This window comes from Porphyrobacter sp. AAP60, from assembly GCF_001296025.1.
Taxonomy (GTDB): domain Bacteria; phylum Pseudomonadota; class Alphaproteobacteria; order Sphingomonadales; family Sphingomonadaceae; genus Erythrobacter.
Genome location: NZ_LJHV01000014.1, coordinates 22,501 through 78,134, shown reverse-complemented (window position 1 = coordinate 78,134; position 55,634 = coordinate 22,501). Strand labels below are relative to the sequence as shown.

58 protein-coding genes, 1 tRNA gene and 1 rRNA gene (2 of these 60 only partly in view) are annotated in these 55,634 nt (G+C 63.1%); 29 read left to right on the top strand and 31 right to left on the bottom strand.

What is annotated here, in order from left to right; genetic code table 11:
* Positions 1–368: the end of a membrane protein insertase YidC gene (gene yidC / locus IP79_RS12230; protein ID WP_054119586.1), read on the top strand. The gene continues 1,387 nt to the left of window position 1, outside the view; 368 of the gene's 1,755 nt are visible here — the last part of the coding sequence; its start codon lies off the left edge, out of view; it ends in the stop codon at positions 366–368.
* 4 nt (positions 369–372) lie between these two features.
* Entirely contained in the window at positions 373–1,059 is a 687-nt protein-coding gene (gene yihA / locus IP79_RS12225) for a ribosome biogenesis GTP-binding protein YihA/YsxC (protein ID WP_054119585.1), read from the top strand.
* 13 nt (positions 1,060–1,072) lie between these two features.
* On the opposite strand, the gene IP79_RS12220 is transcribed toward yihA, so the two are convergent.
* Genes IP79_RS12220 through IP79_RS12210 form a run of 3 tightly spaced genes read right to left on the bottom strand, consistent with a single transcriptional unit; the run spans position 1,073 to position 3,553 of the window.
* Positions 1,073–1,789 carry a thermonuclease family protein gene (locus IP79_RS12220; protein WP_054119584.1) on the bottom strand — a complete coding sequence of 239 codons (717 nt, stop codon included), beginning with the start codon at positions 1,787–1,789 and terminating at the stop codon, positions 1,073–1,075.
* Positions 1,790–1,837: 48 nt separating this feature from the next.
* On the bottom strand, positions 1,838–3,121 hold the full coding sequence (locus IP79_RS12215; protein ID WP_054119583.1) for a M20/M25/M40 family metallo-hydrolase: 1,284 nt from the start codon (positions 3,119–3,121) through the stop codon (positions 1,838–1,840).
* 12 nt (positions 3,122–3,133) lie between these two features.
* Positions 3,134–3,553 carry a VOC family protein gene (locus IP79_RS12210; RefSeq protein WP_054119582.1) on the bottom strand — a complete coding sequence of 140 codons (420 nt, stop codon included), beginning with the start codon at positions 3,551–3,553 and terminating at the stop codon, positions 3,134–3,136.
* A gap of 106 nt (positions 3,554–3,659) precedes the next feature.
* Between IP79_RS12210 and IP79_RS12205 the strand changes: the two genes are divergently transcribed.
* Together IP79_RS12205 and IP79_RS12200 are read left to right on the top strand one after the other, a co-directional pair.
* Positions 3,660–4,322 (top strand): glutathione S-transferase family protein, encoded by a 663-nt coding sequence (locus tag IP79_RS12205; RefSeq protein WP_054119581.1) that lies wholly within the window; start codon positions 3,660–3,662, stop codon positions 4,320–4,322.
* On the top strand, positions 4,319–5,197 hold the full coding sequence (locus IP79_RS12200) for a S1/P1 nuclease (RefSeq protein WP_054119580.1): 879 nt from the start codon (positions 4,319–4,321) through the stop codon (positions 5,195–5,197). The genes IP79_RS12205 and IP79_RS12200 overlap by 4 nt, the downstream gene beginning before the upstream one ends.
* Here IP79_RS12200 and IP79_RS12195 read toward each other — a convergent pair.
* Positions 5,194–5,640, bottom strand: coding sequence for a cupin domain-containing protein (locus tag IP79_RS12195; RefSeq protein ID WP_054119579.1), 447 nt, complete (start codon positions 5,638–5,640; stop codon positions 5,194–5,196). The two genes, IP79_RS12200 and IP79_RS12195, sit on opposite strands and share 4 nt — an antisense overlap.
* 29 nt (positions 5,641–5,669) lie before the next feature.
* Between IP79_RS12195 and dapE the strand changes: the two genes are divergently transcribed.
* Positions 5,670–6,833 (top strand): succinyl-diaminopimelate desuccinylase, encoded by a 1,164-nt coding sequence (gene dapE, locus IP79_RS12190; RefSeq protein ID WP_054119578.1) that lies wholly within the window; start codon positions 5,670–5,672, stop codon positions 6,831–6,833.
* 1 nt (position 6,834) lies between these two features.
* The gene (locus IP79_RS12185) at positions 6,835–8,070 is read left to right on the top strand and encodes a dicarboxylate/amino acid:cation symporter (RefSeq protein ID WP_054119577.1); all 1,236 of its coding nucleotides are present in this window, start codon (positions 6,835–6,837) and stop codon (positions 8,068–8,070) included.
* A gap of 6 nt (positions 8,071–8,076) precedes the next feature.
* Here the strand turns inward: IP79_RS12185 and IP79_RS12180 are convergent, their stop codons facing one another.
* The 3 genes from IP79_RS12180 to dapB are packed head-to-tail and all read right to left on the bottom strand — an operon-like array spanning position 8,077 to position 9,946.
* Positions 8,077–8,478, bottom strand: coding sequence for a hypothetical protein (locus IP79_RS12180; protein ID WP_054119576.1), 402 nt, complete (start codon positions 8,476–8,478; stop codon positions 8,077–8,079).
* A 54-nt stretch (positions 8,479–8,532) separates the two neighbouring features.
* On the bottom strand, positions 8,533–9,207 hold the full coding sequence (gene nth / locus IP79_RS12175) for an endonuclease III (protein WP_054119575.1): 675 nt from the start codon (positions 9,205–9,207) through the stop codon (positions 8,533–8,535).
* Positions 9,208–9,217: 10 nt separating this feature from the next.
* Complete coding sequence (gene dapB / locus IP79_RS12170) at positions 9,218–9,946, bottom strand: 4-hydroxy-tetrahydrodipicolinate reductase (protein WP_054119574.1); 729 nt, start codon at positions 9,944–9,946, stop codon at positions 9,218–9,220.
* Positions 9,947–10,052: 106 nt separating this feature from the next.
* Between dapB and IP79_RS12165 the strand changes: the two genes are divergently transcribed.
* Together IP79_RS12165 and IP79_RS12160 are read left to right on the top strand one after the other, a co-directional pair.
* Positions 10,053–10,763 (top strand): NAD-dependent deacylase, encoded by a 711-nt coding sequence (locus IP79_RS12165; RefSeq protein ID WP_054119595.1) that lies wholly within the window; start codon positions 10,053–10,055, stop codon positions 10,761–10,763.
* A 35-nt stretch (positions 10,764–10,798) separates the two neighbouring features.
* Entirely contained in the window at positions 10,799–11,281 is a 483-nt protein-coding gene (locus tag IP79_RS12160; protein WP_054119573.1) for a hypothetical protein, read from the top strand.
* 11 nt (positions 11,282–11,292) lie between these two features.
* Here the strand turns inward: IP79_RS12160 and IP79_RS12155 are convergent, their stop codons facing one another.
* From IP79_RS12155 to mutM, 6 genes are all read right to left on the bottom strand, one after another.
* Positions 11,293–11,580 (bottom strand): hypothetical protein, encoded by a 288-nt coding sequence (locus IP79_RS12155; protein WP_054119572.1) that lies wholly within the window; start codon positions 11,578–11,580, stop codon positions 11,293–11,295.
* Positions 11,581–11,686: 106 nt separating this feature from the next.
* On the bottom strand, positions 11,687–12,472 hold the full coding sequence (locus tag IP79_RS12150; protein ID WP_054119571.1) for a HesA/MoeB/ThiF family protein: 786 nt from the start codon (positions 12,470–12,472) through the stop codon (positions 11,687–11,689).
* On the bottom strand, positions 12,469–12,888 hold the full coding sequence (locus IP79_RS12145; RefSeq protein ID WP_054119594.1) for a DUF983 domain-containing protein: 420 nt from the start codon (positions 12,886–12,888) through the stop codon (positions 12,469–12,471). Before IP79_RS12145 ends, IP79_RS12150 begins: the two co-directional genes overlap by 4 nt.
* Before the next feature lie 97 nt (positions 12,889–12,985).
* Positions 12,986–14,389, bottom strand: a complete 1,404-nt coding sequence (gene dnaA / locus IP79_RS12140) for a chromosomal replication initiator protein DnaA (RefSeq protein WP_054119593.1) — start codon at positions 14,387–14,389, stop codon at positions 12,986–12,988.
* 514 nt (positions 14,390–14,903) lie between these two features.
* Entirely contained in the window at positions 14,904–15,164 is a 261-nt protein-coding gene (rpsT, locus tag IP79_RS12135; protein WP_054119570.1) for a 30S ribosomal protein S20, read from the bottom strand.
* 152 nt (positions 15,165–15,316) lie between these two features.
* On the bottom strand, positions 15,317–16,132 hold the full coding sequence (gene mutM / locus IP79_RS12130) for a bifunctional DNA-formamidopyrimidine glycosylase/DNA-(apurinic or apyrimidinic site) lyase (protein WP_054119569.1): 816 nt from the start codon (positions 16,130–16,132) through the stop codon (positions 15,317–15,319).
* 56 nt (positions 16,133–16,188) lie between these two features.
* On the opposite strand from mutM, the gene IP79_RS12125 reads away from it, so the two are divergent.
* The 4 genes from IP79_RS12125 (at position 16,189) to dut (ending at position 20,803) form a co-directional block, all read left to right on the top strand.
* Entirely contained in the window at positions 16,189–16,944 is a 756-nt protein-coding gene (locus tag IP79_RS12125; protein ID WP_054119568.1) for a class I SAM-dependent methyltransferase, read from the top strand.
* 4 nt (positions 16,945–16,948) lie between these two features.
* Entirely contained in the window at positions 16,949–18,508 is a 1,560-nt protein-coding gene (gene ubiB / locus IP79_RS12120) for a 2-polyprenylphenol 6-hydroxylase (RefSeq protein ID WP_054119567.1), read from the top strand.
* Positions 18,509–18,701: 193 nt separating this feature from the next.
* Positions 18,702–20,354: a bifunctional phosphopantothenoylcysteine decarboxylase/phosphopantothenate synthase gene (locus IP79_RS12115; RefSeq protein ID WP_054119592.1), complete on the top strand. Its 1,653-nt coding sequence runs from the start codon at positions 18,702–18,704 to the stop codon at positions 20,352–20,354.
* A complete protein-coding gene (gene dut / locus IP79_RS12110; protein WP_054119566.1) occupies positions 20,351–20,803 on the top strand; it encodes a dUTP diphosphatase in 453 nt (150 codons plus the stop codon). The genes IP79_RS12115 and dut overlap by 4 nt, the downstream gene beginning before the upstream one ends.
* Before the next feature lie 122 nt (positions 20,804–20,925).
* Here dut and IP79_RS12105 read toward each other — a convergent pair whose 3' ends face one another.
* The 4 genes from IP79_RS12105 to secB all read right to left on the bottom strand — a co-directional run bounded on the left by IP79_RS12105 (position 20,926) and on the right by secB (position 24,925).
* On the bottom strand, positions 20,926–21,606 hold the full coding sequence (locus IP79_RS12105; RefSeq protein ID WP_054119565.1) for a DUF4136 domain-containing protein: 681 nt from the start codon (positions 21,604–21,606) through the stop codon (positions 20,926–20,928).
* Between the two features lie 147 nt (positions 21,607–21,753).
* Positions 21,754–22,770 (bottom strand): tryptophan--tRNA ligase, encoded by a 1,017-nt coding sequence (gene trpS, locus IP79_RS12100; protein ID WP_054119564.1) that lies wholly within the window; start codon positions 22,768–22,770, stop codon positions 21,754–21,756.
* A 1-nt stretch (position 22,771) separates the two neighbouring features.
* A complete protein-coding gene (gene murJ, locus IP79_RS12095) occupies positions 22,772–24,352 on the bottom strand; it encodes a murein biosynthesis integral membrane protein MurJ (RefSeq protein ID WP_054119563.1) in 1,581 nt (526 codons plus the stop codon).
* A gap of 27 nt (positions 24,353–24,379) precedes the next feature.
* Positions 24,380–24,925 (bottom strand): protein-export chaperone SecB, encoded by a 546-nt coding sequence (gene secB / locus IP79_RS12090; RefSeq protein ID WP_054119562.1) that lies wholly within the window; start codon positions 24,923–24,925, stop codon positions 24,380–24,382.
* Positions 24,926–25,181: 256 nt separating this feature from the next.
* On the opposite strand from secB, the gene IP79_RS12085 reads away from it, so the two are divergent.
* Genes IP79_RS12085 through IP79_RS12075 form a run of 3 tightly spaced genes read left to right on the top strand, consistent with a single transcriptional unit; the run spans position 25,182 to position 27,678 of the window.
* Positions 25,182–25,838, top strand: a complete 657-nt coding sequence (locus tag IP79_RS12085; RefSeq protein WP_197273812.1) for a Tim44/TimA family putative adaptor protein — start codon at positions 25,182–25,184, stop codon at positions 25,836–25,838.
* Positions 25,839–25,891: 53 nt separating this feature from the next.
* The gene (locus tag IP79_RS12080) at positions 25,892–27,085 is read left to right on the top strand and encodes a murein transglycosylase A (RefSeq protein ID WP_233994196.1); all 1,194 of its coding nucleotides are present in this window, start codon (positions 25,892–25,894) and stop codon (positions 27,083–27,085) included.
* Positions 27,082–27,678, top strand: coding sequence for a Smr/MutS family protein (locus IP79_RS12075; RefSeq protein ID WP_054119559.1), 597 nt, complete (start codon positions 27,082–27,084; stop codon positions 27,676–27,678). The genes IP79_RS12080 and IP79_RS12075 overlap by 4 nt, the downstream gene beginning before the upstream one ends.
* A 146-nt stretch (positions 27,679–27,824) precedes the next feature.
* Here IP79_RS12075 and katG read toward each other — a convergent pair whose 3' ends face one another.
* Entirely contained in the window at positions 27,825–30,023 is a 2,199-nt protein-coding gene (gene katG / locus IP79_RS12070) for a catalase/peroxidase HPI (RefSeq protein ID WP_197273811.1), read from the bottom strand.
* 279 nt (positions 30,024–30,302) lie between these two features.
* Positions 30,303–30,393: transfer RNA gene (locus tag IP79_RS12065), tRNA-Ser, on the bottom strand.
* A 277-nt stretch (positions 30,394–30,670) separates the two neighbouring features.
* Between IP79_RS12065 and IP79_RS12060 the strand changes: the two genes are divergently transcribed.
* The 4 genes from IP79_RS12060 to IP79_RS12045 all read left to right on the top strand — a co-directional run bounded on the left by IP79_RS12060 (position 30,671) and on the right by IP79_RS12045 (position 33,790).
* Positions 30,671–31,477: an EipA family protein gene (locus IP79_RS12060; RefSeq protein ID WP_054119557.1), complete on the top strand. Its 807-nt coding sequence runs from the start codon at positions 30,671–30,673 to the stop codon at positions 31,475–31,477.
* Positions 31,478–31,536: 59 nt separating this feature from the next.
* The gene (locus tag IP79_RS12055; RefSeq protein ID WP_054119591.1) at positions 31,537–32,712 is read left to right on the top strand and encodes an aromatic amino acid transaminase; all 1,176 of its coding nucleotides are present in this window, start codon (positions 31,537–31,539) and stop codon (positions 32,710–32,712) included.
* Positions 32,713–32,722: 10 nt separating this feature from the next.
* Positions 32,723–33,277, top strand: coding sequence for a GNAT family N-acetyltransferase (locus IP79_RS12050; protein ID WP_054119556.1), 555 nt, complete (start codon positions 32,723–32,725; stop codon positions 33,275–33,277).
* 81 nt (positions 33,278–33,358) lie between these two features.
* Positions 33,359–33,790 carry a BLUF domain-containing protein gene (locus IP79_RS12045; protein ID WP_324608192.1) on the top strand — a complete coding sequence of 144 codons (432 nt, stop codon included), beginning with the start codon at positions 33,359–33,361 and terminating at the stop codon, positions 33,788–33,790.
* Between the two features lie 12 nt (positions 33,791–33,802).
* Here the strand turns inward: IP79_RS12045 and IP79_RS12040 are convergent, their stop codons facing one another.
* Genes IP79_RS12040 through IP79_RS12015 form a run of 6 tightly spaced genes read right to left on the bottom strand, consistent with a single transcriptional unit; the run spans position 33,803 to position 37,717 of the window.
* Complete coding sequence (locus IP79_RS12040) at positions 33,803–34,426, bottom strand: riboflavin synthase (protein WP_054119554.1); 624 nt, start codon at positions 34,424–34,426, stop codon at positions 33,803–33,805.
* Positions 34,427–34,438: 12 nt separating this feature from the next.
* Complete coding sequence (ribD, locus tag IP79_RS12035; protein WP_054119553.1) at positions 34,439–35,395, bottom strand: bifunctional diaminohydroxyphosphoribosylaminopyrimidine deaminase/5-amino-6-(5-phosphoribosylamino)uracil reductase RibD; 957 nt, start codon at positions 35,393–35,395, stop codon at positions 34,439–34,441.
* A gap of 32 nt (positions 35,396–35,427) precedes the next feature.
* A complete protein-coding gene (locus tag IP79_RS12030; RefSeq protein ID WP_054119552.1) occupies positions 35,428–35,877 on the bottom strand; it encodes a hypothetical protein in 450 nt (149 codons plus the stop codon).
* Between the two features lie 45 nt (positions 35,878–35,922).
* Positions 35,923–36,645, bottom strand: coding sequence for a M48 family metallopeptidase (locus IP79_RS12025; protein WP_054119551.1), 723 nt, complete (start codon positions 36,643–36,645; stop codon positions 35,923–35,925).
* Positions 36,642–37,124: a YcgN family cysteine cluster protein gene (locus tag IP79_RS12020; protein WP_054119550.1), complete on the bottom strand. Its 483-nt coding sequence runs from the start codon at positions 37,122–37,124 to the stop codon at positions 36,642–36,644. Before IP79_RS12020 ends, IP79_RS12025 begins: the two co-directional genes overlap by 4 nt.
* Positions 37,112–37,717 carry an SCO family protein gene (locus IP79_RS12015; RefSeq protein WP_054119549.1) on the bottom strand — a complete coding sequence of 202 codons (606 nt, stop codon included), beginning with the start codon at positions 37,715–37,717 and terminating at the stop codon, positions 37,112–37,114. The genes IP79_RS12020 and IP79_RS12015 overlap by 13 nt, the downstream gene beginning before the upstream one ends.
* Positions 37,718–37,854: 137 nt before the next feature.
* On the opposite strand from IP79_RS12015, the gene IP79_RS12010 reads away from it, so the two are divergent.
* From IP79_RS12010 to ssb, 3 genes are all read left to right on the top strand, one after another.
* Positions 37,855–38,496, top strand: coding sequence for an ankyrin repeat domain-containing protein (locus IP79_RS12010; RefSeq protein WP_233994195.1), 642 nt, complete (start codon positions 37,855–37,857; stop codon positions 38,494–38,496).
* Position 38,497: 1 nt separating this feature from the next.
* Entirely contained in the window at positions 38,498–39,169 is a 672-nt protein-coding gene (locus IP79_RS12005) for a COQ9 family protein (protein WP_054119547.1), read from the top strand.
* Positions 39,170–39,335: 166 nt separating this feature from the next.
* Entirely contained in the window at positions 39,336–39,863 is a 528-nt protein-coding gene (gene ssb / locus IP79_RS12000) for a single-stranded DNA-binding protein (protein WP_054119546.1), read from the top strand.
* A 122-nt stretch (positions 39,864–39,985) separates the two neighbouring features.
* On the opposite strand, the gene IP79_RS11995 is transcribed toward ssb, so the two are convergent.
* Complete coding sequence (locus tag IP79_RS11995) at positions 39,986–41,968, bottom strand: lipoxygenase family protein (RefSeq protein WP_054119545.1); 1,983 nt, start codon at positions 41,966–41,968, stop codon at positions 39,986–39,988.
* 183 nt (positions 41,969–42,151) lie between these two features.
* Here IP79_RS11995 and IP79_RS11990 point away from each other — a divergent pair, with 183 nt between their 5' ends.
* Positions 42,152–43,276 (top strand): sensor domain-containing diguanylate cyclase, encoded by a 1,125-nt coding sequence (locus IP79_RS11990; RefSeq protein ID WP_233994194.1) that lies wholly within the window; start codon positions 42,152–42,154, stop codon positions 43,274–43,276.
* 10 nt (positions 43,277–43,286) lie between these two features.
* On the opposite strand, the gene IP79_RS11985 is transcribed toward IP79_RS11990, so the two are convergent.
* Both IP79_RS11985 and IP79_RS11980 read right to left on the bottom strand, forming a co-directional pair.
* Entirely contained in the window at positions 43,287–43,826 is a 540-nt protein-coding gene (locus IP79_RS11985; protein WP_197273810.1) for a YceD family protein, read from the bottom strand.
* Positions 43,823–44,350 (bottom strand): ubiquinol-cytochrome C chaperone family protein, encoded by a 528-nt coding sequence (locus IP79_RS11980; RefSeq protein WP_054119542.1) that lies wholly within the window; start codon positions 44,348–44,350, stop codon positions 43,823–43,825. Before IP79_RS11980 ends, IP79_RS11985 begins: the two co-directional genes overlap by 4 nt.
* Positions 44,351–44,587: 237 nt before the next feature.
* Between IP79_RS11980 and IP79_RS11975 the strand changes: the two genes are divergently transcribed.
* From IP79_RS11975 to IP79_RS11955, 5 genes are all read left to right on the top strand, one after another.
* Entirely contained in the window at positions 44,588–45,085 is a 498-nt protein-coding gene (locus IP79_RS11975) for an outer membrane protein assembly factor BamE (protein WP_054119541.1), read from the top strand.
* Between the two features lie 55 nt (positions 45,086–45,140).
* Positions 45,141–45,698, top strand: coding sequence for an ATP-dependent protease subunit HslV (gene hslV, locus IP79_RS11970; protein WP_054119540.1), 558 nt, complete (start codon positions 45,141–45,143; stop codon positions 45,696–45,698).
* A gap of 73 nt (positions 45,699–45,771) precedes the next feature.
* On the top strand, positions 45,772–46,851 hold the full coding sequence (locus IP79_RS11965; RefSeq protein ID WP_054119539.1) for an acyltransferase family protein: 1,080 nt from the start codon (positions 45,772–45,774) through the stop codon (positions 46,849–46,851).
* A 72-nt stretch (positions 46,852–46,923) separates the two neighbouring features.
* Positions 46,924–48,222: an ATP-dependent protease ATPase subunit HslU gene (gene hslU / locus IP79_RS11960; protein ID WP_054119538.1), complete on the top strand. Its 1,299-nt coding sequence runs from the start codon at positions 46,924–46,926 to the stop codon at positions 48,220–48,222.
* A complete protein-coding gene (locus IP79_RS11955; RefSeq protein WP_054119537.1) occupies positions 48,222–48,587 on the top strand; it encodes an ACT domain-containing protein in 366 nt (121 codons plus the stop codon). The genes hslU and IP79_RS11955 overlap by 1 nt, the downstream gene beginning before the upstream one ends.
* On the opposite strand, the gene IP79_RS11950 is transcribed toward IP79_RS11955, so the two are convergent.
* The 3 genes from IP79_RS11950 to IP79_RS11940 form a co-directional block, all read right to left on the bottom strand.
* A complete protein-coding gene (locus tag IP79_RS11950) occupies positions 48,588–50,537 on the bottom strand; it encodes a prolyl oligopeptidase family serine peptidase (protein WP_054119536.1) in 1,950 nt (649 codons plus the stop codon).
* Positions 50,538–50,626: 89 nt separating this feature from the next.
* Positions 50,627–52,471 (bottom strand): ABCB family ABC transporter ATP-binding protein/permease, encoded by a 1,845-nt coding sequence (locus tag IP79_RS11945; RefSeq protein ID WP_054119535.1) that lies wholly within the window; start codon positions 52,469–52,471, stop codon positions 50,627–50,629.
* A 53-nt stretch (positions 52,472–52,524) separates the two neighbouring features.
* Positions 52,525–53,484, bottom strand: coding sequence for an aspartyl protease family protein (locus tag IP79_RS11940; protein WP_054119534.1), 960 nt, complete (start codon positions 53,482–53,484; stop codon positions 52,525–52,527).
* Between the two features lie 739 nt (positions 53,485–54,223).
* On the opposite strand from IP79_RS11940, the gene IP79_RS11935 reads away from it, so the two are divergent.
* Positions 54,224–55,634 (top strand): 16S ribosomal RNA (locus IP79_RS11935) (it continues 76 nt past the right edge of the window).

Sequence of the window (55,634 nt, the reverse complement as noted above, 5' to 3'; positions counted from 1 at the left end):
TGTGGATCAAGGATCTTTCCGCGCCCGATCCGGCGCATATCCTCAACCTGTTCGGGGTGCTGCCTTATGACGTGCCGGGCTTCCTCGCCATCGGCCCGCTCGCGGTGCTGTTGGGCATCACCATGTGGCTGACCTTCCGGCTCAACCCGACCGCGATGGACCCCGTTCAAAAGCAGATGTTTGCCATCATGCCATGGATCCTGATGTTCGTCATGGCGCCGTTTGCGGCCGGCCTGCTGCTTTACTGGGTGACATCGAACATCCTCACCGTGGCGCAGCAGAGCTACCTTTATTCCAAGCACCCGCAATTGAAGGCGGCGAAAGCGAAGGCCGGTGAAGCGGCACCGGGCGGAAAGGCCAAGGGATAGCCGCGTGACCGAGATCGACGAAGCTGCGCAAACCGCGCGTGAAGAAGCCGCATCGAGGTTGTTTTCGGGGCCGGTGGATTTCCTGCTGTCCGCGCCGCAGTTGCAATTCCTGCCCGATCCGGTGGTGCCTGAAATCGCGTTCTGCGGACGCAGCAACGTGGGCAAATCATCGCTGCTCAACGCGCTGACAGGCAGGCGGGCGATTGCGCGTGCATCGGTAACGCCGGGACGCACGCAGGAATTGAACTTCTTCGATATCGGCAGGCCAGAGGAAGAAAATCCTCTGCCGCTGTTCCGGCTGGTCGACATGCCCGGTTACGGCTTTGCCAAGGCCCCGGTGAAGGTCGTCGAAAAGTGGAAATCGCTGGTCAAAAGCTACCTGCGCGGGCGGCAGGTGCTCACCCGCACGCTGGTGCTGGTCGATAGCCGCCACGGGCTGAAGGAAGTTGACCGCGAGATGATGAAAATGCTCGACGAAGCGGCCGTCACCTACCGCATCGTCCTGACAAAGACCGACAAGATCAAGGCGAGCGAGTTGGACAAGGTCGCTGCGGCAACCGCCGCCGAAGCCAAGAAGCATGTCGCCGCCTATCCCGAAATCCACCTGACCAGCGCCGAAAAGGGCATGGGCATCGCGGCCCTGCGTGCCGCGGTGATCTCCGATGCGCTGGGTGAGGGCTGGGAGGGCTGAAAAGGGCCGAGCCCTATTCTTTCGAACGGCGATAGCCCGCTGCCTGCGCCTGACGTTCGGTGCAGAACAGGTCTTCGGGGCGGGTTTCTTCATAATAGCGCTGCCCCGGTAGATGGTAGATCCATGGGCCGCGGATGCTGCGATTCCCTTTGATCGCGCAGCCCAGGGCGTTGGTGAAGCGCCGTTCCGGCCCCGGCCGTTCAGCAGCGGGTCTAGCGCCGCCTTCCCGATTGGCCGTCCGGACAATCCGAGTCACCGCTTTGGGATTGGCCGCGCGCCATTCGGCAAAGGGCTGATAGGTCGCGGCCCATAATCCATACTTCAGCTGCCGCGCGACGCCGGACGCAGCGCCGTATTCATTGGGCGCGTCATCATTGGCCAGTGCCAACCCCCGGCGCACCATTTCGCGGCCAACATCGAACGTCTCGTTCGCGCAAGTGGCAAGCTGGGTGCCATCGTCACTCACGCCCGCGATAGTGCAGGTGACAGGCGCTCGTCCTACGATGGCAGCGAGGCCCTCGGCGGCTTCCGTGCCGCAGGCCCATGCTGCGCCATCGCGTTCGCACGTCTGCCTGATCTCCGGCACGTCAATATACGCAAGTACGATGGCGGTGCCGGTCATCTCCAGTGTCTTGCCGTCGACGATTGTCGCAGGGCCGGTGATCACTTGGGCGTGCAACGGCGCGGCAGCCAAAGCGGCCAGCCCGGCAAGGGTTCGAATGAGCTTCATATCCCCCTCAAAATAAGGGGCATTCCGTTAAAGAGATGTAAGCTCGCCCTATTCGCTGCCGCTCCCGCCTTGCACTCCTGCTTGAGCGAGTATCACCGCCAGCCCGACCGATACCCCGGCGATGAACCTCTCGCGCTCGACCGACAGATATTCGTCGGTGCTGTGGGCGCGGCCGCCGCCTGCGCCTGTGCCGATGGTCAAGGCGGGGATGCCCAAGCTCGTCGGGATGTTCGAATCAGTCGATGATCGGTCCAGTCGCGGATCGAAGCCCGCTGCCGCAGAGGCTGCCATCGCGGCACGCACCAGCGGGTGGTCAGCGGGCGTTTCACCGGCTGGCCGGTCGCCGGTAAGTTGCGGATCGAGCGTGATGGCCCCTGTGCGGGTCGTTCGTGCCGCGTTCTCCTGCGTCACCGCATTATTTGCTGCGGCAAGCATGGCCTGCTCCAGATCGCGCAGCGCTGCCGGATCGCCCGACCGCATGTCCACTTCGAGCACGATTTCCGCAGGGATCGAATTGACCGAAGTGCCCCCGCTCACCACGCTGGCGGCATAGGTCGTCTTGGGGTCAGCCGGCACGTTTACCGCGTAAAGCCCCCGCACGGTTTCGGCCATGGCGATCATCGGATTGACGACCCCAAAGGCAGCGTAACTGTGGCCGCCCGGCCCCTTGAACACCAGCTTGTAACGGCGCGAGCCGGTCGCGGCGTGGACGATCCGCCCGGCATCGGGATTGTCGATCGAAAGGAACGCGCCGATGCGGTCCTTCCACGCACCCTGAGTGAAAAGGTGGCGCACCCCGCGCAGATCGCCCGGGCCTTCCTCGCCCACGGTGGCCACGAACAGGATCGGCTGGCGGGTGGCGATGTTCTGTTGCTCCAGCACCCGAACCCAGGCGAGGATCGAGGCAAGGCCAAGACTGTCGTCACCGATGCCCGGTGCCATCAGCCGGTCGCCTTCGCGGGTGACTGTGATCGGTGTGCCTTCGGGGAACACCGTGTCGAGATGGGCGGAAACGACAAACACCGGGCCATCCGTGGTGCCCGGACGCAGGGCGAGGACGTTGCCTTCTTCGTCGATGGTTACATCGGTCAGGCCCGCTTCTCGCAGCATATCGGCAAAGGCTGCGGCGCGGCGTTCTTCCTTGAACGGCGGCGCGGGGATTTCGGTAATGGTGATCAGATCGGTGATGATCCGGTCATATTGCCCGTCCAGATGCTGTTGCAGCGGCGCAGGCAGGGCGCCTGTGGCAGCGTCCTGAGCCTGCGCGGGCGCAATATGCAGGGCAAGGGCTGCGGCCAGCGCCGCCATTCGCATCACGTTTTTCATCATCATTCTCCCTTGCGCCTATTTGGCGAACAGTTTGCTCGCATCCGCGAACGCCTTGAACTCCAGCGCATTGCCTGATGGATCGCGCAGGAACATGGTGGCCTGTTCGCCCGGCTGGCCTTTGAAGCGGATAGTGGGTTCGATCACGAAATCCGCAGCCCCTGCCCGCAGCCGCTGCGCCAGCGTCTCCCATTCATCCATCGCCAGCACCAGCCCGAAATGTGGCACCGGCACGCCGTGGCCATCGACATGGTTGCTGGCGCGGTCTCCTGCCTGCCCCGGAGCCAGATGGGCGACGATCTGGTGGCCGTGGAAATCGAAATCGATCCACTCGTCGCTCGACCGCCCCTCGGCGCAGCCCATCACACTGCCATAAAAGTCACGCGCGGCGGCAAGGTCATCGACCGGGAAGGCGAGGTGAAAGGGGGAAAGGTTCATCAACACGGCTCCTTGTTGTGTCCGTCCTAATCCGTTCAGCCTCGACAGTGCCAGCCTTAATAACTAGGGCGAGCGCCAATCAGTCCTGCAGGTGGAGCAGACCGACATGAAACTCATCATCGGCAACAAGAACTATTCGAGCTGGAGCCTGCGCGGCTGGCTTGCGGTCAAGCAATCGGGCCTGCATTTCGACGAACTCACCGTGCCTATCATGGGCGAGGAGTGGGACAAGCTGAAGCACGACATGGGCGAAGTGCAGCCATCCAGCGGCAAGGTGCCGATCCTGTGGGATGGCGATGCCGTGGTGTGGGATAGCCTGGCGATTCTCGAATACCTTGCCGACAAGATCGGGCGCGAACGGTTCTGGCCCAAGGATGAAGCCGCGCGCGGCATGGCGCGGGCGATGGTGGCCGAAATGCACTCGGGCTATCAATCGCTGCGCCGCGAACTGCCGATGAATATTCGCCGCCGGGTTGAACTGCCGGGCCTGTCGGAGACGACCCAGCACGATATCGTGCGCATCCTGACCTTGTGGGCCGAAGCCCGCGCGCGGCATGGTGGCAGCGGGCCGTATCTGTTCGGCACCTTTGGCGCGGCGGATATCTTCTATGCGCCCGTCGTCACCCGTTTTGTCACCTATGGCATCGGCGTGCCGGGCTTTGCGCAGGCCTATATGCAGGCGGTGTGGGAACATGACTGGATGCGCGAATGGAATGGCGCGGCGGAAGAAGAAGAATGGGTGATCGAACAATACGAGCAGGTGGCATGAAGCGGCTGATCGCTGCGCTGCTGGTGGTGCTGGCGCTGGTGCCTGCCCCGGCAAGCGCTTGGGGCTTTTACGCCCACCGCAAGACCGCAGAAATCGCCGAGGCGAATGTCACGCCCGAAGTGCGCGCCAAGATTGCGCGGCTGCTGGCGCAGGAAAAGGCGCTGGCCACGCCCGGATGCCCGCTCAAGACGCTTGAAGATGCCTCGGTCTGGGCCGATTGCATTCGCGGCGAAGGCTGGCGTTGGGGCTATACCGCCGCGTGGCATTACCGCACCGCGCCGATCTGTCAGGCGTTCAACCCGCGCGCGAACTGTTCGGGCGGTAACTGCGTCACCGGACAAATTACCCGCGCCTACCGGATGCTGGCAGATGAAAGCCTGCCCGCGCCGATCCGGCTGGAAGCGCTGGCCTTCATGGTGCATTTCGCGGGCGATGTGCACATGCCGCTGCATTCGGGCGATAACGAGGACCGCGGCGGCAATGACCGCGAAGCCGATTACGGGATCAGGCCGGGCTACAACCTGCACTCGATCTGGGACGGCCCGCTGGCCGAACGTGCGATCAGCGATCCCGCCGATCCGGTGGTGCGGCGTTATTCGCCTGCCGAACGCGCGGAACTCGGCGGCGGCACGCCCGATGACTGGGGCCGTGAAAGCTGGGAAATTGCCCGCAGCTTCGTCTATCCCACCGCCTTCGACAACGACGATGTCTGCGCCGCGCCGCTGCCGGACAAGACCGCGCTCAGCCAGGAAGACATTGTTCGCGGCGTGCCGATTGCCAAGCGGCGGGTGCAGCAGGCGGGCCTCCGGATCGCCGACCTTTTGACCAGCGCTTTCGCGCCAGGGCCATTGGTGGTGGAGGAACGGCGACGCTAAAAGTCGCTGCCGTCCTTGCGATGGAAGCCGCGCCCGTTGGTCAGGTGCATGTCGATATCGGGATAGTGGCATGCGCTCGCCAACGGACGCCCGATCGCGACAAAAATGCACGCCTGATCCGTACGGTTCTGCAGCACATGGCCATTGCCGTCATTCTTGGGAAACGCCGCGATGTCGCCGGCTCGCATCATATGCTCTCCCTCGTCGTCGACGAGCACGGCCTCGCCGGACAGCATGACGACAAATTCGTCCTCATCCTCGTGCCAGTGGCGGTGTGCTGACCATGCTCCGGGCTCGAGCACGACATGGCTTGCGCCGAAGTCGGCAAGGCCGCCCGCAGGCGCAAGATGTCGATACCACCGCCCCTGAACCTCCGCGGCGTGAACCGCCGGATATCCGGTCGCATTGGTCTGGGGAATGGCATCAAGATCGAGCTTGGGCATTCGCGATAACTCCTGCTACGCCGTGAAGAATGCTCGATCCTCTCCACCTTGCCAAGCGCCTGATTGCCGCGCCTTCCGTGACGCCTGCCACCGGCGCGGTGTTCGATGAACTCGAAGCGATGCTGGCGCCGCTAGGGTTTGCTATCTACCGGTTCACGCGCGGCGACGGGCCGGACGGGAGTGACGAGGCTCCGGTTGAAAACCTGTTTGCGGTGCGCGCAGGGCCGCCGGGTTCGCGCCACCTGGCCTTTGCCGGACACCTGGATGTGGTACCGCCGGGGCCAATCGGAGGGGAGAACGGTTGGGCCTCCGATCCGTTCATTCCCGAAGTGCGCGGCGAGTTGCTTCACGGGCGCGGCGCGGTGGACATGAAGGGCGCGATTGCTGCCATGGTCGCTGCCGTGGCCGATGTGCCTGTCGATGCGGGCACAATCAGCTTCATCATCACGGGTGACGAGGAAGGCCCGGCGCTCCACGGCACCCGCGCGCTGATCGACTATATGACAGCGCAGGGTATCCAGCCCGATTTGTGCCTTGTCGGCGAGCCGACTTCGGTCAACCGGCTGGGCGATATGGTGAAGATCGGGCGGCGCGGATCGGTCAATATCTTCATCGATGTGGATGGCACACAGGGCCACGTCGCCTATCCGCACCTCGCCGATAATCCGCTGCCCAAACTGGTCGCCATTCTGGCGGAACTGGACGCGCTGACGCTGGATACGGGGACGCAGTGGTTCCAGCCATCCAACCTCGAAATCACCGAAATTACCGCGCCCAACCGCGCCCACAATGTGATCCCGGCGGCAGGCGCGGCGCGGATTTCGATCCGCTTCAACGATCTCCACACCGGCCACAGCCTGTCCGAGCGGGTGATGGCGATTGCCGAAAAGCACGGCGGCCGGGCGCGGCCCGTAATCTCGGGCGAACCGTTCCTGACCGAACCGGGGGCATTTTCCCGACTGGTTTCAGCGGCGGTCGAGGCCGAAACCGGCATTGCGCCCGAACTTTCCACCAGCGGCGGCACTTCCGATGCGCGGTTTCTGCGCAGCGTCTGCCCGGTGATCGAATTCGGGCTATGCAACGCGACCATGCACAAGCGCGACGAGGCGGTGGCGATCCCCGATCTGGCTGCGCTGGCACGTATCTACACGCGGATTGCGCGCGCTGCTTTGGCATTGGAAAAAGGACAGTAAATTGGGCACCTGGCTGCGCATTCCCCTCTGGCAGCGCGTCATTGCCGCGCTGATCCTCGGCATCATTGTCGGCCGGCTTTGGGGGCCGGGGGCGGAAAGCATCAAGATCATCGGCGATGTGTTTGTCGCCTTCATCAAGATGCTGGTGGTGCCGCTGATCTTCTTCAGCCTTGTCGCAGGGGTCGCCAGCATCGGCGATCTGCGCAAGCTCGGCTCGGTCGGATGGCGCGCGATGCTGCTGTTTGTGGTGACGGGGCAGATGTCGGTGTGGCTGGGCCTTGCGCTTGGCACCCTGATTGCGCCGGGTCTCGGCGTGGATACCTCAGCACTGACATTGGGTGTTGCCCCCGAACCCGCCGATACCAGCTGGCGCGAGATGGTGCTGGGCATGATCCCGCAAAGCCCGGTTAAAGTGATGGCGGACGTTAACGTGCTGCCGCTGATCGTGTTTTCGCTGCTGATCGGCATCGGCATCCTGATGGCCAAGGAAGAAGGCGAGCCTGCGCTCAAAATCTTCGAGAGCGGATCGGTCGTGATGCAGAAAGTCACCATGATCGTGATGGAACTCACCCCGTTTGGCGTCTTTGCGTTGATGGCATGGGTGGCGGGCACGCTCGGCTTCGATGCGCTGGCGGCGCTCGGCAAGCTGGTGTTCCTCAACTACCTGGGCTGCCTGCTGATCATTGCTCTGATTTACGGCGGAATGATCAAGTTCATCGCCAAAGTGCCGGTGATCGGGTTCTTCCGCGGCATGGTGGATGCCATCGCGGTCAGCTATTCCACCGCCAGTTCCAACGCGACGCTGCCGGTGACCTTGCGCTGTGCGGAACGCAACCTTGGCGTGTCACGCTCGGTCGCCAGCTTCGTCATCAGCCTTGGCGCGACGGTGAATATGAACGGCACGGCGATGTATCTTGGCCTTGCGACCTTGTTCGGTGCGCAGATATTCGGGGTCGATCTGAGCTGGGGTGATTACGGCATGATCGCGCTGCTGGGCACGCTGGGTGCAGTGGGCGCGGCAGGGATTCCGGGCGCGGGCCTGATCATGATGGCGCTGGTGTTCAGCGCGGTGAACGTGCCGCTGGAAACCATCGCCTTTGTTGCCGGGGTCGACCGGATCATGGACATGATGCGCACCACCACCAACATCACCGGCGATGGCGCGGTGGCCGTGACAGTGGCGAGCCTGACGGGGGAGCTGGACAAGGCAGAACTGGTCAGCGCGGACGATATTTAGGCCGGTTCAGTCCTTCACATATTCAACCGGCACGAACTCGCCCAGCGTGCAGCCCGCCCCGCGCTGCAACACGCCGCCTATGTTCTGCAAGGCGTAGACGATCTGGTTGGTGCACAACTGGTTGATCGATGTTTCGTAAGTGATCGCCCGGTCAAAACTCAGACCCGGACAGCGCTGATCCATGGTGCTGCGATAGACCTTGCTGCCGTTCATCTCGAAATCGATCACGCGGTCGTTGCGCACCACGGTGGCCCGCACCTGATCGCGCATGATGCAGCGTTGACCTTCGCCCAGCACGGTAACAGCGGGCGCACCCGCAGCAGGGTTGGCATCAGTGGCGCGTTCAACCGGAGCGCAGCCGATGGCAAGCAGCGGAAGGGCGGCGAGGGTAAGACTGCGTGCTGACATAGGGTTTCTCCACCAGAGGCTGGGCCAACATCGCCCTGGCGCTTGAACCGCGCCTTAATCTGCGCCGGCATCCAATGCGGCGCGCCCCTTTGGTGGCTCCAGCACCTTCTTTCTGAAACTGCACAAATCCGCGACCTTGCAGCGCCAGCATTCGGGCGTGCGCGCTTTGCAGACATAACGGCCGTGCAGGATCATCCAATGGTGCGAATCGCGGCGGAACGGTTGGGGCACGCGCTTTTCCAGCTTGGCTTCGACATGATCGGGGGTCTTGCCCTTGGCCATGCCGGTGCGATTGCCGAGGCGGAAGATGTGCGTATCGACCGCGAAAGTTTCCTGCCCGAACCAGCAGTTCAGCACGACGTTGGCGGTCTTTCGCCCGACGCCGGGGAGCGTCACCAGCGCCTCGCGCGTATCGGGTACTTCGCCGCTGTGTTGCTCCACCAGAATGCGGCTGAGCGCGATCACGTTCTTGGCCTTGGAATTGAACAGGCCGATGGTCTTGATGTGATCCTTCAGCCCCTCCTCGCCCAGATCCAGCATCGCCTGCGGGGTTTGCACCTTGGCAAACAGCGCACGGGTTGCCTTGTTCACGCCCACATCGGTCGCCTGCGCCGAAAGCGCCACGGCGACAAGCAGCTGATAGGCATTGCCATATTCCAGTTCGGTCTGGGGCGAGGGGTTGTCCTCGGCCAGACGGCGGAAGAATTCGAAAATCTGGGCCTTGTTCATCGATAAAGGTTCACAGGCCCAGCACATCATTCATGGTGTAGCGCCCGGCACCTTGCCCGCTCAGCCACTCTGCCGCCCGCACCGCCCCGCGTGCAAAGATCATCCGGTTTTCGGCCGAATGCGACAGGGTCAGGCGTTCCTCGCTGCCTGCAAAGATCACCGAATGTTCGCCTGCCACGGTGCCGCCACGTAACGTAGCAAAGCCGATGGCGCCCTCGGCCCGTGCGCCGGTCATGCCGTGTCGGCCACTTTCCATGTTGTCGGACAGGCTGATGCCGCGCCCCGCCGCAGCCGCGTCGCCCAGCAGCTTGGCGGTGCCGGATGGTGCATCCACCTTCATGCGGTGGTGCATTTCCAGCACTTCGATATCCCAGTCCGGCCCCAACCGCGCGGCCGCTTCCCGCACCAGATAGGCCATCAGAGTGACGCCGAGCGAGAAGTTGCCCGATTGCAGCACCGGCACCGCCCGCGCAGCCTCTGCCAGCATCACGAAATGTTCTTCGCCCAGCCCGGTCGTGCCGACCACCACCGGCTTGCCCGCAACTTTCGCCGCGCCGAGATTCGCGCCGAGCGCTTCGGGCGCAGAGAAATCGACCAGCACATCGCACTGCGCCGCGAACGGCCCGATATTGCCGCCCGCATCCACGCCAACACACATTTCATGGCCCGCATCTGCAATCGCCGCTTCCAGCGCCTGCCCCATCCGGCCCTTGTGTCCGATCACCCCGAATTGCAGCATAACCAAACCTCCGTTCGGGCTAAGCTTGTCGAAGCCCCGCCCTTTCTACTACTGCCGTAAAGCGAAAGGCAGTCCTTCGACAAGCTCAGGACGAACGGTGACAGGTTTGAACGCAAGATACCGCCGCATCGTCATCCTTACCGGAGCCGGGATTTCGGCAGAAAGCGGGATCGATACCTTTCGCGCGGCAGGGGGCCTGTGGGAGCAGCACCGCATCGAGGATGTCGCCACGCCCGAAGGGTTCGCGCGCGATCCCAATCTCGTGCTGAACTTCTACGACCTGCGCCGCGCTGCGCTCGCCAATGTCGCGCCGAACCCTTCGCACATGGCGCTGGCGCTGCTGGAGCGGGAGTTCAAAGGCGATCTGCTGCTGGTTACCCAGAACGTGGATGATCTGCACGAACGCGGCGGATCGGCCCGCGTGCTGCACATGCATGGCGAATTGAAAAGTGCGCTGTGCACGTCCTGCGAGACCCGGTCGCCGTGGCTGGAGACGATGATTAACCGCCCTCCATGCCCCGTCTGCCGTGCCCCCACCCTGCGTCCCGATGTGGTGTGGTTTGGCGAAATGCCTTACCAGATGGGCCGGATCTATCAGGCGCTGGAAACCTGCGACCTGTTCGTTTCCATCGGTACCAGCGGTGCGGTCTATCCGGCAGCAGGCTTTGTTCAGGAGGCGCGGGCGGCGGGAGCGCGCACGCTTGAACTCAATCTCGAACCCAGCGAAGGGTCAAGGCTGTTCCACGAAACGCGCCACGGCCCGGCGAGCGTGCTCGTGCCGGAGTGGGTCGAGGAAGTGCTGCAAACCGGCGGTTAACCCAGTTGTGGCATAGCATCGGGATGTCCCGGTGGATGATCATCCTGCTCGCCCTGCTGGCGCTGCCCTATGGCTATCTGGTGCTTTACTGGACCAGTTGCGTGGTCACAGGCTGCCGGTTTGATGGGCACATGCTGTTTTACAGCGTGGTTGCGGTGATCGCAGTCCCGTTTGTCATGCTGATGATCGGCGGAGGCATTATGATGGGCGGGGTGCGTCGCGTGAGCGCGGCTGCAACATTGCGCAACCCCACACCCGCCACTGTGGCCAACGGGGTGGGCGGCGGCTTGCGTTTTTGGATCGGGCTTCTGCTTGTGACCACCGCTCTGCCGGCTTGCGCAGGGCTGTTCTATTACATGCTGCACACACCCAAGGAGGGGCGCGACAGCTTGGGACGCATTTGCGAGACAAAGGGCAGCAGCACCACCTGCCGCCCCGATCCTGACGCGGATCGACCCTCGGACCTCGACAGGCTCAACGCCGCACGCAAACGCAAGCAGTGGTTCGATAGCCTTTGAAGGCGCGTTGCTCAGTTGCGCGGCGGCATGGGGGTTGGCGGGTCATCGGCGCGATCCTGGCTCCAGGCGCGGTCTGACCCCTTGGGAGCGTCGCCCCTATGGTCTGCGCTGGTGGGGTCGATGCTGCCGGGGGTGCCCTCGGGTGGAATATTCGAGGGCTCGCGGCGCTGACGTTGTGCAGCGGCGGCGTCTTCGTGGTGGTCCTGCGCTTTCTTGGCGCGGGTGAATGACCACAGGCCAAAGATCAAACCGGCACCCAGCGTGAAAACGGCCAAAATCATGATTAGATTGCTATTCATCGCATTGTCCTTTCACCGAAAGGTTGCTGCGACATGAGGGCGGGTTTCCCTTACATACCTTGGGTTTGGGGGCGCGCCGTTGCTTTAGTCGGACGGGTCGAAGCGATCACGCTCCGGCGCAGGCCGTGCAGCTGGCATCTTTGGCGATGCGAATGGTGCGCATCCCCGGCGCGAGCCCATCGAGGATGTGCAGCCGGCCCCAGCCCGGATCGCCCAGCATCGCCGTGCCTGCGAGCAGCACCTTGACCGCTTGCAGTGCGGCAAAGCTCCCCGCCCATCCGGCCATTGCACCCAGCATCCCGTCGTCGGCGCAGGTGTCGCAGTCTTCGGCATCGAAGGCATCACCCACAAAGCAGCGGTAACAGGCTTGCTCTGGCAAGTGCCCGGCAAAGGCGGCGACCTGACCCTGAAAGCGGCCCACGGCGGCTGACAGCAACGGAATGCCCGCCGCGACGCAGGCATCGGCAACAGCAAGGCGCGTGGCGAAATTGTCGGTGCCGTCGAGCACCAGGTCTGCGCCCCTGATCAGGCTTTCGGCATTATCCGGCGTGATGCGCGCATCGGACACATCGACGACGAGCGAATCGTCGAAATTCGCGAGCCAGCGCCGCGCCGACACGGCCTTGCCATAGCCCACGTCGCGGGTGGTGAAGATGGTCTGGCGCTGGAGGTTGCTGACATCGACCACATCATCATCGATCAGGCTCAGCCGTCCGATCCCGCTCGCGGCCAGATATTGCAGTGCGGGGCTGCCGATCCCGCCAAGACCGATGATGGCCACATGGCTATGCGCCAGCTTGACCTGCCCCGCACCGCCGACTTCGGGCAGCACGATATGGCGAGCGAAGCGATCAAGCCTTGCCGAAGATAGCGGGGCAGGCGACAGGCTCATGGCTTGTCCGGCGGAGTACGCCGTTCCTGCCGGAACGCACCGATGCCGTGCCACCACAGAAAGCCGATCACTGCGCCCTTGGTCGGCTGGAGCGTCAGCAGCAGCATCACCACCGCCACCGGCAGGATGATCGCCAGCGTGGCCCACGCCGACATGCCGCCGGAGATCATCGCGATCACCACCGGTGCGAGCAGGTGGCCGACCACGAAGATGCCGATATAGGCGGGAAAATCATCAGCCTGCTGCAATGACCAGTCCTGTCGGCAATGCGGGCAGGCATCGACGGGCTTGAGCCATTTGCGAAACAGCGCCGCCTCGCCGCAGCGCGGGCACTGGCCTTTGATGCCACGCAACAGGGCGGCAATCCACCCGGCAGGCAGGGTGATCTGGTCGGGAGAAAGCGGTGCGGAAGGCATGGACAGGCTGTTTACATCCTGTGCGCCGCCTGTCGACAGGTCTGTGGAAAGGCCTGTCGAAAGTGCGGTGCAAAGATTGCGTGAAACCTGTGTGCGATCAGCTTTCCAGCTGGCGCAGCAGGCTGCGCACATCGCCGTCCATATCGGCATCGCGCTGGCGCAGGTCTTCGATCAGGCGCACCGCGTGGATCACGGTCGAATGATCACGCCCGCCGAACTTGCGGCCGATTTCGGGGTAGCTGCGCGGGGTCAGAACTTTGGAAAGATACATCGCCACCTGACGCGGACGGACCACGGCGCGGGCGCGGCGCTTGCTGCTCATTTCCGCGCGGTCGATGCGGTAGAACTGGCACACGGTGCGCTGAATTTCGTCGATGGTGATCCGGCGGCGGTTGGCCGAAAGAATATCGGTCAGCTGTTCTTCCGCGAGTTGCAGCGAAACATCCTGCCCGGTCAGCTGGGCATAGGCGATCAGCTTGTTCAGCCCGCCCACCAATTCGCGCACGTTGCGGGTGATGGTGCGGGCGAGAAATTCGACCACATCTTCCGGCACGTTGATCGCGGCAAAGCGGGTCAGCTTGGACACGAGGATCTTCTTGCGCAGTTCGATATCGGCGGGTTGGATATCGGCCACCAGACCCATCGACAGGCGGCTGAGCAGGCGCGGCTCCACCCCGTCCAGCGCCTGCGGGGCGCGATCGGCGGCAAACACCAGCCGCTTGCCCTCGGCCAGCAGGGCATCGATGGTGTAGAGAAGTTCTTCCTGCGCGCTCGCCTTGCCGATGATGAACTGGATATCGTCCACCAGCAGCAGATCGAAGCTGCGCAGCCGCGCTTTGAACTCGATCGTCTGGCTCGATTTCAGCGCCTGGACGAATTCGACCATGAACCGTTCGGCTGAACAGTAGAAAATCCGCGCGCGCGGGTGGGTCTGCAGATAGGCATGGCCGATGGCGTGCATCAGGTGGGTCTTGCCCTGACCTGTCGCGGCCTTGAGATAGAGCGGCGAGAACTGCGGCTGTTCCAGCGCGGCCATGCGCTGCGCGGCGTTGCATGCGAGGATGTTCGCCTCGCCCGTCACGAAGGCGACAAAGGTCAGCGACGGGTCGAGCCCGACCGAGGATGTGAAGCTGGCATCGCCCATCGCGCCAGCGGCCATCGCAATCGCGGATGCACCATCATTGGCGGGGCGGCGGCCATCATCCAGCCGCAGATCGGGCAGCTGGCGGCGGCCGGGGTGAACCTGGATATTGACGCTGCGCACTTCGCTGCGGGCAATCTTCCACGCCAGTTGCAGGCGGTCATGGAAGCGATCACGCACCCAGTTGGCGGAAAATTCGGTCGGCAGGTAAAGATCGAGCGTACCGGTTTCGCGGTTGATCCCGCCCAGCTGGATCGGCTTGATCCACTGGCTGTGCAGCTGGTGGCCCAGATCCTTGCGCAGCCCCTGACTGATATCGGACCAGTCGGCGGCAAGATTTACAGCTTCTGCGTCTTCCATCAGATGTTCATCCGCCGTTCGGCCGGATGCCCGCGCCTTGTCAAACCTGTGCACAATCTCGTCCCCAATCCGTACGCAAGCCCGCCGACAAAGGTCTGCGAGCACATATTTTCTGCTGCGACAGGCACAGCCTACCCATTCACTGGAAACACGGTTTCCAGTGAGCCCCCATGTCGGCCAATTTGTAAAATACCGGGCTGGTCGGCACCGGTTGGAGCTCTTGTAAAGAACGCTGAGAGAGTTTGCGCAAGCGCGGACTTTTAAAAAAAGTGAAATATTCCTGTTGACTCGGCCCTATGCCGCAGTCTTGCGTTCAAGTTTTTGAAATCGTTGAAAATACACCCCTAAAACCGCGCGAATCGCGGAGAATCCTGACATTTCCGGGGCGTTGCTTTGTTGCATTTGTCGCAAACGCAAAAAGGCCGCGCTGATCAAGCGCGGCCCTTGGAGCGTAAGTCGCCTCATCCAACCCGTAATCGTCCCTTAAGCACGACTACGAGGGGTGCGAAACGAATCAGAGAGTGGCGACTCGGCGGGTCAGACGCGACAGTTTGCGGGCCACGGTGTTCTTGTGCATCACGCCGCGCGCAACGCCGCGCGCCATTTCCGGCTGGGCCGCCTTCAGCGCCGCAGCGGCGGCTTCCTTGTCACCGGCCTCGCAGGCCGATTCGACCTTCTTCACGAAGCTGCGGATACGGCTGATGCGCGCACCGTTGATTTCGGCGCGGGCGGTGTTGCGGCGGATGCGCTTTTTGGCTTGCGGCGTGTTGGCCATAATTCGTGTCTGTCTCGCGTTTGGTTCGGGCCGCTTGGGGCAGCCGTGAAATTGGTGACGGTTTGCTCGAAAACGGGCGAGCGGACGCATGGCCCTACCGCCGGAAAGCAGCGCGCATAGTCGGATGCTGCCCGAAGGTCAACGATTCTCCACTACTTCTGGCACACTGGGCAATACCAGGTGCTGCGGCCGCCTTGCTGGATGCGGGCGATGATCCCGCCATCATCGCGGCGGCATGCCTCTGCCTCGCGGCCATAGACATCGAAGCTGCTGGCGAAATAGCCCAGATCGCCATCGGGCCGGGCATAGTCGCGCAAGGTTGATCCGCCGTCACGGATCGAGGCTTCGAGCACGGCAACGATTTCGGGCACAAGCCGCTGAAGTTGCGGGCCTGTGACCTTGCCTGCCGGTTTGGTAGGGCGGATACCGGCGCGCCACAGCGCTTCGCACACATAGATATTGCCGAGGCCCGCCACGATCCGCTGATCGAGCAGGCACAGCTTGATCGACTGGGTCTTGCCCTTCAGAGCCGCCTTGAGATGCGCCGCGGTCAGCCCCGGCCCGAGCGGTTCCGGGCCAAGCGCGGCGAATTGCGGCCAGGTGTCCAGCAGGCCTGTGCCAACCAAATCGACCGAGCCGAAGCGGCGCGGGTCGCACAGGGCAAAGCGGTGCGATGCGGTTTCCAGCAGCAGGTGATCATGCGTGTCGGGGGTTTCGGGATCGATCCGCCAGCGCCCGCTCATGCCCAGATGGAAGATCATGGTTGCATCGCGATCAAGGTGCAGCAGGCCATATTTCGCGCGCCGCGACAGGCCGGTGACGGTCGCGCCGGTCATCACCTGCACCAGATCGGCGGGGAAGGGGCGGCGCAGGTTGGGGCGGTTCAACGTGACGCGCGTGATCCGCTCGCCTTCGAGGAACCGGGCAAGGCCGCGAACGGTTGTTTCTACTTCAGGGAGCTCAGGCATTTGGTCTCCCTCTAACACCCTTTGCCTTGGCGGCAATTGTCTCTAGGGAACGCGACATGACACAGAGCACTGACGACACCGTTTCCTTCGGCTTCACCGAGGTCACTCCCGAGGAAAAGACCCGCAAGGTGGGCGAGGTTTTCTCCAGCGTTGCGCGCAAATACGACATCATGAATGACGCGATGAGTTTTGGCATGCATCGCGGGTGGAAAGACCGTTTCGTCAAACGCGTGAAACCGCAGCCGGGCGAGAACATTCTGGATATGGCAGGGGGCACCGGCGACATTGCCTTCCGCATGGCGGATCGCGGCGCGAATGTCACCGTGGCCGACATCAATCAGGAAATGCTTGATGTGGGCGCCGAGCGTGCAATGGAGCGCGACGAGCCAGAGGGTGCTGGCAGCCTTGTTTTCTCCAAGCAGAATGCCGAGGAAGTCACTTTCGCCGCCAACACCTTCGATGCCTATACCATCGTCTTCGGCATCCGGAATGTCACCTTCAAGGACAAGGCGCTGGCCGAAGCCTACCGCGTGCTCCGGCCCGGCGGACGGTTCTTCTGCATGGAATTTTCGGTCACCGACTGGGCGGGCTTCCGCGAGATTTATGACCTTTATTCGATGCATGTGATGCCGCGCATGGGCCAGGTCATTGCAGGCGATACCGAAAGCTATCGCTATCTTGCGGAATCGATCCGCAAGTTTCCCCGCGCGCCCGAGTTCGAGGCGATGATCCGCACAGCCGGATTTGTGAATACCAAGGCCGAGATTATTCTCGGCGGCGCTGTTGCGATCCATTCGGGGTGGAAGATCTAACCGCGTGACATCCTCCGCAACGCATCTGATCCGCCTTGCCCGCTGGGGCGTGACGCTTGCCCGCAGGCGCGCGCTGGTGGGGATCGAGAATGATCCCAACGCGCCCGCCGCCTTGCGCCGCCTTGTCCGGCTGGCGCGGTTGGCAACGCTGACCGGCAGGCGCGGCACGCCCGACTATGCCGGCGCCTTCCGTGCGATCGGCCCGGCTGCGATCAAGCTGGGGCAAAGCCTTGCCACCCGTCCCGATCTGGTGGGCGAGGAAGCGGCCAATAATCTGCTGTCCTTGCAGGACAGCCTGCCGCCGGTTCCCTTTGCCGAGATCAAGGCGGCCATCGAATCGAGCTTTGGCCAGCCGCTCGAAAACCTCTTTGCCGAAATCGACCCCGTTCCGGTCGGCGCGGCCAGCATCGCGCAGGTGCACAAGGGCGTGACCACCGATGGCCGCACCGTTGCCATCAAAGTGCTGCGGCCCGGCATCCGCGAAAAGTTCGCGCGCGATATCACCACCTACGAATGGGCCGCCGCGCATCTCGAAGCGATGGGCGGGGGGGAGGCCGAGCGTCTCCGCCCGCGCCTGACCATCGCCAATTTCAAGCGCTGGACCAATTCCGAACTCGATCTGCGGCGCGAGGCGGCATCGGCCAGCGAGCTTGCCGAACAGATGGCGGGCGTGCCCGGCTATCGCATCCCCGGCATCGACTGGGATCGCACCAATGGCCGGGTGCTGACGATCGAATGGATCGACGGGATCAAGATCAGCCGCGTGGATGAATTGCGCGCACGCGGACATGATTTTGCGCAGCTTTCCGAACGGCTCGTCATCAGCTTCCTCACCCAGGCAATCAGCGCCGGTTTCTTCCATGCCGACATGCATCAGGGCAACCTGTTCGTGGAGGATGACGGCACCATCGTCGCGATCGATTTCGGGATCATGGGCCGGATCGATCGCCGCGCACGGCAATGGCTGGCGGAGATTCTCTACGGGCTGACCACCGGCAATTACCAGCGCGTGGCCGAAATCCATTTCGAGGCGCAATATGTGCCCAGCTACCATTCGGTCGGCGAGTTCGCGACCGCGCTGCGGGCAGTGGGCGAACCGATGCGCGGCAAGCCGGTGAAGGAATTGTCCGTGGGCCAGATGCTCGACGGGCTGTTCGCGATCACCCGCGATTTCGACATGCAGACCCAGCCGCACCTGCTGCTGCTGCAAAAAACGATGGTGATGGTCGAAGGCATCGCCACCCAGCTCAATCCCGATATCAACATGTGGGACACCGCAGCGCCCTATGTGCGCGAGTGGATCCGCGACGAACTGGGGCCGGAAGCGGCGCTGGCCGACCGGCTGAAGACCGATGCCGAAACGCTGTTTCGCCTGCCCGGCCTGATCCGGCGGCTGGAGGAGAAATACCCGCCCAAGGGCGGCGCTCCCGAGACGCCGCCGCTGCCCGAGGTTCGCCTGATCACCGACAAGCGCGAAGGGCGCGGCTGGTTCGGCTATGTCGTTGCAGGGCTGGCCGGTGCGGGGGCGGTCTGGGGCGCGCTGGCGGCAGGCTGGATCGGGTGAGGCAAAAGCGGTTGCGCTGCTGTAAGCGCAATCTTAACCACAACAGGCCAAACGTGCGCGCCAAGAACATATGTTCCGGGTATGGCGCGGCGCGGGGCAGGACTGGAACGGGTTGCCGGCTGCGCTTGCCGCATCGGCGTGGGGAGTTGTTCGAACCGATGACAATGATCGGCAAGCACTGCAGGACACAGCGATGACGGGCAAGTTCCCGCGCATCCTGCTGGTCGTGGGCGGCGGCATCGCGGCTTACAAGGCGTGCGAACTGGTGCGCCTGATCCGCAAGGCAGGCGGCGATGTCACCTGCGTGGTCACCAAGGGCGGGCAGCAATTCGTCACGCCGATGGCGCTTGCCGCGCTGTCCGAAAACCAGGTCTATACCAACCTGTTCGACCTCAGGAACGAGGCCGAGATGGGCCATATCCAGCTGAGCCGCGAGGCTGATCTGGTCGTGGTGTGCCCGGCGACGGCCGACCTGCTCGCCAAGATGGCGGCGGGGATCGCCGATGATCTTGCCACAACGCTGATTCTCGCCACCGACAAGCCGGTGATGGCCGTGCCCGCGATGAATGTGCGGATGTGGGAGCACGAAGCGACGCAGCGCAACATCGCCCTGTTGAAGGCGGCGGGCGTCAATGTGCTCCACCCCGATGAAGGGCCGATGGCCTGCGGCGAATTCGGCTATGGCCGCCTGCCCGAGCCTGAAGCAATCTGGGCCGCGATTGCCGCTCATTTCGGCATCGCAGTGCCGGAACCTGCTGCCGTTCCCACGCTCCCGCGTCCCGAAATCGAAGTCGAAGCGCTTGAGCCCGAAGACGCGGATGAAGACGATGCCGCCCTGCCTGTGAGCGGGCTTGGCAGCTTCTTTTCACGCATCATCCCGCGTTCGACCGCCAAGCGCAGTCACGAGGAAATCGAGGCGGAATACGAAGAACTGCCCGCCGAAGACGAAGCCGAACTGCCGCCGCCCGAGGAGCCCGCACCCGATTTTGCCCCTGATTTCAGCGGCCCATTGCTGGCGAAAAAAGGCAGCGCCAATGCCGCGCCGCCGGTTGATGCGGGCGCGATCAATCACCAGGTCGATCCGCGCAGGAAGGCGCCCGAAGTGCTCGCCCCCGTAGTGCCCGATGAGGTCGAGACCATCCTCGGCGAGGTGCCCGAAGGCGCCGATTTCGGCCTTGCTGATGGCCATCGCCCGCTTTCCGGAAGGCACGTGCTGGTCACGGCCGGGCCGACGTGGGAAGCGATTGATCCGGTGCGCTATATCGCCAACCGTTCCAGCGGGAAGCAGGGCTTTGCCATCGCCGCTGCGGCGGCTGCGCTGGGCGCGGAGGTCACGCTGGTGGCCGGGCCAGTGTCGCTCAAGACCCCGGCTGGTGTCACCCGTATTGATGTCGAAAGCGCGATACAGATGGGCGACGCGGTCAAGCGTTCGCTGCCTGCCGATGTGGCGGTGATGGTCGCCGCAGTGGCCGATTGGCGTCCGCGGGATTATTTCAGCGAGAAGGTCAAGAAGCGCGGCTCTGCCCCGCCGGCGCTGATGCTGACCGAAAACCCCGATATCCTGATCAATGTCGCAGGCGGCGCGCAGCGGCCCGCGCTGGTGATCGGTTTTGCCGCCGAAACCGAAAACGTCATCGAAAACGCCAAGACCAAGCGCAAGCGCAAGGTGGCTGACTGGATCATTGCCAATGATGTCTCGGGTGACGTGATGGGCGGCGATATGAACCGCGTTCACATTGTCAGCGCCGAAGGGGTCGAAACGCTGGACGAAATGCCCAAGAGTGCGGTGGCAATGGCATTGGCCGAACGGATTGCGGCGGTGTTCCGGGCGGAGGCGGCGGAATGAGCATCCCTGTTAAGGTCAAGCGCCTGCCGCACGGCGAAGGCCTGCCGCTGCCCGCCTATGCCACGGCGGGCGCTGCGGGGATGGATGTGGTGAGCGCAGAAGATGTCGCCATCGCTTGCGGTGCGCGCCACGCGGTGGCCACGGGCCTCGCACTGGCGATACCGGAAGGCTACGAAATTCAGGTGCGCCCGCGTTCGGGCCTTGCTCTGAAACACGGCATTACCGTGCCCAACACCCCCGGCACGATCGACAGCGATTATCGCGGCGAGCTGAAGGTGATCCTGATCAACCACGGCGACGCGCCCTTCGCGATTGCGAGAGGCGACCGCGTGGCGCAGCTGGTGCTTGCGCCGGTGGTGCAGGCCGCGTGGAACGAGGTTGAGGAACTGGACGCGACGATACGCGGTGAGGGCGGCTTCGGTTCGACCGGGGGTCATGCGAGGCTATAGTTTTGTGGTCGCGCGGGCGGCCTGCGCAATTCAAAAGCATACCCGACAAAAAAGGCGGCGCAGATCCCCTTGCGCCGCCTTCTCTTACCCGTCCAAGGGTCTGTTGCAGATGCTCTACACCATCAACGCGTAGGGCGCACGGTATTTTCGCCATCATCGCGGATGGTGATCCGCAGGGTCTCGCCCGAACTGCCGGGGAAATCTGTGAAGATCGCATCGACCAGATTGGGCACAAGGTTCGGCAGGCGGTTGGTGCGTGACACCGCTTCGGCCTTGCCTTCGAACAGGCGCTGGCCATCGGCAGTGCGATCGATCTTCACGTCGATACCGCTGGTATAGACGGTGTAGCTGCGCACGTTAGGCCCGCCCAGGAAGGGATCGTTGAAGCCGTAGCCCCAGCCGCGGCCATAGCCGAAGCCTCCGAACCGGCCCCACGGGCCCCAGAACGGATCGGCAAAGCCCCCACCAACACCCGGATCGGTGCGAACCCGTTCACGCCCGTTATCGACACCGTAGTCGAACCGCACCAGCATGTTGGCGCTTTCCGGCGAGGACGCGCGGTTATAGCCCAGTTGCTGCATCTCTGCGGCGACCATATCGGCATAAAGCGCGAATTCGAGCCCGCCGGCGAGCTTCGGATCCTCTGCCACGACGGCAAAGGTCTGGCCCTGCGGCGCAGGCAGCGGCACGGCAAAGCGCGATACATCGGCCTTGAACGGGGTGGCGCAGGCGCTGACACCGACAAGCAGAGCAAGCGGCAGGCCCAGACGGGCGAGAGATTTGAACGAGGGCATAGCGGACATCCTGACACGACCTTTGGCTGGCCACCAGTGGGTGATGGCAATGATAGTTATGCGTGATAGCATAGCTTATCGGCATGAACCGGAATTGAATACCGGTCGTAACTGCGCCTCGGTTCACCGCAGGCTGAGCGAGGTGGCTGAGACGACTCAGTGCCGCACCAGCCCCAGCGCGCCGTAAGCAGCCGTCAGCGTCGGGGCGCCGCGTTCCCGGGCCTTGGCCGCGCCGCGGGCAAGGATCGCGTCGAGCGCTTCGCGGTCTTCCTTCAGTGCCACGAAGCGATCACGGATCGGGCCAAGCGTCGCCACCAGCAATTCGGCCAATGCAGGCTTGAACCCGCCGAAGCCTTGCCCGCCATACTGGCTCAGCACTTCCGCCACCGATTGCCCCGAAAGCACGGCGTAGATGCCGACCAGATTGCGCGCCTCGGGCCGGTCAGCCAGCCCCGCTTCTTCGGACGGCAGCGGTTCGGGATCGGTTTTCGCTTTCTTGATCTTCTGCGCCATGGTGTCGGCATCGTCGGACAGGTTGATGCGGCTCATGTCGGACGGATCGGACTTGCTCATCTTGGCACTGCCATCGCGCAGGGACATGATCCGCGCCGCTTGGGCCGGGATGATCGGATCGGGCAGGGTGAAAACCGGCGCATCTTCAGAGCAGAAATCATTGTTGAATTTCTGCGCGATGTCGCGGGCGAGTTCGAGGTGCTGTTTCTGGTCTTCGCCCACCGGCACATGGGTCGCCTGATACAGCAGCACGTCGGCAGCCTGCAGCACGGGGTAGGTGAACAGCGCGACCGACTGGCCTTCGCGGTTCTTGCCAGCCTTGTCCTTCCACTGGGTCATGCGGTTCAGCCAGCCCATGCGGGCAGTGCCGTTCAATAGCCATTGCAGTTCCGAGTGCTGCGGCACCTGCGCCTGATTGAACAGCACGGAACGGTCCGGATCGATCCCGCAGGCGACCAGCGCGGCGGTCATCTCCAGCGTGGCTGAGCGCAGGGCCGAAGGGTCATGCGGCTGCGAAATCGCGTGGAGATCGGCGAGGAAGAACAGCGCTTCGGAACCTTCCTCCAGCGAATCCTGCATCGCCGCCCAATTGCGGATCGCGCCCAGGTAATTGCCGAGGTGGAGATTGCCGGTGGGCTGGATGCCGGAAACAACGCGCATGTCAGTTTGCTTTCTTTGTCAGGGTGGCAATACGCTGGCGGTCGATCGCGCCGACTGCAAAGGCGATGCCGAAATACACGATAGCTGCCGCCGCAACGAGCGCCAGTAGCGCCCCGAGCCGGGCAATCAGGCCGGCAGAATACCAGGGGGTCAGCAATGCGTCGGTATAGAACAAGGCCGCGCCCATCGCGGCTGCGGCCAGCACTTGCCGCGCAATCCGCAGGATCAGCACGCCGGGCACGGTGTAATATCCGCGCTTCGCCAGTACCGCGAGCAGGAAGGCGACATTGATCCATGCGCCGATGACACTGGCGAGCGCGATCCCGACGACGCCGAGCATGTCCAGCAGCGCGAGGCTTGCGGTGATGAACACGCCGAGCGAGATGAAAGCGGCGACCACCGGCGTGCGGGTGTCGGCGCGGGCGTAGAAATTGGGCACCAGCACCTTGACCAGCACATAGGCGGGCAGGCCGAGCACCAGTGCAGCCAGCACATCGCCCGTGGACGCGGCGTCGGCGAGATCGAACCGCCCGCCCTGAAAAATCATGATGACGAAAGCTTCCGCGCAGATCGCCAGCGCCACCGCTGCGGGGATCGTCAGCAGCAGGGCCAGCTCGATCGCATCGGACTGAATCCGGTCGGCGCCTTCCTTGTTGTCGCCGCCGACGAACTTGCTCAGCGTCGGCAGGATCGCGGTCGACAGCGCAATGCCGATAATGCCGAGCGGCAGCTGGTTCAGCCGGTCGGCATAATTCATGTAGCTGACCGCTCCGTCCTCAAGCTGGTTGAGGAAGTAGAGCTGCAGCAGCGTGTTGATCTGGTAAGCGCCGCCGCCGATCGCAGCGGGCAGCGCGATGATGCCGAGCCGCTTCACTTCCGGCGTGATGCGCGGCAAGCGCAGTTTGACCTCGAAGCCTTCGGCCCTGACCCAGTAATACAGCCACGCCAGCTGCATCACCCCTGCGCCCGTCACCGCCCAGGCCATGGCATAGCCGAGCTGTTCCACACTGGCGCCGTGCTGCGCGGCAAACCATTCGCCCGCCAGCAGCGCCGCAATCAGCACAAGGTTGAGGATGATCGGGAAGCTGGCACCCGGCGCAAAGCGCGAGACGCTGTTGAGCATTCCGGTGAACAGCGTCACCAGACTGACCAGCACGATATAGGGAAACATGATCCGCGCAAAGTCGACGCTGAGCGGAAAGGTCTGCGGATCGACCGGCTTTTCCGAAAGCAGCCAGATCACCCCCGGCATCGCGATTTCGAACAGCGCCACCAGCGCGATCAGCACGGGAAGCAGCACGCTCAGCACATCGGCGCTGAATGAACGCGCTTCCGCCAAACCTTGCTCCGGTGTTTCCGCGCCGTGAAGGCGTTTGGAGAACATTGGCACGAAGGCGGCCGAAAACGCGCCCTCGGCAAACAGCCGCCGGAACACATTGGGGATGATGAAGGCCTGAAACCACGCATCGGTCACCGCATTCGCGCCCAGGACGCGCGCGAAAATCATCTCGCGCGCCATCCCGGCGACCCGGCTGACCAGTGTGAACCCGCCGATGGTGCCGACGTTCTTCAGCAGGCTCATGGCCGCGTGTGCCCGCCTATGCCCGGATCAGGCGTTGCCGGTAACCGGGGCGATCGGGTCGCCGCCGGCGGCTTCCTCGGCGCGGCGGTTGGCCAGCTGCTGGGCGTAGAGGCCGTTGAAGTCGACCGGATCGACCATCAGCGGCGGGAAGCCGGCATCGCGCACCGCCATCGCCACAACGCTACGGGCGAAGGGGAACAGCAGACGCGGCCCTTCGGCATAAAGGAAAGCGTGAGCCTGATCTTCGGGCACGTTGCGCATGCCCACCAGACCGCAATAGGCCAGATCGACGATATACATCGTGCCGCGCTGCGATGTGGCGGTGAGCGTCAGCTTCAGCGTCACTTCATGCACGTCGGCGCTGATCTGATCGGCACCGATGTTGAACTGCACGTCGATCTGCGGCGGTTCGGGCCACTGGAACACGTCCGGCGCACTGGGATTCTCGACCGAAAGATCCTTCACATATTGCGTGATGATCCCGACCGCAGGCAGCGTATCCGCGCCATTGGGCTTGGGATCGCCGTTAGCGAGATTGTCGAGATCGGTGAGGACGCCTTCTTCGTCGGCCATGGCTTTGCGTGTCTTTCAAATAAGGAAACAGGATTTGCGCATGACGCACGCGAATTGCGCCCGTCAACGCCCGCCGCGCGCCTAGCAGGGGCGCGGCCTGCCCGCAACCGCGGCAACGCGGCGGGCGGATTCATCCTGCATGGCAACCGATTGGCCGTTGGCGAATTGTAATCGCAACCCATTTAAGGCAGTGTGAGTATCTTACGGGTAACTGCGCGGCCCTTTACGCGCACACCCTGCAAGCAGATCGGATTATATAGTGCTAGAAATCGTTCTCCTCGCCATGGTGGCCGCATTCCTCGGCCTGCGCCTCTATTCGGTGCTGGGCCGCCGGGCCGAGCATGAAGAGGAATCGGTGCCGCAGCGCTTCGATTCCGAAGACAAGCAGGCAGGCATTCCGCGCCCCGCACCCGCCACCCCGGTGGTTGCCCCGCGCCCGCCCGAGCTGGAAGGCGTGATGCCTGCGGTAGAACGCGGCCTGCGCGAGATCGCGGCGGCTGACAGCAATTTCAACCTCGGCCAGTTCCTCGAAGGCGCACGCAGTGCCTACCGCATGGTGCTCGAAGCGTTTTGGAAGGGCGATCGCGAAACCCTGCGCGAATTGTGCGACGATGATGTCTATGCCGGTTTCGAAGCCGCCATCACAAAGCGCGAAGCTGCGGGCGAGACGATGGAAAACACCCTGATCAGAATCGAGGAAACCCGCATCCATTCGGCATCGCTCGATGGCCGCATGGCGCGCATTGCCTTGCTGTTCGTGGCTGATGTTGCCGCGATCACCCGCGACAAGGATGGCACTGTGATCGCCGGATCGCTCGATGATGCGATCGAAAGCCGCGATGTCTGGACGTTCTCGCGCAATGTTTCCGCGCGCGATCCCAACTGGCAGCTCGACGAAACCGACGAAGGATAACGCAGCCGGGCTATAGCGCCTGATTCTGCAAGGAGCTTCTGATGCGGTCGGTAATGGCCCTGGTATTGGCGCCGATGCTGCTGCTGGTGGCTGGCTGCGGCGGCGTGATCCCGCAAGGCTCTGTTCCGCCGCCTGTATCGACCGGCCCCGCAGCGACCGATGCCGCCAATGCGGTGCTGGCCGGAATCGCGGCTGGCCCGGCCTTTGCGGCGCTATCGGTCAATGATGCAGACGCTCGCGGTGCATTAACCAGCTTTATCGAATCCTGCCCCAAACTGCTGGCGCGGGATGATGCCAGCGGCTTGACCCGGCGCGAGGACTGGCGCGGCGCCTGCGATGCCGCACGCGGTTGGCAGGCGGGCCGGGCGCGGGAGTTCTTCGCGCAGCAATTCACCCCCGTGCAGGTTGGCGATGGCCGGGCCTTTGCCACCGGCTATTTCGAGCCCGAAATCGCGGGCAGCCGCACGCGCCGTGCAGGTTATGAAGTGCCTGTCTATGCCATGCCGTCCGATCTGGTGCGCGGCTGGCCCGATGATGTGCCCGCTGCCGAACGCACCGGCCGCGCGCCGCTGGGCCGCTATGATGAACGCGGCCGCTTTGTGCTCTACCATGATCGCGCCGCGATCGAGGATGGCGCGCTGGCAGGCCGCGTGCCGGTGATTGCCTGGGCCGCCGATCCGGTCGAATTCTTCTTCTTGCAGATCCAGGGTTCGGGCCGCCTGCGCACGCCTGAAGGCGCAGTGATCCGGATCGGCTATGCCGGGCAGAACGGGCGCGAATATGTCGGCATTGGCGGCGTGATGCGCGAACGCGGACTGCTGGGCGAAGGGCCGGGCAAATATTCCGGATCGATGCAGGGGATCATGGCCTATATCCGTGAAAACCCGCGCGAAGGCCGCGATCTGATGCGGCTCAACAAAAGCTGGATTTTCTTCACCGAACTGACCGGCGATGGCCCGCTGGGTGCGCTCGGCGTGCCGGTGAGGCGCGAAAGCTCGGTCGCGGCCGATCCGGCCTTCGTGCCGCTGGGCGCGCCGGTGTGGCTCGATCTTGACCGGCGCGAGGCCAACGGATTGTGGATCGCGCAGGATACCGGCGGCGCGATCAAGGGCGCGAACCGGTTCGATACCTTCTGGGGCGCGGGCGAGGATGCACGCCGGATTGCAGGCGGGATGAGCGGGCGCGGGCGCGCCTATGTGCTGATCCCCCGCGCCGCCGCTGCGCGGCTTGGCACCAATCCGCGATGAAAGCGCCGCGCGGGCTGACGGCAGGGGAACAGACCGCATGGGCGCATCTGGCTTCAAGCGTCACCCCCATGGCGGGGCGCAAACGCCCGGTGCCGCCAGTGGCCGAGGCGCAAAAGGTTGCCGCGCCTGCTGGCAAGGCCACCAGGCCTGCCATTCCCGGTGTGCCTGAGAGAGTGGCCAAGCCGGCCCCGAGGCTAAAACCGCCAGCCCACCGATCGCAGGGCGCTTCCCCTCCGCCTCCGGCGCAGGCTCCGGGTCTCGATTCGCATTGGGACAGGCGGGTGAAGGGCGGGAGGCTGGAACCTGACCTGACCCTCGATCTGCACGGCCACACGCTCGACACCGCTTACGAAAGGATCATGGCCGGGCTGGATCAGGCACGGCTGATGGGCGCGCGGGTGGTGTTGGTGATTGCCGGGCGCGAAAGGCCAGTCGATCCGGCTGACCGCATGGCGAAACGCGGGGCGATCCGCGCCAAGATGCTCGATTGGCTCGCCGCCAGCCGCCACGGCAGCGCGATCACGGCGGTGCGCCGGGCGCATATCCGGCATGGGGGCGAAGGCGCGCTCTATCTGATCCTGAAGCGCGGTTAGGCGCGTTTAGACCCCCGCTAGCCTCGTCTAGACCCCTGCTAGACCCCCGCTTGCTTCACAAACACACGATGTTTCACGTGAAACATCGGGCCTTATGCGGGAAGAGAGCGCCGGATGCAGATCACCCGGCGCTCCCGATTTCCGGCTTACTTCACATCGAAACGGTCAAGCATCATGACCTTGTTCCAGGCCTTGGCGAAGTCCTCGGCGAACTTCCTGTCCCCGCCGCTGACCGCATAGGTTTCGGCCACCGCGCGCAGTTCGGAATTGCTGCCGAACACCAGATCGACCTCGGTCGCGGTCCACTTGAGCGCGCCGGTCTTGCGGTCGCGCCCTTCGTAGATGCCCTTGGTCGCCGCAGGCTTCCATTCGTTCCCCATGTCGAGCAGGTTCACGAAAAAGTCGTTCGCCAGCGTGCCGGGACGGTCGGTGAACACGCCATGCTTTGCCCCGCCGGTGTTGGCATCCAGCATCCGCATTCCGGCCACCAGCACCGTCATTTCCGGCACGGTCAGTGTCAGCGTATCGGCCTGATCGATCAGCATTTCACTGGGCGAACGGCGGGCGCGGTCGCTGGTGAAGTTGCGGAAGCCGTCAGCCGCCGGGCGCAGCAGTTCGAAGCTGCCCGCATCGGTGTGCGCTTCGGTCGCATCGACCCGGCCCGGGGCGAAGGGCACGGTGACGGTGTGACCCGCAGCCTTGGCCGCATCTTCCACCGCAACCACCCCGCCAAGCACGACGAGGTCGGCAATCGATACCTTCTTCGCGCCCGCCTTGCCGTTGAAGCTGGACTGCACGCCTTCCAGCGCCGTCACCACCTTGGCGATGGTTGCGGGATCGTTCACGCCCCAATCCTTCTGCGGCGCAAGCCGGATGCGGGCGCCGTTGGCACCGCCGCGCATGTCGGTATCGCGGAAGGTGACTGCCGATGCCCATGCCGTGCGCACCAGTTCCGAACGGGAAAGGCCGGTCTTGCGGATCGCATCCTTCAGCGCGGACACATCGCTCGCGCCGATCATGGCGTAATCGGCTGCGGGCAGCGGGTCTTGCCAGATCAGGTCTTCGGCGGGGACTTCAGCGCCGACATAGCGCGCCTTGGGCCCCATATCGCGGTGGGTCAGCTTGAACCACGCACGAGCGAAGGCAGCGTCCAACAGCTCGGGGTTCTTGACCCAGCGCTGGGTGACCTCGCCATAGGCCGGATCATACCGCAGCGCGAGATCGGTGGTCAGCATCACCGGCGCGTGGGTCACGTTCGGATCATGTGCATCGGGGACGAACTTGACCTGATCGGCGTTGACCGGTTCCCACTGCTTGGCCCCTGCCGGGCTGGTCGTCAGCTTCCATTCGAAGGCATAGAGGTTGTCGAGGTAATTGCTGCTCCAGGTGACCGGGGTCGCGGTCCACGCGCCTTCCAGCCCGCTGGTGGTGGCATCAATGCCAGCGCCCGTACCGCAGCTGTTTTTCCAGCCGAAGCCCTGCGCCTCGACGCCGTTGGCAGCCGGTTCCTTGCCGACGCAGTCCGCTGCCTTGCGCGCGCCGTGCATCTTGCCGATGGTGTGCCCGCCCACGATCAGGGCGACGGTTTCCTCGTCATTCATGCCCATCCGGCCAAAGGTGGTGCGGATTTGCTTGGCCGAGGCGAGGATGTCCGGGTTGCCTTCCGGCCCTTCGGGATTGACGTAGATGAGGCCCATCTCGGTCGCGCCCAATGGGTTGTCGAGGCTTTCGCCTTCGGCATTACGCTCCGAGGTGAGGAACTTGGTTTCGGGGCCCCAATAGACCAGCTCCGGTTCCCACGCGTCGGCGCGGCCACCGGCGAAACCGTAGGTTGTGAAACCGGTGTTCTCCAGGGCGACGTTGCCCGACAGGATGATGAGGTCGGACCAAGAAAGCGCCGCGCCATATTTCTGTTTGACCGGCCACAGCACGCGGCGGGCCTTGTCGAGATTGCCGTTGTCAGGCCAGCTGTTCAGCGGTTCGAAGCGGATCTGGCCGCCATCCGAACCCCCGCGCCCGTCACCCGAACGATAGGTGCCGGCCGAGTGCCAGGCGAGGCGGATGAACAGACCCGCATAGTTGCCGTAGTCCGCCGGCCACCAATCCTGCGAATCGGTCAGCGCCGTGTTGATGTCAGCCTTGACCGCCTTCAGATCGAGCTTGGCGAACTCTGCCGCGTAATCGAAATCCGCGCCATTGGGATCGGGGTTGTATTCATTCTGGCGCAGGCGGGTCAGATCGACCACGTTCGGCCACCAATCCTGCACATTGCGCGGTGCGGCCTCGGTCTGCGGCACGCCGACGCGGCCCATGCCGGGCTCGTTGAAGCCGGGAGGGGTGGCCATGGCCGGGGCGGCGAGGAGAAGGCTTGAAGACAGGAGCCAGAGCCCCTTCAGTCTGTGCGACATCATGTTATCCCTGTTCTGGTTGCAATCGTCTTGTGGCCGGAGCGGTGGCCCACGGCGCGACAAGGGGCGACTAGGTGCAGGGGGCATGAACGGGCAAACGGGTTGTCCCGATAACAGTAATCCAAAACTCCGGATGATCGCGTTTTGGAACATCGCTGCATCGGGACACAGATTGCGCTCCCCTGACGGGGAAAACTATGCGGCGATCAGCGGAAGTGGCGGAGACGGAGGGATTCGAACCCTCGGTACCCTGATAGAGTACGGTTCCTTAGCAGGGAACTGGTTTCAGCCACTCACCCACGTCTCCGGGCAACAGCGTTGGCTGCGAGGGCCGCGCTATAATCGGCATGTGTGCCAGCGGCAAGGTGGCTTGCAATAAAAACCTCGCCGCCCCGTGCAAAGACCATGTTGCCTCGAACGGAACCTGCAATTCGGTCGCCGTTCAGCCTTGGCCGCCTAGCCGAAAACGGTTCGTCGCAAATCCGATTCGCTCCGGCGACAATGGATTGCGGCAGGTAGCCAGAGCGATTCTGGTGCAGCCTGCCACAATCCGGGGCTGACATGTTCCTGCGAAAGGCCGCCTGATGATCGCAACCTTGAATGACCTTCACCGCCGATTTTCGGGGCTTGCTCTGGCGGGCCTGGCGGCGCTTGCACTGACCGCGCCCGCATCAGCGCAAGATCTCGAGAAGTTTGATCCCGACCAAGCCTATAGCGCGCAAGACACCGCGCCCGCAGGCGGGATCGACGGTGACTTGATCGATCCGCAGTCACCCGCGCCCACCCCCTTGCCGGCCCAGCCGAGCGTGGATAGCGCATTCGACGACTATGCAAATGCGCCCCCCGCCCCGCAAACGGCGGAGCCAGGCGTGGTCACAGCTGACACCCCGCTGCCGGCCAGCACATCTGACACCTATGGCGAGGATGATCTGATCGGCGCAGCCGAAGGCGTGTTCGGAAAGGGCGCAGAAGGTCTCGCTAAGCTGATCGAGGATTTGCTCAAGAAGCAGGGCGAGCCCAATGGCTACATCGTCGGACGCGAGGCTGGCGGGGCGTTTATCGTCGGTGCGCGTTATGGATCGGGCACGCTACATCACAAGATCGAAGGTGAGCAGAAGGTTTACTGGACAGGCCCATCGGTCGGGTTTGACGCCGGTGCCAATGCCGCCAACACCTTTGTGCTGGTTTACAATCTTTTCGACACCGAAGAGTTGTTCAATCGGTTCCCCGCAGGCGAGGGCCAGGCCTATTTCGTCGGCGGTCTGAACGTGAGCTATCTGCGTCGCGGCGATATGGTACTGATCCCGATCCGCGTCGGTGCGGGGCTGCGGCTGGGGATCAATGCCGGTTACATGAAGTTCTCGAAAAACCAGAAATGGCTGCCTTTCTGACCCGATAGGCGCAAACCCGGTTGCGATGGCGCGTTATGCGCGCCATTGCGCGCAGCATGATGCTTGATCGACTCAGCCCACAGGCGCCCGACGCGCTGCTCGCCCTGATCCGTCTTCATGCGGCTGATCCGCGTGAAGACAAGATCGACCTCGGCGTTGGTGTCTATCGCACCGATGATGGCGCGACGCCGGTGTTTGCCGCCATCAAATCGGCCGAACAGCAGCTGATCGATACGCAGGACAGCAAATCCTATCTCGGGCCAGAAGGCGACATGGGCTTCGTCAACGCGCTGATGCCCTATGTTTTCGGCGCCAATGCCACGATGGGCGGGCGTGTCGCGGGGATGCAGACGCCGGGCGGCACCGGTGCGGTGCGGCTGGCACTGGCACTGGCCCAGAAGGCCGGTGTGAAACGCGTACACATGGGCGTGCCAAGCTGGCCGAACCATGCGCAAATCCTTGCCGATCTCGGTCTGGAACTGGTCGCCTTCGATCATTCCCGGCCGGATGGCACCGCCAATCTTGACGCGGTGATCGCTGCAATCAACGGCGCGGGCGATGACGAGGCTGTGCTGCTGCATGCTTGCTGCCACAACCCCACCGGCATCGATTACACCGCTGAGCAATGGGCTGCGATCGCCGATGCTTTCGCCGCTTCCGGCACATTTCCGATCATTGACAGCGCCTATCAGGGCCTTGGCCACGGACTGGAAGAAGATGCTGCGGGAATGCGCGCTGTGCTTGCCGCTGTGCCCGAAGCCTTTGTCGCTTATAGCTGTGACAAGAATTTCGGCCAGTATCGCGACCGCGTGGGCGCGTTCTACATTCTCGGCAATGGTCAGGAATCGCTCGATACGGCGTTTTCCAATGCCAATGCACTGGCCCGTGCGGCGTGGTCGATGCCGCCCGATCACGGCGGTGCGGCGGTGCGGATCATCCTGCGCGATCCCGATATGACCGAGGCATGGCTGGCCGAACTGGACACCATGCGCGCCCGTATGCGGCAGGTGCGCGATGCGCTGGCGGCAGAGGGGCAGGCGGGCCGGATCGATCTGACCCCGCTGGGTATCCAGAACGGGCTGTTCTCTATGCTGCCCGTGACCAAGGACGAGGTTGCCGCCCTGCGTGAAGACCATGGCATCTACATGGCTGCATCGGGCCGCATCAACATCGCGGGCCTGACCATGGCAAACCTGCCTAAATTCATCGCCGCGCTGGCGGCGGTCGCGGTCTGAGCACGGCGCCATGCTCGACCGCCAGCCCGTGCTGGAAGGCGAGCGCTTGCTGTTACGGCCCTTGCAGCCGGCCGATTGGGACGCGCTGTTCGCCGTCGCGTCCGATCCGCTGATCTGGCAGCAGCATCCCGCACATGACCGCTGGCGCGAGCCGGTATTTCGCGCCTTTTTTGACGATGCGCTGGCGAACAAGGGCGCGTTGGTCGCCATCGACCGGGCAAACGGCGCGGTTATCGGCTCTTCGCGTTTCGAGGGGCTGGAGGAGCCTGACGGCGGCTCGGTCGAGATCGGCTGGACGTTTCTTGCCCGCGCCTTCTGGGGCGGCGCCTACAATCACGAAATGAAACGCCTGATGCTCGCACACGCGCTGGCCAGTGTGGCCGAATGCCGGTTTCTTGTCGGCACCGCCAACACCCGTTCGCGCCGTGCGCTCGAAAACATCGGCGCGCGCCTGACCGACCTCATCGAGCAGCGGGTTATGGCGGGCGGCGAGGTGATCGAGCACCTCACCTATGTCATCACGCGCGAGGATTTCGCGAAGGGGCCGCTGTCCGGGCGAGGCTAATTCGAACAACCCCGGCTTGGCTGTTTCTGTTGATGAAACTCGCCGCTATCGCCCGCAGCCGAACTGACGTAACCTGCCGGGATCACACGACGTCGGGAGCCCATCATCGAAAAACGCCTGATCTATCGCTCGCAGCCTTTCGGGTTCGACAAGTCCATGCTGGCCGGAATACTCTCGGTGGCACGGCGGAACAATCCGCGCGATGATATCACCGGAGCGCTGATTTGCCGGCACGATCTTTATCTCCAGCTGATTGAAGGGCCGGCGCCAGCTATCGACGCGCTCTATTCGCGGATTCAGGCCGATGATCGCCACTTCGATGTGCGTCTATTGCTGGAAGAGCCGATGGGGGTACGCCTGTTTCCCGGTTGGGCAATGCTTGATGACGAGGCGCCGTCGCTGTTCTGGTCAGCGCAGGATGTCGAGGCGGGCGCGCTCGAAACAGCCAGACCCGATGAACTGCGCGCGCCGTTTGTCCGGCTGAGCAAGGCGCGGCCTGCTGGAATCGGGTAGCGCAGCGGGCAATCAACCCGCCGCAGCCAGACCCTGCATCCGCTTGAGATAGCGCGCCAGAACGTCGATTTCGAGGTTCACCCGGTCGCCTTCGGCCAGTTGCCCCAGCGTCGTGACTGCCGCGGTGTGGGGAATGATGTTGAGCAGGAAATCGCAGGTGCGGTCTTCGCGGTCGCGCACGTCATTGACGGTGAGCGAGACGCCGTTGACCGTGATAGAGCCTTTCTCGGCGATGAAGGGCGACATTTCGGCCCGCGCGCGGATCGCGATCTGCCAGCTTCCGCCTTCCTGCGCGACCTTCACCACCTCGCCAACCGAATCGACATGGCCGGTCACGATGTGGCCGCCAAGTTCGTCGCCCAGCCGCAAGCTGGGTTCGAGGTTCAGGCTCGCGCCCGCTTCCCACATGCCGGGCACCGTGCGGCTGACGGATTCGGCTGAAAGATCCACGTCGAACCAGGCATCGCCAGCGGTTCCGCCGCGTTCGACCACTGTCAGGCACACGCCCGAACAGGCGATCGATGCGCCGATGTCGATCCGCGCCGGGTCCAGCGGTGCATTAATGCGCAGCCGCAAATCACCGCGCTGTTCGGCGCTGGCAATGGTGCCGATGGCGGTGACGATACCGGTGAACATGGGGCGTTTCCTTCAGGTGTTGCGGATGCGCAGATAGGCGGCGAAGCTGTCGCTGCCAAGCTGGCGGCGTTCGGACAGCTGCCAGCGTCCATGGGCATCGCCAAGATTGCCGATTCCCAACGCGCCCAAGCTGCGGCGGCCATCGCCGATCAGGATCGGTGCGGTGTAGAGGTGCAGTTCGTCCACCAGATCATGGGCGAGGAAGGCGGCCGCGGTTTCGGCCCCGCCTTCGACATAGAGGTGCAACACGCCATCCAGCCCGGCAATATCCTGCGGCGCAGCGATTGCGGTGACGCCATCGGGCGCTTCACCGCGGGTCAGCACAACCCGCTGCGGCGAGCGTTGCTCGAGTCCGGGCAAGCGCACATCGAGGCGCGGCGCGTCCGCTCTCCAAGTGCCCCCACCGACGAGGATCGCGTCATGGTGGGCGCGCTGGGCATGGACATGGGCGCGGGCAAACTCTCCGGTGATCCACCGGCTGGTGCCATCGGCCAGAGCAATGCAACCGTCCAGCGAGGCCGCCAGTTTCAGCGTCACCCTTGGCCGGCCAAAGTGCTGCCGGGCGAGAAACCCGCCAAGGCTGGCGGCTGAGGCGGGATCATCGAGCAGTGTGACCGCAATCCCCGATGCCTGCAATCGTGCCATGCCTTTGCCAGCAGTGCGCAGATCGGGATCGCGTTGGCCGATTACCACCCGTGCTGGCCGGGCTTGGGTTATCAAGTCAGCGCACGCGGGGCCACGCGGCGATGCGTGGGCGCAGGGTTCCAGCGTGACGTAAACCGTTGCTTCGGCGAGCAGGGCAGGGTCGATGCCGGCCAGCGCCTCGGCTTCGGCATGGGGGCGGCCACCGGGCTGCGTCCAGCCGCGTGCGATGATCCTGTTCTGATGCACCACCAATGCCGCCACACCGGGGTTGGGACGCGAAAGCGGCCGCGCGCGCAGGGCAGCAAGCCGCGCTGCGGCTGCCATCCAGTCGTGATCGGTCGGGGCTGCGTGTGCGGTTATTGTCCGGCGCTCTCAGCCGCACGCTTGGACAGTTCCTCGCGGCGCTTTGCCTCGGCTGCGGCTTCAGCGGCGCGTTCGGCTTCGGCCTTGCGCTCGATTTCCTCGACATTCATGCCGGCTGCCGCGCCCAGAGCCTTGTACATCTCGCGCTTGCGCGCCGCGACCCGCTCACGCTCCGCTTCGCGCAGATCCTTGATTTCCTGATTGGCGCGGTTTTCGGCCATGATCTCGGCATCGGTGCGGGCTGCATCGAGCGTGGTGATATAAGTGATCCTTGGCCGTTCGGGCTCACCATAGACCGTGCTGCCCATCGCCCAGTAGAGAATGAGCGCTACCGGCATGATCGACAGCGCCAGAATCGGCCAGCGATAGGGTGTGGGCTTCCGGATTTCGTTCCAGAAATCGGAGATGCCGGAAGCAGGATTGAAGCGCGACTTGGAAAGCATTGGGGCAATATAGGAAGGATCGGGCGCGATGGCAAAGGCTTCGCCTTAACCGAAGGCCGCGTATAGCCCCCGTCCGTGTTCTTTCAGCCAGCGATCGGCGGCATCGATCTCGCCTTCGAATATCCGGGCCAGCAGCGCATGGAAGGCCGCGCTGTGATCGAAATGAACCAGATGGGCGACTTCGTGCGCGACCACGGAACGGCGCACGTGATCGGGCGCCTGCACCAGCCGCCAGTTGATACGGATCCGGGAGCGGTCTGAGCAGGATCCCCACCGGCGCTGGGCGCGTGTCAGGCCGACCGGCACCGGATCGACCGCGGCAGCCGCGCAGTATTCCAGCAAATCCGCTTCGCATAATCTCAGGGCTTCGGCTTCGAGCCAGCGGCGCAGGCGCGTTTCCAGCCCGGTCTCTGGGCCACCGATGCGCAGGGCGTCGCCGTCAAGAACCGGGCGGCGCGGCGCCGACGGTTCCCACGCCAAGTGCAGCACATCCCCGCGGTAGCGAACTGTCCCCCCCGGTTGCGGCGCGGCGCGTTGCGGCATTTTGGCGAGCTGTCCGGCCAGCCATTCGCAGCGCGCATGGGCAAAGGCAATCGCTTCGCGCCCCTCGGCCCATGCCGGCAGAGTGACGCGCACTTCGCTGCCATCGGGCGCAAGCCGCAGGGTCAGCCGCCGCGCATTGTGCAACCGTTTCAACACGATCGGCACACGCTTTCCGGCCAATTCGATCTCCGGCTCAAGCGGCGGACGGCGGATCCAGTCGATCATGCGTCCGCATCCCGTTCCCGCGCCGCACGGTCCGGACGGGGCGAGGGCCATTCGACGATGTGATGTTCCATCGGGCCAGCATCGACTTCGCTGACCACCCGGCCGATCACCGACACGCCGACCCGGCGCACCGCCTCGCGATCGCCGCTGATCAGGTAGTGCCATCCGGGCAGCGCCCGTCCATCGGCGCGCAGACGGTAGGCGCAGGTTGAAGGCAGCCAGCTGACCTGTTCGACGATCCGCAGCGTCAGCCGCAGGCAATCGGGCACAAATGCCTTGCGGTTGCGATAATCGCTGCATTGCGCGGTGCCGGTATCAAGCAGGCGGCAGGCAATATTGGTATCGAGGATTTCGCCGGTGTCTTCGTCTTCGATCTTGTGCAGGCAGCAACGGCCGCAGCCATCGCACAATGCTTCCCACTCGGGGCGGGAAAGCTCGCCCAGCGGCAGCTCCCAGAAGCGCTCTCTCAATTCACCCATTTGCCCAGTTCCGCCGCAACCGCATCGCCGCCCTGATCGACCGGAAGCGTTGCCAGCGGCTCGCCTTCGGGGCCGAACAGATAGACGATGTTCGAATGATCGACGAGGTATCCGCCGCCTTCTACCGGATCACCCTTGGCATAGAACACCTTGAACGTCTTGGCAGCAGCGGCAATCTGTTCGGGCGTGCCGGTCAACCCGATGATGTCGGGCGAGAAGGCGGCAGCAAATTCGCCCACGACCTTTGGCGTATCACGTTCAGGATCGATGGTGATGAAGATCGGCTGGATCCTGGCCGCTTTTTCCGGATCATTGGCCGAAAGCACCTTCAATCCTTGGGCCACGCGCTGCATGTCAGTCGGGCAGATATCGGGGCAGAACGCGTATCCGAAATAGACGACACGGTATTTGCCCGCGAAATCATCCCACTTCACGGTGCGACCGTCGCTGGCGGTCAGCGTAAAATCGCCGCCGATGGCCGCGCCTGCCAAAGGCGGTTCGGCAGCGGGCGCGCCGCTGTTGCACCCGGCAATCGCCAATGCGGCGGCGACCAGAAAGGAAAGGGCAGTGCAAGGGTTGTTGATGCGGTTCATGGTCTGCTAACTGACTCATATTGAAGAGGCGGGGAAGATGCAGGCTTGTCCTGCTCCCCCATGCACACCAGATGTGTGATTGCTACACTGTAATCGCTACACAAGGCGTGTGACAGGTAAAGCGAAAGGATCAAACCGTGCCAGCCGATGTTTTGCGCAAATTAGGCTCTCGGCTCACGATTGCCGGTGTTGTCCTTCCGGTGCTGGCTGCGGTGCTGGCGGTTCCGGCGGCAGCGCAATTCCAGTCGGAAGGGTACAAGTTCCTGGAAGCGGTCAAGGATCGTGAAGGGGACGAGGCAACAAGCATGCTCGACAAGCCGGGCAGCCAGCTGGTCAATTCCCGTGATCTTACCTCTGGCGACACCGGCCTGCACATCGTGGTGGCGCGCAGCGATGCCCTGTGGGTCCGGTTCCTGCTGCAGCGCGGGGCCGATCCGAACATCCGCAACAAGCGGGGCATGACCCCCCTTCAGCTGGCCACCGCAATGGGCTTTACCGAAGGCGTCGAGGCGTTGATCAAAGGCGGGGCGAGCGTCAATGTCTCTGACCAGACCGGAGAAACGCCGCTGATTGCCGCGGTCCATGCCCGCAATGTGCCGATGGTGCGGCTGCTGCTGGAAAAGGGTGCAGACCCTGACCGCAACGACAATTCGGGCCGCTCCGCACGCGACTACGTGGAATTGCAGAACGGCAATTCGCTGATGAAGCAGGAACTCGCCAATGCCGACAAGAAGCGGGCCGAGGCGGGAACCAAGCGCGATTACGGGCCTTCCTTCTGATATGACAAACCCGACCGATTTTACCGATCTTACGCTGGACGAACTGCGCATCGCGCTTGCGCCCGATATCGCGGCATCTGCGATTTTCGATGGCTGGAATGAAACCGCGCTGGTGGCCGCTGCCGAAATGGCGGGCTGTGATGTCGATGTGGCGAAGCTGGCTTTTCCGGGCAGCAAGCCGATGGACATGATCGCGGCATGGATCGCGTCCGTCGATCAGGCGATGGAAGCGGAATGGCCAGCCGAACGCCTCGCCACGCTGAAAATCCGCGAACGCATTCGCACGCTGGTTGCCTTCCGGCTCGATGCAGTCGCGCATATCGACGAAGCGGTGCGCCGTGCGCTTGCCGTGATGGCGCAGCCGCAGAACGCGCGGCGTTCGCTGCGGCTGGGATGGCATTCGGCGGACGTGATGTGGCGGCTGGCGGGCGACACCGCGACCGATTACAATCACTATACCAAGCGCGCGATCTTGGCAGGCATTTACAGCGCCACGCTGGCGGTGTTCGTGAATGATGACAGCGAAGGCAAGGCCGATACCCACGCCTTCCTCGAACGCCGGATCGACGGCGTGATGCGGTTCGAGAAGGTCAAGGCGCAGTTCATCGGCAAGGATCGCGAACTGCCCAGCCTGACCCGGTTTTTAGGCCGATTGCGTTATCCGGCGCGGTGACTCGCCTCAAGCAGCGAGGCGGTAGGCGCAGATAAACACGTCCGAACTGGTGGATTACCCTTAAGCCGCAGTCGCGCCGGTGCCTAACCTCGCCTATTGTCCTTTACAGATTCGCGGCGCATCTCGCGCCGGTGAAACAACTGTTTGATACAGAAGGGACGTTTCGATGGCGGGTTCGCTCAATAAGGTCATGCTGATCGGCAATCTGGGCGCTGATCCGGAAATTCGCAGTTTCCAGAACGGGGGCAAGGTCGCCAACCTGCGGATCGCCACGTCTGAATCGTGGAAAGACCGCCAGACGGGAGAGCGCAAGGAAAAGACCGAATGGCATACGGTCGCGATCTTTTCCGAAGGGCTGGTCAGCGTTGTCGAGCGCTACCTGAAGAAGGGCAGCAAGGTCTTCGTCGAAGGCAAGCTGCAAACCCGCAAATGGCAGGATCAGAACGGTCAGGACCGTTACAGCACCGAAATCGTGATTCAGGGCCTTGGTGGCACCTTGACCATGCTTGATGGCGCCCAGGGCGGCGGTAGCGGCGGCGGTGGAGCGCGTTCAGGCGGCAGCTCGGGCGGTTATGGCGGCGGTGCGGCAGGCGCTGGCGGCGGCTGGGATCAGGGCGGCGGATCGTCTGGCGGCGCAAGCGGCGGCGCTAGCCGCGGCGGCTATGACGATCTCGACGATGATATTCCATTCTGATCGTAGCCGGAAAACAGCATTCCCATGGGCCCCGCAAGCGATTGCGGGGCCTTTTTTGCGTCTGGGTGATGCCCATGAAGCCTCCAGTTCGCTGGCCGATCCACCACCCATAACCGCAAGCGTCAAATGTTGATGCTGGTCGGAATCAGGCTCGGCTGCAGGTAGGGGTAGGGCCGCATCCGGTCGGCGTTGCGCGTTGCGATCACCGTGTCGATATTGGCGAGCTGTGCCTGAAACACCGGCAAGGGGCCTTCGGGCGCTGTCACCCGCGGGTCCGCGAACCACGGGGCATAGGGCGCATCGGTGGTGCGGTAGTCACCCAGCGCACGGTAATGCAGCGATCCCAGCAGCTCGAGGACATTGAGTTGTTCCAGCGCCAGCGCCATCGGCGGCATCATGGCGAGCCAGCCGGGCTTGTCCTGCCCCGATTGCGATGGCGGCGCGCTTTGCCAGCCTGCGCCGGTGATTGCGGGGGCAAAGGCCATGATGTCCTTCTGCGGAAAGTTGACCGCTGCGTGCTGCGCGCTCGCGGTGAAGATGATCATGGTGCAGGCATCCACCAGCGCGGCGCGGGTCGTGATCGGGCCAAAGCCCTTGATCTTCGCGTCACCCGCCACGCAGGCGGCCCAGGCGGCAAGCTCGGTGTCGCCCGTCACATCGGCATCGCTGGCATAATAGAGCCCGACATATTGCGCCGCCCAGTCATGGATCGCCTGCCATACCAGCAGGCCATCATCGCGATAGGGGAAGTCTGCCAGCGCCGATCCGGGGCCGACACCGCGTGCGGCCAGATCATGCGGCAGCATCTTGGCGGTGAAATCGAAATCGAGCCGCGCCGCCACGGCGAGCGCCTGAGTCGAAGTGATGGTGCCGGCAAAGATGTGATCGATTGGGCCATCGGGCGCGATCAGCGAGGTTGCCGCTGCTTCGTTGATGAACAGCGTGCCTTCGAAATGCGGCACCAGCAGCGCCCAGATCGGGTGGATGGTCGCCAAGTGGCGGTGGGTGGCCATTGCCACGCCTTCGATCACCAGATGGGTGCGACCGAGATGCGCGACGAGTTCGTGATAATTGCCGTCGGCCACCTGCACGATCAGCTTGGCCATTTCCCAGCCCCATTGATCCGCAGCGGCGACCGAAGGGGTGAAGATCGGCCATTCTTCGGGATCCTGCCCGCACTGGATCGCCACCGGTACAAGGCTTGCACCGCCCGGCGGCACCGCGAATAGCGCCAGCGGCTGCCAAACATGCTTTGCCAGCCCACCCCATGTGCCCGGATCAAGCGCCCCCAGCGCGGCATAATCCATCATGAACAACCGCCCGTCGGCCAGCGCGGCTTCCAGCGTGTCTCCATTCACGACGCGAGCGTAGGTCTCTGCCGATACCGGGAAGTTGGCGGGCAGGCTGCCGCCCACCGCCGCGATCAGCATGGCATTGGGCCCGGCCACGCGCAACGCGGCGAACTCGGCATCGTCTTCAAAGGTCCAGGCAATACCCGGCAGCGGCAAAGTGTCGAACAGCGCACGATAGGCCTCAAGGCTCGGCGGGGTGCTGCTGCCGAGGCCGGCGGCATCATCGACCTTCATCAATTCTTCCAGTCGCGCCTTGTGGGCCCGGAGCGCCGCAATTCTTGCCTCGCGATCAGCATGGGCAACGGCTGCTTCAAGATCGGCAACCAGATGGCCAAGGAAACTGCCGTGAGCAGGAGCGACCGGCGCGACCAGCGCTGCGGTTGACGCTTCGATAGCATCGCATTCGGCCAGCACGGCTTCGAATTTGGCGCGGGGGCTGTCCAGCTCGCCGCGGTCCACGCCGCCCAGCTTCACCGACAGCGCATTGCGCACAATCTTGAGACTGATATCGATCAGCAAGCCCCACCATGCCAAGGTCGGCAGGTTATCCGCCGGAACGCTGGCGGCAAGCGGCACGCCGGGCAGGCTCGCAACCTGTGTGCTCCACACGTAACGGGACTGGCTGCCAGCCAGCTGGGCGACCCGCGCCGCTTGCTGGGCGGGAGAATCTTGCTGTGGCAATGATGGCGCGGCAGGCGGCACCGGAGCTGTCAGCGTGGCGACGTGCGGGGCAATGGGAGACTGAAAGCTCATCCGGACATTCCTCGATCAGTGGTTTCCACCATCCATAGTTTGCAGCAGTTAAATATCCGTCAGCCGTGCATGAATTGTCCGAACATCATCAGGTTAACCGTTGGGCAACTTGGTTAACTTTGTTAACGCGGCCTTTACACTCGCCCCTTAATCCATGCCGTCATGATTGGGGTCTTATCCAGCTTGAGAAAGCGCTTCGTACCGCCCATCCCTGACGGGATACGGGATGATTTCACGATCCTGCGGGCGAGGCGGGTCGAGACGCAGACCAACATGATGTATGTCATGTTGCTGGCGACCACGCCCACGGCCGCATGGGCGGGCGCGGCGGATGTACATTGGCTCGTCCGGTTCGGACTGCCCGTCATCCTTGCCGTGCTGTGTCTTCTCGGCCTGCTGGAAAACTGGCAAAGCCGCCAGCGCCGGATGAGCCTGCGCCGCGCGCGCCTGATTGTGAAGAAGACCAGCCGGGTGTCCGGTATTGTCGCCATCATGTGCAGTACATGGTGCGTGATTAACTGGCTGAATTCCCCGCCCGAAAACCATGCCAGCTTCGCGATGATCCTGACCATGGGATCGTTGGCGACAGCCTATTGCCTGTCGTCGATCCGGTTTGCAGCGCTCCTCAATCTCGTGATCGGAGTGGTGCCGATTTCCGCGCTGATGCTGTCTTCGGGCGTTCCGTCGGAGATGGCAGCTGCGACCAGTCTGATGCTGGCGACGGCCATCCTGATCCGCTTTATCATGCAGGGCCATGCGATGCTGGTCGATCTGCTGCAATTGCAGAAACAGACTCGCGATCTGGCCAATACCGACCCGTTGACCGGACTTGCCAATCGCCGTGCACTGGACGGGAAAATTGCCGATCTGTTGCAGCCTGCGGACACGCAGCGGCCATTCCGTCTGGCGTTGCTCGATCTTGACGGGTTCAAGCCGGTCAATGACCGGTTCGGCCATGCCTTTGGCGACAAGCTATTGTGTTCCGTCGCAGACCGTCTGCGTGATGTCATCGGCGATCAAGGGCTGGTGGTGCGGCAGGGGGGCGATGAATTCGCCGTCTTGCTGCCGCCCGATTCCGCGCTGGCCGAGGCTCCGGTTGCCGACCAGATCCTGATCGCGCTGGTGCGGCCGCACGTGATCGATGATACTTCTGTTGCCGTTGGCGCCAGCATCGGTGTGGCGCAATGGCCGAAAGACGGAGCTTGTGCCGACGAGCTTTTCGAGTTTGCCGACCGTGCGCTGTATCGGGCCAAGGCCGAAGTGCGCACGCCGCTGAGGGCAGCGGATGACATGGCGCGTTCCGCCTGATTTTGGCAGCCTAGTCTTTCTTGAGGGCTGAAAGCGCAGCAGCCAGCGGGCCAAGCTGATCGCCTTCGCGCACGATCCCGGCTGCCTTGCGGGCTGCATCGGCATTGGGGCCTTCGGCGTAGGGATCGATCGCGAGACCCAGTGTCTGCGCCACGGCCTCGCCCAGATCGAACATGTCGCCGGTGAAAGCGATTTCGTCGCAATCATCGGCCTCAAGCTCGATCTCCAATGCCTCGCCTTCGGTCATCGGTCGCCCGCTGTCTTCGACGAACCGCAGATCGATCGGTTCGTCGATCATCACCGGGAAAACTTCGGTCGAGATCGCGCATGGCTGCATGATTGCGGCCTTCAATCGTCCCGTTGCACGGATGGCGCGGGCCTTTTGATCAAGCGCGACTTCGGCCCGCAGGCTTTGTACCGCACCCAGCCCGAACCGCACCGCCAGCGCAGTGCGTTCTTCAAGGCTTGCCTCGATCACCACCAGCCCGGCGGGCAGGGGCCGCGCCTTGACCATGCGGGTCAATTCGGAGGGAGGGGCAGGCGTGGTCACCAGATCGCGCTCGCTTTCAGCATTTCCGCGTCGGAAAAACGCGCGAGCCGCTGAAACATTTTCATCAGCCGTTCGGCCACCATCGCGGCGCTGGCAGCCTCATCAGCGCCATCGGCAAAGGTTACATTGCGCTGCACCGCGGCTGTCAGCTTTTCCAGATCGCCCTCGTTGAGAGCGCTGCGGTAGGCACCGAGCCTCCCGCCAAGCACGCTCATCAGCTTGCCGATCCGCTTGCCTACGACCACATCATTGACGCCGAATTCCCGCAGTTGCCCGTCCATGTCTTCCACGAACAGCTCCGCCAGCAGCGCGCTTTCAGCGCGCATTTCCGATGCCTCTACCCGCACCATGACCGCGCTGAGCACTGCGGTGATCATATCGAACCGCCCGGCGATCGAATCTGCCACCCGGCATTCGCTGTAATAGCCCGGATCGCGCGCCAGTTCGATCACGCGGTGCCACAGCGGGCGCACGCCTTCGCGCGGATCGGGCGCGGTGCCAAGCAGGCGGGAGAGGAAGGACATCGGTTTCAGGCCTTTCAAGCGGTCGGACAGGGCGTCGCCCGCGGTAGCAAGCGTCCCGACTATCCTACGCTAACGCGCAAGCGCCGGATGCGTTCAACCGCGGTTCAACCCGTCTGCACCACCGCTGCATGATATGGTGCGTTGCAAGCTGGCGACTAGCCCCTTAAAGCGCTTCCCCCAAGGGACAAGTGCGCCTGTGCGCGCGATACATGACGGGACGAACACGGTTTGGCGCAGATGATTGAGGCAGGTGCGAAGAAATCCGGCTGGCGCAAGCTCAAAGCGCTCGCGCTGCTGGCCGGCGTGGCGGCGGCATTGCCTGCCTGCTCGTCGATCCGCGAATCGCGAGGCTATATCGTCGACCCGCTGCTGTCCGACCGGGTGCAGCCCCGGATCGATAACCAGCAATCGGTGGAAGGCACGCTGGGTCGGCCGACCTTTGTCAGCCAGTTCGGCACACCGACGTGGTATTACGTGTCGAGCGTGACCGCCCAGCGCCCGTTCAACCGGCCGCGCATCCAGCAGCACTCTGTGCTTGCAGTGCAGTTTGACGAGGCGGGGCGGGTCAGCACCGTGCAGCGCAGCGGAATTGATCAGGTCGTCTTCCTTGACCCCAACGGCAAGAAGACGCCGACTCTCGGTCGCGAGCGCGGGTTCCTTGAAGATCTGTTCGGCAATATCGGTCAGGTCGGCGGGGCTGGCTTGCCCGGTGGCGGCGGGCCGGGCGGGCCATAAGCCGGCTTTTCAGCTCAGTGCTTGATCCTGCGCGGCTGCGCGCCATATTCCCGTTATGACAAGCGATCCGGCAAGCCACGGCCTTATCCAGTGGCACGGCACCACCATCATCGGCGTAAGGCGCGGCGACAAGACCGTGATCGCTGGCGATGGGCAGGTGTCGATGGGCAACACCGTGATGAAGCCCAATGCCCGCAAGGTGCGCCGTATCGGCGATGGCAGTGTGGTTGCGGGCTTTGCCGGCGCGACGGCGGATGCCTTCACCCTGTTTGAACGGCTGGAAAAGAAGCTGGAGCAATATTCCGGCCAGCTGATGCGCGCCAGCGTCGAACTCGCCAAGGACTGGCGCACCGACAAATATCTGCGCAATCTCGAAGCCCTGATGATCGTGGCTGACAAGGACACGTTGCTGGTGCTCACCGGCAATGGCGATGTGCTGGAGCCGATTGGCGAGATCGCGGCGATTGGTTCGGGCGGAAATTTCGCCTTGGCTGCGGCGCGCGCGCTGGCCGATTATGAAAGCGATGCCGAAACGATCGCGCGCAAGGCCATGGCGGTTGCTGCCGATATCTGCGTCTTCACCAATGGTAATCTGACGGTCGAAACCGTCTGACAGCCAAGGCGAAGATCGCCTCGCAAAGCGCCGCTTGCTTGCCATGATTGCGCCCGCTTGTATGGTCTGATCCATGCAAACAGCCGGTCGCCGCGAGAAGATCCAGTCGATCCAGCTGCTTCGCTTTCTGGCTGCGTTCATCGTTGCCTATTCGCACATCGCCTTCGGGTTCGCTTTTCACCTCGGGCAGCAGCGCGGCTTGCCTTTTGAGCCGCCCGCGCTTGCGCTGTCGCGGGTTGCGTTGTTCTTTCTGGTGTCGGGCGCGGTGATGGTGGTCGCCTCGGGGCGCTTTTTCGAAGCACCGGGCGGCTGGCATCGCTTTTTGCTACGACGGCTGATCCGGATTTTGCCGGCCTATTGGATGGCAAGCCTGCTGTTTGCCGGTTGGAAACTGTTCAAGGGGCAGGACTTCAGCTTGGCCCATCTGGGCTATTCGCTTGCGCTCATCCCTTTCGGGGGAGACACGAGGGGCGGCTTTCCTCAGCCGTTTTTGTGGCCCGCCTGGACGCTGTTCTACGAGGTTTTGTTCTACGTCGCCTTTGCCGCGGCGCTGTTCCGCCCGCGGCATCAGGCCGTGCTGGTGTGCAGTGCGCTGCTTGTGATGCTGGCGGGTGCGGGGCTGATTGCGGACTTCGACGATCCTGTTCTGTTCATGGCAACCCGCCCGGTGTTGTTACTGTTCATTGCCGGCATGGTGCTTGGCCTGGCTCAGATCAAGCAGATCGAACTCGCGCCTGCGATCAGGTGGCTTGCGCTGGCTGGCGCGCTCGGCCTTTTGGTGTTCGCGCCGGATTTATCGACCGGGCGGGGTGCTGCACCGCTTGGATTTATGGCGACAATTGGCATCGGGATACCGGCGCTGCTTGTTGCCGTGGCGGTGATGGCGGGGCCTTTGCCACTGCCTGCGCCGCGGCTCATCAACCATTTGGGCAATATTTCCTATTCGGTCTTTCTTCTCCACGTTCCGATCGCCTCCTTCTGGATTTGGTTCTACCAAAAGGCTGTGCCCGATCCGGGGCCATGGCTGTTCCTGGCAAGCTGTCTGTCGCTTACCCTGATCGCGAGCCATTTTTCTTACCGGCATTTTGAACGGCCCGTGACCGATTGGCTGAACGCCCGACTGTTGCGCCCCGCGCCGAAGCTAGCATCTTGAACCGGGCGGGGCAGGGGCCACATTGCCCGCAACAGCCAGCGGTCCGGCCGCCCCCATATAAACAAGGCAGACATGGATAACCTTACCCCCAAACAGATCGTTACCGCTTTGGATGAGCATATCATCGGCCAGGCCGAGGCCAAGCGCGCGGTGGCGGTGGCGCTGCGCAATCGCTGGCGCCGCCAACGGCTCGGCGCGGATCTGCGCGACGAGGTCACGCCCAAGAACATCCTGATGATCGGGCCCACGGGTTGCGGGAAGACCGAAATCAGCCGACGGCTGGCGAAGCTCGCCGAAGCCCCGTTCATCAAGGTCGAAGCGACCAAGTTCACCGAAGTCGGCTATGTCGGCCGCGATGTCGAACAGATTGCCCGCGATCTGGTGGAAGAAGCAATCCGGCTTGAGAAGGAACGCCGCCGCGAAGCCGTGCGCGAAGCCGCATCCGAAGCCGCGATGGACCGGTTGCTGGTGGCGCTCGTCGGCGACAATGCGTCCGAAGCCACCCGTGAAAGTTTTCGCCAACGGATCGTCCAGAACGCGATGAACGATGTCGAAGTCGAGATCGAGGTGCGCGATGCCCCCGCAGCTCCGTTCGACATGGGCAACATGGGCGGTCAGATGGGGATGATCGACCTTAGCGATATGATGGGCAAGGCGCTGGGCAAGAAGTCCACGCGCCGCCAGAAACTGCGGGTGCCCGATGCGTGGGACCGGCTGGTGGACGAAGAGGCTGACAAGCGGCTTGATCAGGATGATGTCGCCCGCGTGGCATTGGCCAATGCCGAAACCAACGGGATCGTGTTCCTCGACGAGATCGACAAGATTGCGGTGTCGGACGTTCGCGGCGGCAGTGTGTCCCGCGAAGGCGTGCAGCGCGATCTGCTGCCGCTGATCGAAGGCACGACCGTGGCGACCAAGCACGGCCCGATGAAAACCGATCACGTACTGTTTATTGCGAGCGGCGCGTTTCACGTGGCCAAGCCATCGGACATGCTGCCCGAATTGCAGGGCCGCTTGCCCATTCGGGTCGAACTGCGCGCCCTGACCGAGGCGGATTTCGTGCGGATCCTTTCCGAAACCCGCGCCAATCTGGTGGCGCAATACAAGGCGCTGCTCGGCACCGAGGAGGTCACACTCGACATCACGCAGGATGCCGTGGCCAAAATCGCCCATATCGCGGCGCAAGTGAACAGCACGGTCGAGAATATCGGCGCACGGCGGTTGCAGACAGTGATGGAGCGTTTGCTGGAAGAAGTCAGCTTCGAGGCGGAAGACCTGAAGGGCCAGACCGTGACGATCGATGCAGCCTATGTGCGCGACAAACTGGCCGGGCTGGCCGGGAACACCGACCTCAGCAAGTATATCCTGTGATGCCTGATCCGGTCAGCGATCTGGCCGGGATGCTGGCGGGGATGGCCCCGGTGCTGGATGCAAAGCGGTGGCGTTTCATGATGCTCGATAGCGAAGCCCCTGCCAATGCTTTCGCTTTGATTCGCGAAGACGAAGGCACCACCGCGATTGTGCCGGGCGAGGGCGGAGAATTCGCTCGCATTACTCTTATGGTGCATTCCGCGCTTGATGGTGTCGGTCTGACGGCAACGGTTTCCGGCCGGCTGGCGGCTGATGGTATCGCCTGCAATATCGTCGCGGGGTTCCACCACGATCACCTGTTTGTGCCGTGGGAACGGCGCGACGAGGCGCTGGCTTTGCTCCAGCGCCTCTCGCAATCAGGCTGATTATTCTCCCAGAAGATATTTCTGCCAGAACACCAGCTGCGCCAGAAAGGCGTAGTCGGAATTGTCTTTCTTTCGGAACCCGTGACCTTCGTCCGCCGCGACCAGATGCCATGCCTCGCCGCCCTTGGCACGAATCGCGGCGACCATCTGATCGGCTTCGGACTTGGGTACGCGGGGATCATTCGCTCCGGTGATCACGAACATCGGCTTTTCGATCTCGGCCACGCGGGTGAGCGGGCTGATTTCAGTCAGCTTGGCGCGCTGCACCGGATCACGCTCGTCGCCGTATTCCACCCGCCGCAGATCCTGGCGGTAAGGATTGGTGTTTTCGAGGAAGCTGACGAAGTTGCTGATCGCCACGGTGCATTGGGTCGCGGTAAGCTTGTCCTTGAGCTGCACGGCGGCGGCATAGCACATGTACCCGCCATACGACCCGCCCGTCAGGCCAACCCTGGTCGGATCAACCGCCGGATCGGCCCGCACCGCGTCGATCAGCGCTTCCATGTCGCGCACCGAATCCTCGCGTTTGAACGGGCCGTTGTCGAGGCTGACGAAGGTTTTGCCATACCCCGTCGATCCGCGGACATTGGGGTAGAATACCCCGATGCCCAATTCATTGAGGTGGTAATTGTTGCGCCCCTGAAAACCTGCCGTGCTCTGACCTTCCGGCCCGCCATGCACGCTGACGATCAGCGGGCGTTTGCCGGGAAACTTTGCCGGGTCAGGCATGTAAAGCAGGCCCGAGACCTCCAGCCCGTCAAAGCTTTTGGTGGTGACGATGCGCGGTTCGACGTTGACGCTGGCATCCAGCCCGCCGGTTTCGCTTTGTGTCCAGCGGGTCAGTTGCATGGTCGCAGGGTCCAGCGACCACACATCGGCGGCGCTTTTGGCGCTGGAGAACGAAAAGCCGATCTCGCCCCACGGCGCAAACTGCAATCCGCCGATCAACCCGGCAGGCAGGGCATCGACTTTGGTGACCTTGCCGCTGGCGACGTCGAGCAGGCGCAGCCGGTCGCTCCCCGCCTCGTTCACGACATAGGCAATGGTGTTGCCATCATCCGAAATGTCGAAGCTGTCGACGTCCCATGTTTCACGTGAAACATCGCTAAAGGCACCCGAGACGGGGTCTAGACGGCCCAAGCGCTTGAAATCGGACCCCTGGTCGCTGGTGACCCACAGGGAACCATCAGGGGCGACTTCAAGCCCGCTATAGGCAATTTCGGCCGCCGGATCGCCGATCGGGGTCATCGCGCCGCTGGCGAGGTCGAGCCGGTAAAGGTCGGAATCCTGCACCGAATTGTAATCGATCGCATAGGCGGTGCGATTGTCGGGAGCGAAGCCGACGATCGCCCAGCCGCCGCCCTTGCTTTCGTGCACCATCCGCGCCGAGGCGGGATCGCGCGGGTTCATCACATAGAGATCGGAATCGACCCCGTTGCGTGCTGTCGAGCTGAAGCCGACGAGTTCGCCATCCTTGCTCCATGCGCCCGGCTGGTTGCGGCTTTTGCCATCGGTCAGCAGGGTGAGGCGGCCATCCTTCAGCGTGTGGAGCTGGAAATATTCGTCCCCGCCGCGATCCTTGGTGACAAGGATCACATCGCCTTTCGCCGGAGCGTAGGAGCCGCGCACCGGCTCGGCCTCGAAAGAAATCTGGGTGCGTGCGCCCATCGGCGCTTCGACCCGGTGCAATTGGCTGACATTGGCAAAGCGGGTGCTGATCAGCACGGCGCGGGTGTTCGGGTCCCACCCCGCAAAGCCGGCGCCGCGCGCTTCGAGATAGGGGCGAGCACGTTCGGCCAGTTGCAGCGGGATCGGCGGCATATCCTCGGCTGTGAGGGCTGCGGGGATCGGCACGGCGGCGGCTGCGGGCGCATCTTGCGCGGCGAGCGGCGCGGCGGTGCCAATGGGCAAGGGGGCAAGCAACAGGGCAATCAGACTGGCGTGACGCATGGGGGTGTTTCTCTCTCCGTCGGAAAGCCTCGTCAAAGAGGCCATACGGCAGAGGGGTAACGGGTGCCCTGCAGTCACGCAATCCTGCGCTATTCGGCGGCCTCTGCGTTCACATCCTCGCGCCGTTCGTTCGCCTGCCGCGACCACATTTCGGCATAAAGCCCGCCCGCAGCCAGCAGGCTGGCATGGCTGCCGCTTTCGGCAAGCACCCCGTGATCGAGCACCAGAATGCGATCGGCATCGGCGATCGTCGAAAGCCGGTGGGCGATGGCAATAGTGGTGCGGCCCTGCGCGATGCGCTTCAGCGTGCCGAGGATTTCCTGTTCTGTACGCGAGTCCAACGCGCTGGTCGCCTCGTCGAGCAACAGGATCGGCGGGTTCTTCACCAGCGTGCGGGCGATGGCGACACGCTGCTTTTCCCCGCCTGAAAGTTTCAGGCCGCGTTCGCCCACCATGGTGTCATAGCCATCGGGCAGGCGGGCGATCAGCGGGGTGAGTGCGGCATCCTGCGCGGCCTGTTCGATCATGGCCTGATCCGCGTGTTCCGCCCCGTAGCCGATATTATAGGCCAGGCTTTCGTTGAACAGCACCGAATCCTGCGGGACAATGCCGATCGCCGCGCGCACGCTTTCCTGCGTTACAGTGGTGATATCCTCGCCCCCCACCAGCACCCGACCGCCTTGTGGGTCATAGAAGCGGAACAGCAGCCGCCCGATGGTGCTCTTGCCCGCGCCCGAGGGGCCGACGATGGCGGTGGTCGTTCCGGCTGGCACCTCGAAACTCAGCCCGTTCAGGATCGTGCGCCCCGGATCATAACCAAAGGTGACATTATCAAAGACGACAGCGGGTTTGCGGATGATCAGCGCGGGCGCACCCGGCTTGTCCTTCACTTCGATGTCGGTGTCGATCAGGCGGAACATCTCGCCCATGTCGATCAGCCCTTGCCGGATGGTGCGGTAAACCCAGCCGAGTACGTCCAGTGGGCGGAACAGCTGGATCAGCAGCGAATTGACCAGCACCAGATCGCCTACGGTCAATGCTCCGGTGCTCCACCCCCACACGGTATAGGCCATCGCCGCGCCCACCAGCGCATTGGTGATCACCGATTGCGCCATGTTGAGCAGGCCGACCGAGTTTTCCGACTTCACCGCCGCTTCGGCATAGGCGCGGGCGGCCTGGGCATAGCGCGCTTCCTCGCGCGCTTCGGCGCCGAAATACTTCACCGTCTCGTAATTCAGCAGCGAATCCACCGCCCGGTGCAGCGCCTTGCCATCGAGATCGTTCATCTCGCGCCGCAGTTTTGTGCGCCATTCGGTGATCGCGCGCGTCACCCAGACATAAAGGACAACGGTAACGGCAGTGGCTGCGACCAGCTCGATCCCGAAATTGATGTAGAAGATCACCCCGACCGCGATCAGTTCGAAGATTGTCGGGGCGATGTTGAACAGCAGGAAATACAGCATCTGGTCGATGCTCTTGGTGCCGCGTTCGATGATCTTGGTGACTTCCCCGGTGCGCCGCGCAAGGTGGAACCGCAGGGACAGGCGGTGGAGGCGGTGGAACACGTCCTCGGCCAGATGCAGGGTCGCGACCTGTCCCACGCGCTCGAACGCGATATTGCGCAGGTTGTCGAAGGCTACCGAAGTGAAGCGCCCCAGTGCGTAGGCAGCAACCAGCGCCAGTGCGACCGTGGCGCCGTCGCTCGCGGCCCTTGTGCCCGACATCGCATCGACCGCACCCTTATAGGCAAAGGGCAGGGCAAGGGTGACACCCTTGGCTGCCAGAACCAGCATCATTGCGACCGCGATCCGCATTCTGAGGCCCGGATTGTTCTCGGGCCAGAGGTAGGGAAGGAAGCGCCGCAGCGTCGCCCAGCTTTCGACATCGCGTTTCGATGCGGCGTTCGGGGCGGGCGGTGCGGTTTCTGGTGGCATGTCGGGCCATCATGTGGGCGCGCAAGGGGGATACCGCAAGGCGAGGGCCGCCGTCAGAAGCGCGGGCCCACCATATTCGAACGCTTCGCCTCGCGAATGGCGCGGGCAACATCGCGCGGCACATCGAACAGCACGCGCTTGCGCGCAAAGTCGATTGCGACCCGGTCAAACAGCGCAAGGTGCTGCATGCCGAGTGAAAGCACCGGCTTGTCGGCAAGGCCCAGCGCGGCGAAGGCGGGGGTATCGGCAAAGGCCAGCGGCACATCGGTCAGCGCCAGCCCTTCGATCACCAGAGAGCGCACCACAGACACCTGCCCCACCAGATCGACACCGTTAACGTCGGTGGTGATCACTTCGGTCGCTCGTTTTTCCCTCATGCTGTCGCGCAGGGCGGTGTTCCCAAGGCTGGCCTGCGCGCCGGTATCGATGATGACAGTCGCCTGCACGCCTTCCACCAGAGCATTGGTGATCAACAGCTGCCCCAGCTTCTGACGGGCGCGCACGACAATCTCGAACCCGGCACTATTGTGTTTGATAGAGGCATCCTCGACCGCGATGGTCTGCTGGCGGAAGTCGAGCAGCACCCTCATGTCTTGCAGGGCGTCCAGCCCGATGATGCCGTCCGCCCCCACATTCTCGCGCGCAAGGACAGGTGCGTCGAAGTTGATGAAGCTGTTGCTGCCAAAGTCGATCCGGCCAACGCTGGCCAGATCAACCGTGCGGCGGCTCGCCATGCCCACCAGCACTGCGGTGCCGGCAGGCGGCAGCGCCAGGCTGGCGCGGATCTCGTGGGTGATCGCGGTAGCCTGGCTGCCTGTGTCTATAAGGAAGGCGAACGGGCCGGTGCCGTCGATCATTACGGGCAGGGTCAGGCGGCGATTGCGCTCCCGATCGAGGGCAAGCACTTCGGCAGCGGGATCGACAAGTCCGGCAGCAGGGGCGGCAACCGGGGTTTCGGCTGAAACCGGGATGGCCACAAGGCCCACCAGAGCGGCGATAATACGCGCACACATATAGTCTCTCCCAACCGGCAGGACATTCGCGGCCCGGGCGGATGGCTGATCATACCACTCGCGGGGCGTGGCCCCAAGCGGGATAGGCGAATCAAACTTGGGCTCGAATCGTGATCCAACACCGGAATCGGCGGATCAGGGCTGCCGATGCCAGAAACAGGCGCCTGATCGACCATCGAGAACCGCAAAAACCCCGATTCCGGAGCCGGTTTGGAGGGGATTCGGGGTGATTCTTGGGGGTCGACGGCCGAATTGGCGGTCTGAAGCGGGATTGAAGTAGGCAAAAAATGGCGGAATTCTGCGGTTCTTGCGTGCCAGTGAAATAAAATTGCAAAAACCCGTTGACCGAATCCCGAACCCCGCATAGATGGGCTCCACCGACGCGGCGCTGACGGCTTCCACCGCCACCGCAACGACCGGTCGCCAACATAAACGGATAGCCGGTCCCCCGGTGTAAATCGGGGAACCAATCGCTGTCCGCTATTACTGTCTGGTGGATCTTTGACATCGTTAGTTTTTGATGAAGGGACATGTGGGCGACGGCGCCCGGTCCGGGGACCTCAAGGCTCCGGTAACCGGTTAATTTAAGCCGATGCCACATCCGACGCAGACTCCACGTTTGCCCGGATGATAAGCATGTTCATTCGTATCCATTACGTTTGACAGCAGGTATTGGCTCCTTGCAGCTCATGCCAGACTGGAGGGTGGGGTTTTCCCCATGCTAGTTTGGTGTGTGACACAACTTGAGAGTTTGATCCTGGCTCAGAACGAACGCTGGCGGCATGCCTAACACATGCAAGTCGAACGAGACCTTCGGGTCTAGTGGCGCACGGGTGCGTAACGCGTGGGAACCTGCCTTTAGGTTCGGAATAACAGTGAGAAATTACTGCTAATACCGGATAATGTCTTCGGACCAAAGATTTATCGCCTTTAGATGGGCCCGCGTTGGATTAGCTAGTTGGTGGGGTAAAGGCCTACCAAGGCGACGATCCATAGCTGGTCTGAGAGGATGATCAGCCACACTGGGACTGAGACACGGCCCAGACTCCTACGGGAGGCAGCAGTGGGGAATATTGGACAATGGGCGAAAGCCTGATCCAGCAATGCCGCGTGAGTGATGAAGGCCTTAGGGTTGTAAAGCTCTTTTACTGGGGATGATAATGACAGTACCCAGAGAATAAGCTCCGGCTAACTCCGTGCCAGCAGCCGCGGTAATACGGAGGGAGCTAGCGTTGTTCGGAATTACTGGGCGTAAAGCGCACGTAGGCGGCTTTTTAAGTCAGGGGTGAAATCCCGGGGCTCAACCCCGGAACTGCCCTTGAAACTGGGAAGCTAGAATCTTGGAGAGGCGAGTGGAATTCCGAGTGTAGAGGTGAAATTCGTAGATATTCGGAAGAACACCAGTGGCGAAGGCGACTCGCTGGACAAGTATTGACGCTGAGGTGCGAAAGCGTGGGGAGCAAACAGGATTAGATACCCTGGTAGTCCACGCCGTAAACGATGATAACTAGCTGTCCGGGTTCATAGAACTTGGGTGGCGCAGCTAACGCATTAAGTTATCCGCCTGGGGAGTACGGTCGCAAGATTAAAACTCAAAGGAATTGACGGGGGCCTGCACAAGCGGTGGAGCATGTGGTTTAATTCGAAGCAACGCGCAGAACCTTACCAGCCTTTGACATCCTAGGACGACTTCTGGAGACAGATTTCTTCCCTTCGGGGACCTAGTGACAGGTGCTGCATGGCTGTCGTCAGCTCGTGTCGTGAGATGTTGGGTTAAGTCCCGCAACGAGCGCAACCCTCGTCCTTAGTTGCCATCATTAAGTTGGGCACTTTAAGGAAACTGCCGGTGATAAGCCGGAGGAAGGTGGGGATGACGTCAAGTCCTCATGGCCCTTACAGGCTGGGCTACACACGTGCTACAATGGCATCTACAGTGGGCAGCTATTCCGCAAGGATGCGCTAATCTCCAAAAGATGTCTCAGTTCGGATTGTCCTCTGCAACTCGAGGGCATGAAGGCGGAATCGCTAGTAATCGCGGATCAGCATGCCGCGGTGAATACGTTCCCAGGCCTTGTACACACCGCCCGTCACACCATGGGAGTTGGATTCACTCGAAGGCGTTGAGCTAACCCGCAAGGGAGGCAGGCGAC

Coding starts and splice junctions, on each gene's coding strand:
- IP79_RS11945 (WP_054119535.1), bottom strand. CDS start 52,471: ATGCCACCAGAAACCGCACCGCCCGCCCCGAACGCCGCATCGAAACGC.
- IP79_RS12030 (WP_054119552.1), bottom strand. CDS start 35,877: ATGCTTTCCAAGTCGCGCTTCAATCCTGCTTCCGGCATCTCCGATTTC.
- IP79_RS12180 (WP_054119576.1), bottom strand. CDS start 8,478: ATGTCAGCACGCAGTCTTACCCTCGCCGCCCTTCCGCTGCTTGCCATC.
- IP79_RS12145 (WP_054119594.1), bottom strand. CDS start 12,888: ATGCCTTCCGCACCGCTTTCTCCCGACCAGATCACCCTGCCTGCCGGG.
- IP79_RS12125 (WP_054119568.1), top strand. CDS start 16,189: ATGACACAGAGCACTGACGACACCGTTTCCTTCGGCTTCACCGAGGTC.
- ssb (WP_054119546.1), top strand. CDS start 39,336: ATGGCGGGTTCGCTCAATAAGGTCATGCTGATCGGCAATCTGGGCGCT.
- IP79_RS11950 (WP_054119536.1), bottom strand. CDS start 50,537: ATGCGTCACGCCAGTCTGATTGCCCTGTTGCTTGCCCCCTTGCCCATT.
- IP79_RS12115 (WP_054119592.1), top strand. CDS start 18,702: ATGACGGGCAAGTTCCCGCGCATCCTGCTGGTCGTGGGCGGCGGCATC.
- IP79_RS12015 (WP_054119549.1), bottom strand. CDS start 37,717: ATGAACCGCATCAACAACCCTTGCACTGCCCTTTCCTTTCTGGTCGCC.
- IP79_RS12050 (WP_054119556.1), top strand. CDS start 32,723: ATGCTCGACCGCCAGCCCGTGCTGGAAGGCGAGCGCTTGCTGTTACGG.
- katG (WP_197273811.1), bottom strand. CDS start 30,023: ATGGCCACCCCTCCCGGCTTCAACGAGCCCGGCATGGGCCGCGTCGGC.
- IP79_RS12080 (WP_233994196.1), top strand. CDS start 25,892: ATGGCCCTGGTATTGGCGCCGATGCTGCTGCTGGTGGCTGGCTGCGGC.
- IP79_RS12075 (WP_054119559.1), top strand. CDS start 27,082: ATGAAAGCGCCGCGCGGGCTGACGGCAGGGGAACAGACCGCATGGGCG.
- IP79_RS12025 (WP_054119551.1), bottom strand. CDS start 36,645: ATGATCGACTGGATCCGCCGTCCGCCGCTTGAGCCGGAGATCGAATTG.
- dut (WP_054119566.1), top strand. CDS start 20,351: ATGAGCATCCCTGTTAAGGTCAAGCGCCTGCCGCACGGCGAAGGCCTG.
- IP79_RS12160 (WP_054119573.1), top strand. CDS start 10,799: ATGATCATCCTGCTCGCCCTGCTGGCGCTGCCCTATGGCTATCTGGTG.
- IP79_RS11980 (WP_054119542.1), bottom strand. CDS start 44,350: ATGTCCTTCCTCTCCCGCCTGCTTGGCACCGCGCCCGATCCGCGCGAA.
- IP79_RS11975 (WP_054119541.1), top strand. CDS start 44,588: ATGATTGAGGCAGGTGCGAAGAAATCCGGCTGGCGCAAGCTCAAAGCG.
- IP79_RS12060 (WP_054119557.1), top strand. CDS start 30,671: ATGATCGCAACCTTGAATGACCTTCACCGCCGATTTTCGGGGCTTGCT.
- IP79_RS11965 (WP_054119539.1), top strand. CDS start 45,772: ATGCAAACAGCCGGTCGCCGCGAGAAGATCCAGTCGATCCAGCTGCTT.
- IP79_RS12020 (WP_054119550.1), bottom strand. CDS start 37,124: ATGGGTGAATTGAGAGAGCGCTTCTGGGAGCTGCCGCTGGGCGAGCTT.
- rpsT (WP_054119570.1), bottom strand. CDS start 15,164: ATGGCCAACACGCCGCAAGCCAAAAAGCGCATCCGCCGCAACACCGCC.
- murJ (WP_054119563.1), bottom strand. CDS start 24,352: ATGAGCCTGCTGAAGAACGTCGGCACCATCGGCGGGTTCACACTGGTC.
- IP79_RS12105 (WP_054119565.1), bottom strand. CDS start 21,606: ATGTCCGCTATGCCCTCGTTCAAATCTCTCGCCCGTCTGGGCCTGCCG.
- IP79_RS12215 (WP_054119583.1), bottom strand. CDS start 3,121: ATGATGATGAAAAACGTGATGCGAATGGCGGCGCTGGCCGCAGCCCTT.
- nth (WP_054119575.1), bottom strand. CDS start 9,207: ATGAACAAGGCCCAGATTTTCGAATTCTTCCGCCGTCTGGCCGAGGAC.
- hslU (WP_054119538.1), top strand. CDS start 46,924: ATGGATAACCTTACCCCCAAACAGATCGTTACCGCTTTGGATGAGCAT.
- dnaA (WP_054119593.1), bottom strand. CDS start 14,389: ATGGAAGACGCAGAAGCTGTAAATCTTGCCGCCGACTGGTCCGATATC.
- hslV (WP_054119540.1), top strand. CDS start 45,141: ATGACAAGCGATCCGGCAAGCCACGGCCTTATCCAGTGGCACGGCACC.
- IP79_RS12155 (WP_054119572.1), bottom strand. CDS start 11,580: ATGAATAGCAATCTAATCATGATTTTGGCCGTTTTCACGCTGGGTGCC.
- IP79_RS12040 (WP_054119554.1), bottom strand. CDS start 34,426: ATGTTCACCGGTATCGTCACCGCCATCGGCACCATTGCCAGCGCCGAA.
- dapB (WP_054119574.1), bottom strand. CDS start 9,946: ATGCTGCAATTCGGGGTGATCGGACACAAGGGCCGGATGGGGCAGGCG.
- dapE (WP_054119578.1), top strand. CDS start 5,670: ATGCTCGATCCTCTCCACCTTGCCAAGCGCCTGATTGCCGCGCCTTCC.
- IP79_RS11940 (WP_054119534.1), bottom strand. CDS start 53,484: ATGTGTGCGCGTATTATCGCCGCTCTGGTGGGCCTTGTGGCCATCCCG.
- IP79_RS11955 (WP_054119537.1), top strand. CDS start 48,222: ATGCCTGATCCGGTCAGCGATCTGGCCGGGATGCTGGCGGGGATGGCC.
- IP79_RS12005 (WP_054119547.1), top strand. CDS start 38,498: ATGACAAACCCGACCGATTTTACCGATCTTACGCTGGACGAACTGCGC.
- IP79_RS12220 (WP_054119584.1), bottom strand. CDS start 1,789: ATGAAGCTCATTCGAACCCTTGCCGGGCTGGCCGCTTTGGCTGCCGCG.
- IP79_RS12195 (WP_054119579.1), bottom strand. CDS start 5,640: ATGCCCAAGCTCGATCTTGATGCCATTCCCCAGACCAATGCGACCGGA.
- trpS (WP_054119564.1), bottom strand. CDS start 22,770: ATGCGCGTTGTTTCCGGCATCCAGCCCACCGGCAATCTCCACCTCGGC.
- IP79_RS12150 (WP_054119571.1), bottom strand. CDS start 12,472: ATGAGCCTGTCGCCTGCCCCGCTATCTTCGGCAAGGCTTGATCGCTTC.
- IP79_RS12200 (WP_054119580.1), top strand. CDS start 4,319: ATGAAGCGGCTGATCGCTGCGCTGCTGGTGGTGCTGGCGCTGGTGCCT.
- secB (WP_054119562.1), bottom strand. CDS start 24,925: ATGGCCGACGAAGAAGGCGTCCTCACCGATCTCGACAATCTCGCTAAC.
- IP79_RS12205 (WP_054119581.1), top strand. CDS start 3,660: ATGAAACTCATCATCGGCAACAAGAACTATTCGAGCTGGAGCCTGCGC.
- ribD (WP_054119553.1), bottom strand. CDS start 35,395: ATGGCAGCCGCAGCGCGGCTTGCTGCCCTGCGCGCGCGGCCGCTTTCG.
- IP79_RS12210 (WP_054119582.1), bottom strand. CDS start 3,553: ATGAACCTTTCCCCCTTTCACCTCGCCTTCCCGGTCGATGACCTTGCC.
- mutM (WP_054119569.1), bottom strand. CDS start 16,132: ATGCCTGAGCTCCCTGAAGTAGAAACAACCGTTCGCGGCCTTGCCCGG.
- IP79_RS12055 (WP_054119591.1), top strand. CDS start 31,537: ATGCTTGATCGACTCAGCCCACAGGCGCCCGACGCGCTGCTCGCCCTG.
- IP79_RS11995 (WP_054119545.1), bottom strand. CDS start 41,968: ATGAGCTTTCAGTCTCCCATTGCCCCGCACGTCGCCACGCTGACAGCT.